General features: G+C 44.0%; 36 protein-coding genes, 1 rRNA gene, 1 pseudogene and 2 riboswitches. Of the genes and pseudogenes, 32 read left to right on the top strand and 6 right to left on the bottom strand.

The genetic code is table 11. The annotated features are described in order from the left end of the window. Positions 1–94 (top strand): 5S ribosomal RNA (gene rrf, locus BM213_RS07690); the annotation flags it as partial. A 128-nt stretch (positions 95–222) separates the two neighbouring features. On the opposite strand, the gene BM213_RS07685 is transcribed toward rrf, so the two are convergent. Next, positions 223–612 (bottom strand): Hsp20/alpha crystallin family protein, encoded by a 390-nt coding sequence (locus BM213_RS07685; RefSeq protein WP_085789455.1) that lies wholly within the window; start codon positions 610–612, stop codon positions 223–225. A gap of 153 nt (positions 613–765) precedes the next feature. After that, positions 766–867: riboswitch (purine riboswitch) on the top strand. A gap of 109 nt (positions 868–976) precedes the next feature. On the opposite strand from BM213_RS07685, the gene purE reads away from it, so the two are divergent. The 12 genes from purE (at position 977) to purD (ending at position 13618) form a co-directional block, all read left to right on the top strand. Next, complete coding sequence (purE, locus tag BM213_RS07680) at positions 977–1465, top strand: 5-(carboxyamino)imidazole ribonucleotide mutase (protein ID WP_085789454.1); 489 nt, start codon at positions 977–979, stop codon at positions 1463–1465. After that, positions 1449–2597 (top strand): 5-(carboxyamino)imidazole ribonucleotide synthase, encoded by a 1149-nt coding sequence (gene purK / locus BM213_RS07675; RefSeq protein WP_091702644.1) that lies wholly within the window; start codon positions 1449–1451, stop codon positions 2595–2597. Before purE ends, purK begins: the two co-directional genes overlap by 17 nt. Further along, entirely contained in the window at positions 2594–3889 is a 1296-nt protein-coding gene (purB, locus tag BM213_RS07670; protein WP_091702641.1) for an adenylosuccinate lyase, read from the top strand. Before purK ends, purB begins: the two co-directional genes overlap by 4 nt. A gap of 65 nt (positions 3890–3954) precedes the next feature. After that, positions 3955–4677: a phosphoribosylaminoimidazolesuccinocarboxamide synthase gene (purC, locus tag BM213_RS07665; RefSeq protein ID WP_091702638.1), complete on the top strand. Its 723-nt coding sequence runs from the start codon at positions 3955–3957 to the stop codon at positions 4675–4677. Further along, positions 4665–4919 (top strand): phosphoribosylformylglycinamidine synthase subunit PurS, encoded by a 255-nt coding sequence (gene purS / locus BM213_RS07660; RefSeq protein WP_003398656.1) that lies wholly within the window; start codon positions 4665–4667, stop codon positions 4917–4919. Before purC ends, purS begins: the two co-directional genes overlap by 13 nt. Continuing rightward, the gene (gene purQ / locus BM213_RS07655) at positions 4916–5602 is read left to right on the top strand and encodes a phosphoribosylformylglycinamidine synthase subunit PurQ (protein ID WP_091702636.1); all 687 of its coding nucleotides are present in this window, start codon (positions 4916–4918) and stop codon (positions 5600–5602) included. The genes purS and purQ overlap by 4 nt, the downstream gene beginning before the upstream one ends. Further along, positions 5586–7808, top strand: a complete 2223-nt coding sequence (gene purL, locus BM213_RS07650; protein WP_091702633.1) for a phosphoribosylformylglycinamidine synthase subunit PurL — start codon at positions 5586–5588, stop codon at positions 7806–7808. Before purQ ends, purL begins: the two co-directional genes overlap by 17 nt. Further along, positions 7784–9211, top strand: coding sequence for an amidophosphoribosyltransferase (gene purF / locus BM213_RS07645; protein WP_091702631.1), 1428 nt, complete (start codon positions 7784–7786; stop codon positions 9209–9211). Before purL ends, purF begins: the two co-directional genes overlap by 25 nt. Next, positions 9174–10211 (top strand): phosphoribosylformylglycinamidine cyclo-ligase, encoded by a 1038-nt coding sequence (gene purM, locus BM213_RS07640; RefSeq protein WP_091702628.1) that lies wholly within the window; start codon positions 9174–9176, stop codon positions 10209–10211. The genes purF and purM overlap by 38 nt, the downstream gene beginning before the upstream one ends. Further along, positions 10208–10810, top strand: coding sequence for a phosphoribosylglycinamide formyltransferase (gene purN, locus BM213_RS07635; protein ID WP_091702625.1), 603 nt, complete (start codon positions 10208–10210; stop codon positions 10808–10810). The genes purM and purN overlap by 4 nt, the downstream gene beginning before the upstream one ends. Further along, on the top strand, positions 10788–12323 hold the full coding sequence (gene purH / locus BM213_RS07630) for a bifunctional phosphoribosylaminoimidazolecarboxamide formyltransferase/IMP cyclohydrolase (RefSeq protein ID WP_091702623.1): 1536 nt from the start codon (positions 10788–10790) through the stop codon (positions 12321–12323). The genes purN and purH overlap by 23 nt, the downstream gene beginning before the upstream one ends. A 14-nt stretch (positions 12324–12337) precedes the next feature. Beyond that, complete coding sequence (gene purD / locus BM213_RS07625) at positions 12338–13618, top strand: phosphoribosylamine--glycine ligase (protein WP_091702620.1); 1281 nt, start codon at positions 12338–12340, stop codon at positions 13616–13618. Here purD and BM213_RS15220 read toward each other — a convergent pair. Both BM213_RS15220 and BM213_RS07620 read right to left on the bottom strand, forming a co-directional pair. After that, the gene (locus BM213_RS15220) at positions 13581–13682 is read right to left on the bottom strand and encodes an EYxxD motif small membrane protein (protein WP_338390259.1); all 102 of its coding nucleotides are present in this window, start codon (positions 13680–13682) and stop codon (positions 13581–13583) included. The genes purD and BM213_RS15220 overlap by 38 nt on opposite strands. Before the next feature lie 51 nt (positions 13683–13733). Continuing rightward, complete coding sequence (locus BM213_RS07620; protein WP_003398646.1) at positions 13734–13997, bottom strand: YgaP family membrane protein; 264 nt, start codon at positions 13995–13997, stop codon at positions 13734–13736. Between the two features lie 85 nt (positions 13998–14082). On the opposite strand from BM213_RS07620, the gene BM213_RS07615 reads away from it, so the two are divergent. From BM213_RS07615 to BM213_RS07575, 9 genes are all read left to right on the top strand, one after another. Next, entirely contained in the window at positions 14083–15825 is a 1743-nt protein-coding gene (locus BM213_RS07615; RefSeq protein ID WP_091702617.1) for an adenine deaminase C-terminal domain-containing protein, read from the top strand. 34 nt (positions 15826–15859) lie between these two features. Then, entirely contained in the window at positions 15860–16882 is a 1023-nt protein-coding gene (locus BM213_RS07610) for a DUF3048 domain-containing protein (protein WP_091702615.1), read from the top strand. A gap of 10 nt (positions 16883–16892) precedes the next feature. Continuing rightward, complete coding sequence (locus BM213_RS07605) at positions 16893–17210, top strand: YerC/YecD family TrpR-related protein (RefSeq protein ID WP_003398643.1); 318 nt, start codon at positions 16893–16895, stop codon at positions 17208–17210. A 48-nt stretch (positions 17211–17258) separates the two neighbouring features. After that, positions 17259–17954 (top strand): heptaprenylglyceryl phosphate synthase, encoded by a 696-nt coding sequence (pcrB, locus tag BM213_RS07600; protein WP_091702612.1) that lies wholly within the window; start codon positions 17259–17261, stop codon positions 17952–17954. A 42-nt stretch (positions 17955–17996) separates the two neighbouring features. After that, on the top strand, positions 17997–20162 hold the full coding sequence (gene pcrA / locus BM213_RS07595; protein WP_091702646.1) for a DNA helicase PcrA: 2166 nt from the start codon (positions 17997–17999) through the stop codon (positions 20160–20162). 5 nt (positions 20163–20167) lie between these two features. Further along, a complete protein-coding gene (gene ligA / locus BM213_RS07590) occupies positions 20168–22174 on the top strand; it encodes an NAD-dependent DNA ligase LigA (RefSeq protein WP_091702609.1) in 2007 nt (668 codons plus the stop codon). A 15-nt stretch (positions 22175–22189) separates the two neighbouring features. After that, positions 22190–23323, top strand: coding sequence for a CamS family sex pheromone protein (locus tag BM213_RS07585; protein ID WP_091702606.1), 1134 nt, complete (start codon positions 22190–22192; stop codon positions 23321–23323). Positions 23324–23408: 85 nt separating this feature from the next. After that, positions 23409–24956, top strand: a complete 1548-nt coding sequence (gene pruA / locus BM213_RS07580; RefSeq protein WP_091702603.1) for an L-glutamate gamma-semialdehyde dehydrogenase — start codon at positions 23409–23411, stop codon at positions 24954–24956. A gap of 334 nt (positions 24957–25290) precedes the next feature. Continuing rightward, positions 25291–25596: a hypothetical protein gene (locus BM213_RS07575; RefSeq protein ID WP_091702601.1), complete on the top strand. Its 306-nt coding sequence runs from the start codon at positions 25291–25293 to the stop codon at positions 25594–25596. Between the two features lie 82 nt (positions 25597–25678). Here BM213_RS07575 and BM213_RS07570 read toward each other — a convergent pair whose 3' ends face one another. Both BM213_RS07570 and ade read right to left on the bottom strand, forming a co-directional pair. Next, a complete protein-coding gene (locus BM213_RS07570; RefSeq protein WP_091702598.1) occupies positions 25679–26269 on the bottom strand; it encodes a hypothetical protein in 591 nt (196 codons plus the stop codon). A gap of 42 nt (positions 26270–26311) precedes the next feature. Beyond that, positions 26312–28024 carry an adenine deaminase gene (ade, locus tag BM213_RS07565; protein ID WP_091702596.1) on the bottom strand — a complete coding sequence of 571 codons (1713 nt, stop codon included), beginning with the start codon at positions 28022–28024 and terminating at the stop codon, positions 26312–26314. Between the two features lie 22 nt (positions 28025–28046). Beyond that, positions 28047–28148: riboswitch (purine riboswitch) on the bottom strand. Positions 28149–28301: 153 nt separating this feature from the next. Between ade and BM213_RS07560 the strand changes: the two genes are divergently transcribed. The 4 genes from BM213_RS07560 to gatB all read left to right on the top strand — a co-directional run bounded on the left by BM213_RS07560 (position 28302) and on the right by gatB (position 33095). Further along, positions 28302–29756: an alanine/glycine:cation symporter family protein gene (locus BM213_RS07560; protein WP_091702593.1), complete on the top strand. Its 1455-nt coding sequence runs from the start codon at positions 28302–28304 to the stop codon at positions 29754–29756. Positions 29757–29889: 133 nt separating this feature from the next. Beyond that, complete coding sequence (gatC, locus tag BM213_RS07555; protein ID WP_004888803.1) at positions 29890–30180, top strand: Asp-tRNA(Asn)/Glu-tRNA(Gln) amidotransferase subunit GatC; 291 nt, start codon at positions 29890–29892, stop codon at positions 30178–30180. Positions 30181–30192: 12 nt separating this feature from the next. After that, positions 30193–31650: an Asp-tRNA(Asn)/Glu-tRNA(Gln) amidotransferase subunit GatA gene (gene gatA / locus BM213_RS07550; RefSeq protein WP_077429405.1), complete on the top strand. Its 1458-nt coding sequence runs from the start codon at positions 30193–30195 to the stop codon at positions 31648–31650. A gap of 14 nt (positions 31651–31664) precedes the next feature. Next, complete coding sequence (gene gatB, locus BM213_RS07545) at positions 31665–33095, top strand: Asp-tRNA(Asn)/Glu-tRNA(Gln) amidotransferase subunit GatB (RefSeq protein ID WP_091702590.1); 1431 nt, start codon at positions 31665–31667, stop codon at positions 33093–33095. A 40-nt stretch (positions 33096–33135) separates the two neighbouring features. On the opposite strand, the gene BM213_RS07540 is transcribed toward gatB, so the two are convergent. Beyond that, positions 33136–33597: a hypothetical protein gene (locus BM213_RS07540; protein WP_091702587.1), complete on the bottom strand. Its 462-nt coding sequence runs from the start codon at positions 33595–33597 to the stop codon at positions 33136–33138. Positions 33598–33777: 180 nt separating this feature from the next. Here BM213_RS07540 and BM213_RS07535 point away from each other — a divergent pair, with 180 nt between their 5' ends. From BM213_RS07535 to tnpA, 6 genes and pseudogenes are all read left to right on the top strand, one after another. Continuing rightward, entirely contained in the window at positions 33778–35259 is a 1482-nt protein-coding gene (locus BM213_RS07535; protein ID WP_077429408.1) for a TIGR02677 family protein, read from the top strand. An 11-nt stretch (positions 35260–35270) separates the two neighbouring features. Next, a complete protein-coding gene (locus BM213_RS07530) occupies positions 35271–36437 on the top strand; it encodes a TIGR02678 family protein (protein WP_091702584.1) in 1167 nt (388 codons plus the stop codon). Next, on the top strand, positions 36427–40566 hold the full coding sequence (locus BM213_RS07525; protein ID WP_091702581.1) for a TIGR02680 family protein: 4140 nt from the start codon (positions 36427–36429) through the stop codon (positions 40564–40566). The genes BM213_RS07530 and BM213_RS07525 overlap by 11 nt, the downstream gene beginning before the upstream one ends. Next, on the top strand, positions 40563–41795 hold the full coding sequence (locus tag BM213_RS07520; RefSeq protein ID WP_091702579.1) for a TIGR02679 family protein: 1233 nt from the start codon (positions 40563–40565) through the stop codon (positions 41793–41795). The genes BM213_RS07525 and BM213_RS07520 overlap by 4 nt, the downstream gene beginning before the upstream one ends. Before the next feature lie 101 nt (positions 41796–41896). Continuing rightward, positions 41897–42034: pseudogene (locus tag BM213_RS14940) on the top strand (ArsR/SmtB family transcription factor); the annotation flags it as partial. A 117-nt stretch (positions 42035–42151) separates the two neighbouring features. Beyond that, positions 42152–42375, top strand: a 224-nt coding sequence (gene tnpA / locus BM213_RS07510; RefSeq protein WP_143091182.1) for an IS200/IS605 family transposase, incomplete at its 3' end; no start/stop codon positions are given.

The following is a 42375-nucleotide window of genomic DNA, read 5'->3' as shown; positions in this document are numbered from 1 at the left end:
CACACCCGTTCCCATCCCGAACACGGAAGTTAAGCTCTCCAGCGCCGATGGTAGTTGGCGGGACACCGCCTGCGAGAGTAGGACGTTGCCGGGCGGACATAGCAAGTTAGAGAGCATCTCCGTTTTGTTCTCTAACTTTTTTTGTCCATGTATTTGCGTTTAACGCTTTTACAATCCTCTCCCCCATAGTGAAGAGCTAACCTATATCGGTTAGCTCATTTTTTATTTAATGTCCACCTTCCTTTTTATATGATCAGGGATGAGACGATGAAGATGAACAAATAGCAGTCCGTTCTCGTACACAGCTTCCACTTTTTCTCCTACAGGAAAGGGAAGTTGTATCTCTCGTTCAAAAGGTTCTTGTGTAATTCCTTCTTCAATTAGTTCAAAGCCTTCAAATTGCAATTGAACATTTGCTTTAATTTCTAATGTATTATAATGAATGTACACTTCTGCATCGTGTACATGTGCTAACCCTGGGATCGCTGCGACGACAAGTAGCTCATTATCATGACGATACATATTGATGCCTGATGAATAGGAAGAAAAGGAATTTGACGAGTTCCAAAATGGATGAGTGAAAAATGCTTCCCATTGCTTTGTCCAATCCATAAGCTTCTCCCCTTTCTCTTTTTCTTTTTACTATATGGTGAAAAAGATGAAATGGTGATTTTTAAGTAAAAACCGAACATTGATTATTTTGTTTGTGAAAATGTTCGATTTTATGTTGACATGATTGAAAAACGACTGGTAAGATGAAGATAAATGAATACGTTGTTGAACCCTCATATAATTTTGGGAATATGGCCCAAAAGTCTCTACCCAATAACCGTAAATTATTGGACTATGAGGGGAAGGATCTTATTGGCTTTTTTTCACCCAATGGGCGAAATATGTCCAGAATGATGCTTTCCCTTATGATCGAGGGGCGTCGTTCTGGATTTTTTTTCTGAATGATAAAAAGAGGTGAGTGTAAATGCGGCCACTTGTAGCTGTTATTATGGGAAGTCAATCAGACTGGGAAACAATGCGTCATGCATGTGATATATTAGAAGAATTTCATATTCCGTTTGAAAAAAAAGTCGTTTCGGCTCATCGTACACCTGACTTTATGTTTGCGTATGCCGAAACAGCTGAAGAGCGTGGAATTAAAGTCATTATCGCTGGAGCAGGGGGAGCTGCTCATTTGCCAGGAATGGTAGCAGCTAAAACAACGTTGCCTGTTATTGGTGTTCCGGTTATGTCTAAAACGCTAAATGGTCTTGATTCGTTGCTTTCTATCGTCCAAATGCCCGGAGGAGTGCCAGTAGCGACAGTGGCCATCGGAAAAGCAGGTGCCGTCAATGCGGCATTGCTTGCGGTATCGATTCTCGGAACGCACGATTCGGCGTACATGGATGCATTGCGGATGCGGCGTGAGGCAATTCGAAAACAGGTGATAGAAGGTAGTGATCAGCTTGAGTAAAGTGATTGTGCCGGGGCAAACGATTGGTATTATTGGTGGAGGTCAGTTAGGGAGAATGATGGCGATCGCTGCAAAAGAGATGGGATTTTTCGTAGCGGTTCTTGATCCTACTCCGCAATCGCCTTGTGCCCAAGTGGCTGATATTGAAATTGTCGCTTCGTATAGCGATGAAGAAGCGTTACGTCACTTAGCCGAAGTGAGCGATGTTGTGACATATGAGTTTGAAAATATTGATGCTGATGCGTTGAATCGATTAGTAGAGAAGGGATATGTGCCACAAGGAAGCGAGCTGCTTTCTATTACACAGCATCGTTGGAAGGAAAAACGAGCAGTTCAGTCTGCCGGGTTGCCTGTTGCCCCTTATCGTCTCATACTGGAAGAAGAACAATTGGAACGGGCGATTGAGGAGATCGGCATTCCGGCTGTATTGAAAACATGTCGTGGAGGGTATGATGGAAAAGGGCAAGTGGTCATCCGTTGTTTAGATGATATTCACGAGGCGCGCTCGCTGCTTACTTACGGTGAATGTATATTGGACGCATGGGTACCGTTTGTGAAAGAGTTATCTATTATCGTTGTGCGCAGCGTTTCTGGTGAAATAAAGCTATTCCCTGTTGTCGAGAACATTCATCGCGACAATATTTTGCATCAAACGATTGCTCCAGCCCAAGTTAGCCAGAAAACCATTGCGCAGGGGGAGATGTATGCTCGACGATTAGCGGAAACATTTCAACTTGTCGGCACACTAGCCATTGAAATGTTTTTAACAGAAGATGGGCAGTTATATGTCAATGAACTTGCCCCTAGACCACACAACTCAGGTCATTATACAATAAACGGTTGTATCACATCGCAATTTCATCAGCACATTCGTGCCATTTGCAATTGGCCACTTGGCAGCACGGAGTTGCTCAAACCTACAATTATGGTCAACATTTTAGGAGAACATGTGGATGCAGTCATTCAAAACATCTCCCAATTTCGTGACGCCCACATCCACTTTTATGGAAAAAAGGAAGCGAAGCTGAAGCGAAAGATGGGACATGTGACATGGTTAGCTGATGATGTCGATGCGATCCAACGAAAAATAGATGAATTTGCGATTTGGACAGATCGGAGGATGAATGTATGATTGAACGTTACACACGACCAGAAATGGGTGCAATCTGGACAGAAGAAAACCGTTTTCGTGCTTGGCTAGAAGTCGAAATTTTAGCATGTGAAGCATGGTCGGAATTAGGAGTTATTCCGAAAAAAGATGTTGAGAAAATTCGTCAAAACGCATCGTTTCGCATTGAACGCATTAAAGAAATCGAGGAAGAGACGCGTCATGATGTCGTTGCCTTTACTCGTGCTGTATCAGAGACGTTAGGCGAGGAACGAAAGTGGGTACATTACGGATTGACGTCTACGGATGTTGTTGATACCGCATTGTCGTATTTACTAAAACAAGCAAATGACATTTTATTGCGCGATTTAGAAAACTTTATCGCGGTGTTAAAAGAAAAAGCGATTGAGCATAAATATACGGTCATGATGGGACGAACGCATGGTGTACATGCCGAGCCTACGACGTTTGGATTAAAATTGGCTCTTTGGTACGCTGAAATGCAACGCAACTTAGAACGTTTTAAGCAAGCAGCAGAAACGGTGCGCGTCGGAAAAATTTCTGGCGCGGTCGGTACGTATGCAAACATTGATCCGTTTGTTGAGCAGTATGTATGTGAAAAGCTCGGTTTACAGCCTGCACCAATTTCAACGCAAACGTTGCAGCGTGATCGTCATGCTCATTATATGGCGACGCTTGCCTTAATTGCGACATCGATCGAAAAGTTTGCTGTTGAAATTCGCGGATTGCAAAAGAGCGAAACGCGTGAAGTAGAGGAGTTTTTCGCAAAAGGGCAAAAAGGATCGTCAGCCATGCCGCATAAGCGCAATCCGATCGGCTCAGAAAACATGACAGGAATGGCGCGTGTCATTCGCGGTTATATGTTAACAGCATACGAAAACGTGCCGCTCTGGCATGAGCGTGATATCTCTCACTCATCAGCCGAACGCATTATTTTGCCGGATGCAACGATTGCTTTAAATTACATGCTGAATCGTTTTACGAATATCGTAAAAAACTTAACGGTGTTTCCAGACAACATGAAGAAAAATATGGATCGTACCCTCGGGCTTATTTATTCTCAGCGCGTGTTGCTAGCGCTCATTGACACGGGGATGACGCGTGAGGAAGCGTACGATCTCGTGCAGCCAAAAGCGATGGAAGCATGGGAAAAACAAGTGCCGTTTCGCTCGTTAATTGAAGCAGACGAAGTGATTACAAGTCGTTTAACGAAAGACCAAATTGCTGATTGCTTTGACTACAACTATCACTTAAAGCATGTCGACACGATTTTCGAGCGACTTGGTTTGCAATAGGTAAGGCGGCGTCCTTACCTATAAACTCAAATTTCCTAATATTCTGTATAACTGGGGGAGAGAACATGGAAAAGCAACACCTTCTGTATGAAGGAAAGGCGAAGAAAGTGTATGCGACGAACGAAGAGGGCGTATTATGGATTGAATATAAAGATGAGGCAACTGCATTTAACGGTGAAAAAAAAGCAAAGATTAGCGGAAAAGGACGATTAAATAACGAAATTACGAGTTTACTATTTTTCTTGTTGCATGAAGCAGGTGTAAATAATCATTTTATCCGTAAAATATCTGATACAGAACAGCTTGTGCGACGAGTGACGATCATACCCCTTGAAGTCGTTGTCCGCAATATTGTCGCCGGGAGTTTGTCGAAGCGTACTGGTCTTGAGGAAGGAACGGTACTTGAAAAAACACTTGTAGAATTTTACTACAAAAATGACGATTTAGGCGACCCCCTCTTAACGGAAGATCATATCGCTCTGTTGTCACTCGCCTCCCGCGATGAACTTGTGTACATGAAACAAACAGCGTTACGCATAAACGATGTTTTAACGTCTTTATTTCACTCATGTGACTTACAGCTCGTTGATTTCAAATTAGAGTTTGGAAGAGACGAAACGGGAGCGGTGTTACTTGCGGATGAAATTTCCCCAGATACGTGCCGATTATGGGATGTACACACGAAAGAAAAGTTCGATAAAGATGTATTTCGTCGCGATTTAGGCGACTTAACAGAAACATATACAAAACTTTTACAACGATTAGGAGGATTATCATGTACAAAGTAAAAGTGTATGTCACATTGCGTGAAAATGTATTAGATCCACAAGGAAATGCTGTAAAAGGAGCGCTTCATAGCTTAAGTTATCATGAGGTGCAAGATGTGCGTATTGGAAAGTTCATGGAGTTAACGGTAGAAAAAAGTGACCGCGACATAGATGCACTCGTGAAAGATATGTGTGAAAAGTTGTTGGCGAATACGGTCATTGAAGATTATCGCTATGAAATTGAGGAGGTCGTCGTTCAGTGAAATTTGCGGTCATTGTATTTCCGGGTTCCAACTGTGATGTCGACATGTATCATGCGATTGCAGATGAATTAAGGGAAGATGTTGAATACGTTTGGCATGATGTAGAAAGTTTAGATGAGTTTGATGCTATTCTTTTGCCAGGTGGTTTTTCATACGGGGATTATTTACGATCTGGAGCGATTGCGCGTTTTTCTAACGTGATGAAAGCGATCAAAAAAGCAGCCGATGAAGGCAAGCCGATTTTAGGTGTATGTAACGGATTTCAAATTTTATTAGAAGCAGGATTGCTTCCCGGGGCGATGCGGCGCAACCATACGCTAACGTTTATTTGCCGTCCGGTAAAACTTCGTGTCGAAAATAATGAAACGATGTTTACATCCCAATATGAGCGCGGCGAAATCATTACGATCCCGATTGCTCATGGAGAAGGAAATTATTACTGTGATGAGCACACATTGCAGCAGCTTATTGCGAACAACCAAATCGTTTTTCGTTATGAGGGAGAAAATCCGAACGGCAGCTTGCAAAACATTGCAGGCATCGTGAACGAAAAAGGGAATGTACTTGGAATGATGCCTCATCCGGAGCGAGCAGTTCATGATTTGCTTGGGGGAGCTGACGGGTTAAAAATGTTTCAATCAATCGTTACATATTGGAGGGACGCACATGTCGTTACTACTTGAGCCAAGCCCAACGATAATTAAAGAGCAAAAGTTATATCGGGAAATGGGGCTAACGGACGAAGAATTTGCGATGGTTGAGCGCATTCTTGGACGTTTACCGAATTATACGGAAACAGGCATTTTCTCGGTTATGTGGTCGGAACATTGCAGCTATAAAAATTCGAAACCTGTGTTAAAGAAGTTTCCGACAGAAGGAAAACATGTGCTTCAAGGACCGGGAGAAGGGGCAGGCATTGTCGATATTGGAGACGGATTAGCGGTCGCCTTTAAAATTGAAAGCCATAACCATCCATCTGCGATTGAACCGTACCAAGGGGCAGCGACAGGCGTTGGCGGGATTATTCGCGATGTATTTTCGATGGGCGCGCGACCAATTGCATTATTAAATTCGCTTCGCTTTGGGGAATTAACGTCACCGCGCGTGAAATATTTATTTGAGCGTGTCGTCGCAGGTATTGCTGGGTATGGAAATTGCGTCGGCATTCCGACGGTTGGAGGAGAAGTGCAATTTGATGCGGCATACGAAGGAAACCCGCTTGTAAATGCGATGTGTGTCGGGGTGATTCGACATGAAGATATTCAAAAAGGAATCGCGGCAGGCGTTGGAAACACGGTTATGTACGTCGGTGCCAAAACAGGGCGCGACGGCATTCATGGAGCGACGTTTGCATCGGAAGAATTAACGGAACAATCTGAACAAAAGCGCCCAGCTGTTCAAGTTGGCGATCCGTTTATGGAAAAATTGCTTCTTGAGGCTTGTTTAGAAGTGATCCATTCCGATGCGCTCATTGGGATGCAAGATATGGGTGCGGCAGGTTTGACAAGTTCATCAGCCGAAATGGCGAGCAAGGCAGGCTCTGGTATTGAACTAAATTTAGATCTTGTACCACAACGTGAAACAGGAATGACACCGTATGAGATGATGTTGTCTGAGTCGCAAGAGCGCATGCTTCTTGTTGTTCAAAAGGGTCGTGAACAAGAAATTATAGATGTATTTGCTAAATATGGGCTCGAGGCGAAAGCGATTGGCCGCGTAACAAATGATCAAATGTTACGTTTGTATCACCGCGGGGAAGTCGTTGCCGAAATTCCGGTTGATGCGCTTGCTAAAGATGCTCCTGTATATCATAAGCCGTCGCAAGAACCAGCATATTATCGTGAGTTTCAAACGATTGAGTACGTACCGACAATTAACGATTATGAAGAAACGTTGCTTGCATTATTAAGTCAGCCGACGATTGCAAGTAAAGAATGGGTATATGAGCAATACGATTATATGGTGCGGACAAATACGGTTGTTGCGCCAGGCTCTGATGCAGCTGTGTTGCGCATTCGTGGCACAAATAAAGCGTTAGCGATGACGACTGATTGCAATTCTCGTTACGTATATTTAGATCCGGTCATTGGTGGAAAAATCGCGATTGCAGAGGCGGCGCGCAACATCGTTTGTTCCGGCGCTCAACCGCTTGCGGTGACCGATTGTTTAAATTTCGGAAACCCAGAGAAACCGGAGATTTTTTGGCAACTAGAGAAAGCGGTAGAAGGAATGAGCGAAGCGTGTCGTATGCTTGAAACACCAGTCATTAGCGGAAATGTATCGCTTTATAATGAAACGAACGGCGAAGCAATTTATCCGACACCAATTGTCGGCATGGTCGGTGTCGTTGAGGATATCAACCATATTACGACACAGTCATTTAAACAGCCGGGCGACTTCATTTATGTCATCGGGGAAGCGAAGCGAGAATTTGGCGGAAGCGAGTTGCAAAAATGGTTAACAGGTCGCATTTTTGGAAAAGCGCCAACGATTGATTTACATGTGGAAGCAGAGCGACAACAACAGCTTCTCACCGCGATTCGAGCTGGAGTAGTAGCATCAGCGCATGACATATCGGAAGGTGGCTTGGCGATTGCGCTTGCGGAAAGTTTAATGAGCACAAACGGTTTAGGAGCGTATGTGACAATCGACGGTGATGTTGTTGCGGAATTGTTTAGTGAAACACAATCACGCTTTATCGTTTCTGTAAAAAAGGAACATCGTCAAGCGTTTGAACAGCTCGTTCAAGCGATATGTATTGGGGAAGTGACGAACGATGAAATGCTTCATGTGGTGAATGGGGATACGAGTATCATCCACGTTCCAGTAGAAACAATGCGAAATGTATGGAAAGGAGCTATTCCATGCTTGCTGAAATCAAAGGATTAAACGAAGAGTGTGGGATTTTCGGCATTTGGGGACACGAGGAAGCGGCGACATTGACATATTATGGGCTGCACAGTCTACAACATCGCGGCCAGGAAGGGGCAGGCATTGTTGTCGGAGGTAACGGAACGCTACAGTTTCATAAAGGACTTGGCTTAGTAACAGAAGTGTTTAGTCGCGGAGAGTTAGAAAAACTAACGGGCATGGCCGCCATCGGCCACGTCCGTTACTCCACTGCTGGTGGGGGTGGGTACGCGAACGTTCAACCGCTTTTGTTTCGCTCACAAGGCGGCAGTTTAGCACTTGCGCACAACGGAAACTTAGTGAATGCCGATGAGCTTCGTTTCCGTTTAGAACAACAAGGAAGTATTTTTCAAACGACGTCCGATACAGAGGTGCTCGCCCATTTAATTAAGCGAAGTGATGAACCGATTTTAAAAGAGCGAATTAAAGAAGCATTAACGCATTTGCGGGGCGCCTTCGCTTTTCTTATTTTAACGGAAACCGAAATGTATATCGCCCTTGATCCGCATGGTTTTCGCCCTCTGTCGTTAGGTCGTTTAGGCGAGGCATATGTCGTGGCATCGGAAACGTGTGCGTTTGATGTCATTGGTGCCACATATGAACGGGAGGTTGAGCCAGGGGAGCTCATTATGATTAATAAGCAAGGCGTTCGTTCCGAGCGTTTTGCCCCTAAAGTTTCCCGTTCGATTTGTAGCATGGAATATATTTATTTTGCCCGTCCCGATAGCAACGTTGATGGCATTAACATTCATACAGCACGAAAAAATTTAGGAAAACAGTTAGCCGTTGAAGCCCCTGTTGCAGCGGATGTGGTGACAGGTGTGCCCGACTCAAGTATTTCTGTTGCGATCGGCTATGCGGAAGCGACGGGTATTCCGTACGAATTAGGGCTAATTAAAAATCGATATGTTGGGCGAACGTTCATCCAACCGTCTCAAGCTCTCCGTGAACAAGGTGTAAAAATGAAATTGTCACCTGTTCGTGGGGTTGTAGCTGGCAAGCGTGTCGTTATGGTTGATGACTCTATCGTGCGCGGGACGACAAGCAAGCGCATCGTACGCATGCTTCGGGAAGCTGGAGCGACGGAAGTACACGTGCGCATTAGCTCTCCACCTATTACTCACCCATGTTTTTACGGTATTGATACATCGACAAAAGAAGAGCTTATTGCTGCTACACATACAGTAGAAGAGATTCGCCAGCTCATCGAAGCAGATTCGCTAGCTTTTTTAAGCCAAAAAGGGCTGCTGCAAGCAATTGGGCGCCCAGATGATTCACCGAGCTGTGGCCAATGTTTAGCTTGCTTTACTGGACAATATCCGACGAAAATAGGAGGGGAGTACGTTGGCACATTCGTACAAACAAGCCGGTGTGAATATTGAAGCTGGCTATGAAGCGGTCGAGCGGATGAAAAAACATGTCGCCAAAACTGCCCGAATTGGTGCGTTAGGAAGTTTAGGTGGTTTTGGAGGAATGTTTGATCTTTCTTCACTTGGATATAAACAACCAGTACTCATATCAGGAGCGGACGGAGTAGGAACAAAACTAATGCTTGCTTTCAAGCTCGACCGCCATGACACGATTGGTATAGATTGTGTTGCAATGTGCGTGAACGATATCGTCGTACAAGGGGCGGAGCCGCTCTTTTTCCTTGACTACATCGCCTGTGGAAAAGCGATTCCAGAAAAAATTGAACATATCGTCAAAGGAATAGCAGATGGATGTGTCGAAGCAGGATGTGCGCTTATCGGCGGGGAAACGGCAGAAATGCCAGGCATGTATAGTGAAGATGAATATGACGTAGCTGGATTTGCAGTTGGTGTGGCAGAAAAATACAAAGTAGTTACAGGGGATGGGATTGTCCCAGGGGATGTGCTCATTGGTCTTGCATCGAGCGGTTTGCATAGCAACGGCTATTCGCTCGTGAGAAAAATTATAAAGGATGCCGACTTGCGATTAGATGACATATATGAGCCGTTTTCTCGTCCGCTTGGTGAAGAACTGTTAACACCTACGCGCATTTACGTTCGTGCTGTACTGGAAGCATTGAAACAATTTCGTGTAAAAGGAATGGCTCATATTACAGGGGGCGGGTTTATTGAAAATATTCCGCGCATGTTGCCGAAAGGATTACAAGCGGAGATAGACTACGGCTCATGGCCGATTCCACCGATTTTTAATTTCCTGCAGCAACACGGGAAGCTGCAACGAACGGAAATGTTTAATATTTTTAATATGGGAATTGGTTTTGTTATGGCTGTCGATAGCGACGTTGTGCCAGACGTTGTGCAGTTGCTTGAATCGTTTGGAGAGCAAGTGTATGTGATCGGTCGGATAAAGGAAGGAACGGGTGTATCGTTTGCAGGAGGAAAAATCGAATGAAGCGAATAGCTATTTTTGCTTCGGGGAGCGGAACGAACTTTCAAGCGATTGTCGATGCGGCAAAAAAAGGAGAGATACAAGCAGACGTAGCTCTTCTTGTATGTGACCGACCGCATGCAAAAGTCATTGAACGGGCCATTCGCGAACACGTGCCGTCATTTGTTTTTCATCCGAAACAATATGAAACAAAAGAATGTTTTGAACGTGAGATTTTACAACAGTTGCGCGAACGAGGTGTGGATTGGATTGTTTTAGCGGGATATATGCGACTGATCGGTCCTACACTTTTACAAGCTTATCGGAACAAAATTGTCAATATTCACCCGTCGCTTTTACCCGCTTTTCCAGGTAAAGATGCGATCGGGCAAGCGTATCGATATGGCGTGAAAGTTACAGGTGTGACCGTTCATTATGTTGATGAAGGAATGGACACAGGGCCGATCATCGCTCAACAGGCGTTATACATTTATGACGGTGAGCCGCTTGAGAGCATTGAACGTCGTATTCATGAAATCGAACATACGTTGTATCCACAAGTTATTCAACAATTGTTGACGGAGAAAGGGAGTACAAGCGATGAAAAAACGAGCAATCATTAGCGTGTCAAATAAAAAAGGAATCGTTACATTCGCTAAGCAATTAACGGAGCTTGGGGTGGAAATCATTTCGACGGGCGGCACAAAACGCGTATTAGCGGAACACGGCATTCCAGTAACAAGTATTTCAGAGGTAACAAACTTTCCAGAAATTTTAGATGGTCGTGTGAAAACCCTTCATCCACATATTTATGGTGGGCTGTTAGCTGTTCGGGAAGATGAAGTGCATGCGCAGCAATTAAAGGAACATGCCATTACACCAATTGATTTTGTTATTGTGAACTTGTATCCATTTCAAGAAACGATTGCAAAACCGAATGCTTCCCTTGTAGAAGCAATCGAAAATATTGATATTGGCGGTCCAACGATGCTAAGGGCGGCGGCGAAAAATCATGCGTATGTGACAGCTGTTGTTGACCCGGACGATTATCATTTAGTGATTGAACAGCTGAAACAATATGGTGAGGTGTTACTTGAAACGAGACGGACGTTGGCGGCAAAAGTGTTCCGCCATACTGCAGCGTACGATGCGACGATTGCCCAATATTTAACGAACATCGTCGGGGAAACATACCCAGAAACGATGACGATGACCTTTGTGAAGAAACAGTCGCTACGATATGGGGAAAATCCACATCAAACAGCTGCATTTTATGAAAGGCCGCTCCGTTCACCGTTTTCTATTACGGCCGCGAAGCAGTTGCACGGAAAAGAGCTATCGTACAACAACATTAATGACGCAAACGCCGCGTTGCAAATTGTTGCGGAGTTTACCGAGCCGGCAGCGGTGGCAGTAAAACATATGAATCCGTGTGGGGTAGGTATTGGTGAAACGATTGCTGAGGCGTTTCAAAAAGCTTACGAAGCCGATCCAACGTCCATTTTTGGTGGTATTGTAGCACTAAATCGCGAAGTCGATGAAAAAACAGCTGCACAGCTAAGCGACATCTTTTTAGAAATTGTCATTGCCCCATCGTTTACAGAACAGGCACTTGCGCTATTAACGAGAAAGAAAAATATTCGTTTGCTAACGGTTGATTTTCAAGCAGAGCGAAAACAAGAGCCGTTTGTCGTATCCGTACGCGGTGGACTGCTTGTTCAAGATGAAGACATATATACGATTGATGATGCGAATGTCCAAGTAGTGACCGAAAGACAGCCGACAGAAGAAGAGTGGGCGAATTTAGCGTTCGCTTGGCGCGTTGTTAAACATGTGAAATCGAATGCAATTGTTTTAGCGAGAAATGGCATGACGATTGGCGTTGGCGCTGGACAAATGAATCGTGTTGGAGCTGCTCGCATTGCGATTGAACAGGCGGGAGAGAAAGCTAAAGGAGCGGTATTAGCTTCCGACGCATTTTTCCCGATGAGTGATACAGTTGAAGCAGCTGCTCAGGCAGGGGTGACAGCGATCATTCAGCCGGGTGGCTCCATTCGTGACGAAGATTCGATTCAAAAAGCTAATGAATATGGAATAGCCATGGTATTTACAGGCGTTCGCCATTTTAAACATTAAGGGGGAAGCAACGGATGAAAGTGCTCATTATAGGTCGTGGTGGCCGAGAGCATGCACTTGCATGGAAAGTAGCACAAAGCCCGCTCGTGACCCACATATACGTGGCGCCAGGAAACGATGGAATGAATGCAATCGCTACGCGCGTTCCGATTTTAGAGGCTGACGTCGAAGCGCTTGTGCAATGGGCGAAAAAAGAAGCGATTGATTTAACGATTGTTGGACCGGAAGCACCGCTGTTGGAAGGAGTAGTTGATCGTTTCGAAAGAGAAGGATTACGCATTTTTGGTCCAAAACAGCAGGCGGCGCGAATTGAAGGAAGTAAAGCATTTGCGAAAGATTTGATGAGAAAATATAACATTCCGACAGCGAGCTATGCGACATTTACAAAGTATGATGAAGCTGTACAATATGTGCACGAACAAGGGGCTCCGATTGTCATTAAAGCGGATGGGCTTGCAGCAGGAAAAGGGGTAACGGTGGCGATGACAGTTGAAGAGGCGCTCCATGCTTTGCATGACATTATGGTTGCCAAAAAGTTTGGTGAAGCCGGGGTACAAGTTGTCATTGAGCAATATTTACAAGGCGAAGAATTTTCGCTTATGACATTTGTACATGGAGAACGTGTATATCCAATGGTTATCGCCCAAGACCATAAGCGAGCGTTCGATGATGATCAAGGTCCGAACACGGGAGGAATGGGGGCGTATTCTCCTGTGCCGCAAATAAGCGAACAGATCGTTCACGATGCGATGGAAACGATCGTCAAACCGACGGTGAAAGCATTAACGAAAGAAGGCTGTTCATTTACTGGATTTTTATATGCAGGATTAATTGCGACGGAAGAAGGACCAAAAGTCATCGAATTTAATGCACGGTTTGGTGACCCTGAAGCACAAGTCATTTTGCCGCGTTTGCAAAATGATCTTGTTGAAGTCATCGTCTCACTTTTAGAAGATAAGCCTGTTACGTTGCATTGGAGCGACGAAGCTACCCTTGGTGTCGTTTTAGCTGCGAAAGGGTATCCAGATCAATATGAAAAAGGAGCGATCATTCGGGGATTAGAACGAATCACGAAAGCACAAGTTTTTCACGCTGGCACAAAGTGCGTAAATGACGAATGGGCAACGGACGGGGGACGAGTGCTCCTCGTTGTGGCGAGTGGAAAAACGTTAAAAGAAGCACAGCGTCTCGTGTACGAACAAATACAATATATTGAGTGCGATGGGCTATTCTATCGCCGCGATATTGGTCATAAAGCTATCGTACGCGCCTCTTGCGAATATATACAAAACTAAGCGCAACGATACTACCGATTAAAAGAATAAGAATGAAGAACGTGTCTGTTATATATTCTGTCATCATATGCGTTCTCTCCTTTTTGCCCCCTTGTACGTGTACAAGGGGGTGTTGTTATGAAGGGTTAACTGGTTCAATCGGAATGGCGTTCTTTCGTTCATGATCTTGTTCACAATGACATTGATATCGTTCGAACAATGCCATCACGGGACAGAAACGAACAATCCCTTCCGCAATTTTCATGGCAGCAAGCATGATTATCCACATATATGATTCACGCCACGGTTTACGGGAAAGATTGGCAGTTGCCCAAGCAAGCATCGTAAATCCGCATGTGATGCGAATCATCGCATTGATTATACCGATGTTTTGTTTCATGTTCTCCCTCCTTTTTGTTTGTGAAATTCGCTTTCATCCGTTAAAATGTGTATAGATGATGGTACGATTTAGGAGGAAAGCGATCATGATAGAAAAACGGTATCGATGGAAAAGCGAACAAATTCGTAAACACGTTGCGATTGTTGACGGGAGGCAAGCGCCAACGAAAGTATTATTGAACGCAACATATTTACATCCATACTTGCGTCAATGGGTGCAAGGAAACATATGGATTTGCGATGACCGAATTGTATATGTCGGTCCGAATAAGCCGAAGCAGTTGGACGCATGCGAAGTCGTTAATTGCACGAATCGTATGCTTGTTTCTGGTTACATTGAGCCTCATGCTCACCCGTTTCAGTTATATAATCCCCAGACGTTAGCGGAATATGCAGCGCAGTCTGGTACGACGACACTCATTAACGATAACTTATTTCTTTTTTTACAGTTGACAAAAAAGAAAGCGTTTTCTTTTTTAGCGGCGATGGAAAAACAACCGGTGACGATGTACTGGTGGTGCCGGCTTGATCCGCAAACAGAAATGGATGGAGAAGAACATCTTTTTTCATATCGGAACATGAAAGCATGGCTTGAAAACGATGCTGTCTTACAAGTTGGTGAATTAACTGGATGGCCTAAACTGCTAGAAGGAGACGATTTCGTCCTCCATTGGATGCAAGAGGCAAAGAAGCTTGGTAAAAAAGTAGAGGGGCATTTTCCAGGAGCTTCAGACCGCACGTTAACGAAAATGAAATTGTTTGGAGCGGATGCGGATCATGAGGCGATGACAGGGAACGATGTATATAAACGATTAATGCAAGGTTATACGGTATCGTTGCGTCATTCATCTATTCGCCCTGATTTACCGACATTGCTGCAAGAGATGAAACAATGTGGCATTCACCATTACGACCATTGCATGTTTACGACGGACGGTTCGACGCCTACATTTTATGAAAATGGAATGATTGACGAAATGATTCGCATGGCGCTCAAAGAAGGTGTACGTGATATTGACGCATACAACATGGCGACGTGGAACGTTGCCCGTTACTACAATATCGATCATTTGCACGGAAGTATTACACCGGGGCGTATTGCTCATATTAACATACTTGAGCATGCTTCGAATCCGACACCGATTTCTGTTTTAGCAAGCGGACAATGGGTCAAACGGGACGGTGCGCCGGTTCATGCTTTTTTAACAGTTGAATGGGATGCCCATGGGCTTAAGCCTCTTTCTTTCGCTTGGGATTTACAAATGGACGATTTGCAATTTTCGATGCCTTTAGGCATGTATATGGAAAACTCAGTCATTATTAAGCCGTATTCCATTTCGACAGATACGTCAGTAGATGAATTATCAAACGATCATGACGAGAGCTTTTTAATGCTTATTGACCGCAACGGAAAATGGCGAGTGAACACGGTGTTAAAAGGGTTTGCGACACATGTGCAGGCGCTTGTTAGCTCGTATTCCAATACAGGAGACATTATTTTAATCGGGAAAAGCAAACGGGATTTGTTGCTTGCCTTTGAGCGTATGAAGGAAATAGGGGGCGGTATCGTTCTTTGTGAACATGGGAAAGTCATTCATGAAATTTCTCTTCCATTAAGCGGTTTAATGTCAGCGAAACCGATGGAGGCGTTAATACAGGAAGAAAAAAAACTCGGTGAACTGTTGAGAGCTCGCGGTTATACGTTCGCAGATCCAGTTTATACGTTGTTGTTTTTATCGTCGACACATTTACCATATATTCGCATTACATCGAAAGGAATTTACGATGTCATGCATAAAACAGTACTCTTTCCAACAATAATGCGTTAAAATATAAAAGGGACGAAAATGAAAGGTTGGGTTTATGTTGCGGCGATTATTGTTTTTATTGCTCATTACGCTCGCGGTTATGTTTGGTGTTGGATGTCAACGTGCAGAGCAAAACACGAAAGAAAAGGAGTCTCCTCCAACAACAATCGAACAAGAGAATGAACAAGGGAAAGAAGAAGCGATGTGGACGTTCCCGTTAACGGGTATGCCAGCGAGTGAAAAAACGATGCAACGCGTCGTAGCGGTTATGGTTAACAACTACCCTACTGCCCGACCGCAATCGGGGTTACATAAAGCAGATATCGTCTACGAGGTGCTTGCTGAAGGGGATATTACGCGGCTGTTAGCGATTTATCAAAGTGAGCAGCCTGATGTGATCGGACCTGTTCGGAGCGCGCGCGATTATTTTATTCAATTGAGCAACGGCTTTCACGCGTTATATGTATGCCATGGATGGAGTCCAGAGGCTCAACGGTTATTGCAGTCTAGTTCAGTAGATTACGTCAATGGATTGTTTTACGATGGGACGTTATTTTGGCGAGATCGAACGAGAAAATCGCCGCACAACTCTTACATTTCCTTTGAAAATATTAAAAAAGGAGCCGAAAAAAACGGCTATGCATTTGAAGAAGAAGTGAAGCCATTGCCGTTTTTCTCAAATGATTTGACACGTGCTGTAGAAGCGACGAATATTGATGTTGTGTATTCTAAACGATCGTATGCTCACGTTCATTATACGTATGATGGAACGAAATACGTTCGTTCGAGTGGTGGCGAGCCGACTGTTGATCGGGAAACGAATACACCTATTGCAGTAGAAAATGTGTTTGTTGTTGAAGCAACACATGAAGTGATTGATGATTACGGACGAAGACATATTGATTTCACGTCAAGTGGAAAAGGTTATTTATTCCAAAAAGGAACGGTACAACAAGTGCAATGGAGAAACGTTGACGGCCGCCTTCTTCCTTATCAAGACGGCGTTCCGCTTGGGTTTGTTCCAGGTAAAACATGGATTCAAGTCGTTCCTAATTTGCAACAAGTACAATATGAATAGGGGGATGTATATGCAAATTAATAAATTGCGTGGCAGAGAGCTCGATCAATTATTTCAAGCCATTTTGTCGTTGAAAGATTTAGAGGAATGTTACCGCTTCTTCGACGATTTATGCACTGTCAATGAAATACAAGCGCTTGCGCAAAGATTAGAAGTGGCACGCATGTTGCGCGAAGGGTATACGTATCATAAAATTGAAACAGAAACAGGGGCAAGCACAGCGACGATCTCGCGCGTTAAGCGCTGCTTAAACTACGGAAATGATGCGTATGCGATGGCGCTTGATCGCATTTATAACGAACAAAAGGAAGAGGCTGGCTCACAATGAGTCAGCTTCTTTTTGCGATTTTTGTTATAATGAGATGAGGTGAAAAAAATGAATGAAATGGCAACATGGCGACATGTGTTTAAATTAGATCCGAACAAACATATAACAGACGGGCAACTTGAACAAGTATGTGAATCAGGTACAGATGCGATCGTTGTTGGTGGGACAGATGGTGTAACGCTTGAAAATGTCATCGATTTGCTTGCGCGCGTACGCCGTTTTTCTGTTCCATGCGCGCTAGAAGTATCAAATATTGAAGCAATCACACCTGGATTTGACTATTATTTTATTCCAATGGTACTTAATAGCCGTGATCTCACTTGGTTAATTGATTTGCACCACGAAGCAGTAAAACAGTTTGGCGACTTAATAAATTGGGAAGAACTGTTTGTTGAAGGGTATTGCATTTTAAATGCTGAATGTAAAGCTGCATCGTTAACAAGTGCGCGAACGGAGTTAACAGATGAAGATGTCATTGCCTATGCTCGAATGGCAGAACATATGTATCGTTTTCCGATTTTTTATATGGAATATAGCGGGCAGTACGGAGATGTGATGCTTGTAGAGAAAGTGAAACGGACGTTGCAACATACGCGTCTATTTTATGGTGGAGGCATTCATACGCCTGAACAAGCGAAAGAAATGGCGATGTGGGCAGATACAGTTGTCGTTGGAAATGTGATTTATACGAATTTGCCTATGGCGTTACAAACGGTTGAAGCAGTTAAAGGGAAAAGGACATAAATGGAGAATAAAAAAAGAACATATGTTTTTGGTGGTGGAAAGATGAGTATGTCAGCTCGTATGTTATTAGATGGGTTAAATGAAAAACAAAAAGAGGCGGTAAAGACGACGGAAGGTCCGCTTTTAATTATGGCGGGAGCGGGAAGCGGAAAAACGCGTGTGCTCACACATCGCATCGCTTATTTAATGGCGGAAAAAGATGTTGCCCCGTGGAACATTTTAGCTATTACATTTACAAATAAAGCAGCCCGCGAAATGAAAGAACGCGTGGAGCGGATCGTAGGCAAACAGGCAGAAGATATATGGATTTCCACGTTTCACTCGATGTGCGTCCGTATTTTGCGCCGCGATATTGATCGCATCGGCATTCATGCGAATTTCTCTATTTTGGATACGACCGATCAATTATCGGTACTAAAGCATATTTTAAAAGATCGCAATATTGATCCGAAAAAATATGACCCGCGTGCGCTATTAGGTACGATTAGCAGCGCGAAAAACGAATTAATTACGCCTGAAACATATGCTGATCAAGCTGCAACGCCGTATGAAAAACTTGTGGCCGACGTCTACAAAGAATATCAAAAACGATTGTTGCGCAACCATGCTCTCGATTTTGATGATTTAATTATGACGACGATCCAGCTATTTCAACGTGTTCCTGAAGTGTTGGAATATTATCAGCGAAAATTTCAATATATTCATGTCGATGAATATCAAGATACAAACCGCTCGCAATATTTGCTAGTAAATATGCTTGCTAAACGATTCCGAAATTTATGCGTTGTCGGGGATTCCGACCAATCCATTTATCGTTGGCGCGGGGCAGATATTAGTAACATTTTATCATTTGAAAAAGACTATCCAAATGCTAAAGTTATTTTGCTTGAACAAAACTATCGCTCAACAAAACGTATTTTACAGGCTGCTAATGCCGTTATTGAGCATAACACCCAACGAAAGCCGAAAAAACTTTGGACGGAAAATAGCGAAGGTCATGCGCTCGTATATTATGAAGCGATGACAGAAGTGGATGAAGCGCAGTTCGTTGTCGGGAAAATTAAAGAGTATGTCGATACAGGAAAACGAACGTATAAAGATTTTGCAGTGTTATATCGAACGAATGCGCAGTCGCGCGTTCTTGAGGAAATGTTTTTAAAGGCAAACATTCCATACAAAATTGTCGGCGGTTTAAAGTTTTATGACCGGAAAGAAATTAAAGATATTTTAGCGTATTTACGTTTAATTGCGAACCCGAACGATGACATTAGCTTGACGCGCATTATTAACGTTCCAAAACGAGGCATCGGCGCATCAACAATCGATAAGATCGCCTCTTATGCATCCATCCACAGCATATCTATGTTCGATGCGCTCAAGCATATTGAAGAGATCGGAATTAGTGCTCGTATTGCCGCACCACTCGTGCAATTTCGTGAACAAATCGATCATTGGAGCCAAATGCAACATTATTTATCTGTGACAGAGCTTGTCGAAGATGTGTTGGATCGTTCAGGGTATCGCGATATGCTTCGCGAGGAAAAAACGTTAGAGGCATATAGCCGGCTTGAAAACATTGATGAGTTTTTATCCGTCACTAAACATTTTGAACAAGTAAACGAGGACAAGTCGCTCGTTGCTTTTTTAACCGATTTAGCTCTTGTTGCTGACATTGATCAGCTTGACAATGACAGTGAAGGCCAGACAAGTGATGCGGTCGTTTTAATGACGCTTCACTCGGCAAAAGGGCTTGAGTTTCCTGTCGTCTTTTTAGTCGGACTAGAAGAAGGGATCTTTCCGCATAATCGTTCGTTAAATGATGAGGATGAAATGGAAGAAGAACGCCGTCTAGCTTATGTTGGCATCACTCGTGCGGAAGAACAGTTATTTTTGACGCGCGCACATATGCGCACATTATTTGGACAAACCCACGTGAACGCTCCATCTCGCTTTATTGATGAAATTCCTGAAGAGCTTATTGAATATGCACATAAGCGAGCAAAAAAACAATCGGCCTCTCCGCGATTATCTGTAGCTTCGCAAGGGGGATGGCGCGTAGGAGAGAAAGTGAGTCATAAAGTGTGGGGTATTGGTACAATTGTGCGCGTAAAGGAAAACGATGGGGATCAAGAGTTAGATGTTGCTTTCTCAAGCCCAATTGGTATTAAACGACTATTGGCGAAGTTTGCTCCGATTACGAAAGTATAGAAAGGATGGAGAATGTGGCACTGCACGACGTGGAAAAACAAATGGCTCAATTACGTCAACAAATCGAAAAATATAATTACGAATATTACGTGTTAGACAAACCGTCTATTTCTGATGCTGAATATGACGAATTGATGAGAAGATTAATAGAACTCGAGGAGCAATATCCGCAATATAAAACGCCGGACTCCCCTTCGCAACGCGTTGGCGGAGCTCCGTTAGAGTCGTTTGCGAAAGTGACCCATCGCGTGCCGATGCTTAGCTTAAGCAACGCCTTCAACGAAGGGGATTTGCGCGATTTTGATCGGCGAGTACGCCAAGAAGTCGGCGATGTGCGTTACGTATGTGAACTGAAAATAGATGGTTTGGCGGTATCGCTCCGCTATGAAAATGGTTATTTTGTACAAGGAGCGACGCGCGGGGACGGGACGACAGGGGAAGATATTACAGAAAATGTAAAAACCATTCGTTCGTTGCCGCTCCGCTTGCGTGAACAAGTGACGATTGAAGTGCGCGGAGAGGTATACATGCCGCGACAATCTTTTGAAAAGCTGAACGAACAGCGCAAAAGGAACGGGGAAGAATTATTCGCCAATCCACGCAACGCGGCAGCCGGCTCCCTTCGTCAGCTCGATCCAAAAATCGTCGCTTCCCGTCAGCTAGATATATTTGTATATGGTGTTGTCCATGCGGAAGAGTTAGGGTTTAATTCTCATAGTGAAGCGCTTCGCTATTTAGATGAGCTTGGGTTTAAAACAAATTGTGCACGTCAAGTATGCGAAACGATCGACGATGTTCTTTCTTACATCGAACGATGGCATGCAGAACGGGAAAAGCTTCCATACGATATTGATGGTATCGTCATTAAAGTAGATTCGTTTGCTCAGCAAAAACAACTCGGAGCAACCGCGAAAAGTCCGCGCTGGGCGATCGCTTATAAGTTTCCGGCTGAAGAAGTCGTAACGCAGCTCGTTCATATTGAATTGAGCGTCGGACGAACAGGGGTAGTCACTCCGACAGCTATTTTACAGCCGGTACGTGTAGCAGGGACGATTGTACAACGCGCTTCTCTTCATAATGCGGACTACATTCGTGAAAAAGATATTCGTCTTGGCGATTACGTGGTGATTAAAAAAGCGGGCGACATTATCCCGGAAGTTGTTCGTTCGTTACCAGAGCGGCGAACAGGGCAAGAGAAACCGTTCGATATGCCGACGCGTTGTCCAGCATGTGCGAGCGAGCTCGTACGACTTGATGATGAAGTGGCTCTCCGTTGCGTCAATCCGCAATGTCCAGCACAAATTCGCGAGGGGCTCATTCACTTCGTCTCACGCCAAGCGATGAATATTGATGGATTAGGGGAAAAGGTGATTACTCAATTATTTGAGCACGGCCTCGTTCGAAGTGTGGCCGATTTGTACAAGTTAACGAAAGAGCAACTTGTTGCACTAGAACGAATGGGAGAGAAATCAGCAACGAACTTGCTGCATGCGATTGAAGCATCAAAGCAAAACTCGCTTGAACGCTTATTGTTCGGACTTGGGATTCGCCATGTCGGCGCAAAAGCTGCCAAAACGTTAGCGGAACATTTTGAAACGATCGATCGCCTCCAACAAGCGACAAAAGAAGAATTGACGTCCATTCATGAAATTGGCGATAAAATGGCGGACTCGATTGTTACGTATTTTTCAAAAGAAGAAGTCAAACAGCTGTTGGACAGTTTGCGTTCACACGGTGTCAATATGGTGTACAAAGGTGCAAAACGATCAGCTGACGTAAATCCCGCATTTGCTGGAAAGACGTTCGTCTTAACAGGTACGCTACAATCAATGTCGCGAGCGGAGGCGAAAGAAAAAATTGAAGCGCTAGGCGGGAAAGTGACAGGAAGCGTCAGTAAAAAGACAGATGTTGTCGTCGCGGGTGAAGACGCTGGATCAAAATTAGAAAAGGCAAATCAACTTGGCATTACGGTTTGGGACGAAGCGCGTTTTCTTCAAGAAATACAACAATAAAAGCGGGTGTGAACGATGAAAAAGTTGATGACATTGCTCATTTGTGCGCTCCTTACTCTTTCAGCGTGTGCGCCAAAGTTTAATCAGGAAGAAAAAGTTGTGCAAGAAACAGAAAATAAAAAACAAAAAGCGATTATTCCAAAGTACAACATTTCTAACTCGTATTATCGTACCATTTTGCCGTTTCAGCCCGGAGAGGCGCGCGGACTTGTCGTTGAAAATGTGAACACAAGATTGGATATGGAAGAGTTTGAACTCGGCTTAATGCGCATTGCACAAACGAAGTTTTCTCCGTCACAATATTTGTTTCAACAAGGACAATACTTAGATCGAAAGACGATCGAATCGTGGTTGAAACGGAAACAAGGGAATGCGGAAGGGCTCAATCCCGCGCTTGGAAACGAAGGAACAAATGAAGAGAGAAATAAAAAACATCCGCTATACATCTCCCATATTTTAGAACATAACTATTTAGTTAAAACAGGAAATGACAAAGTGCAGTTAGGTGGCGTCGTCATTGGGTTGGCAATGAATTCTGTCCATTACTATGAGACGGAAGAAGGGTATCCACGCGAAGTAAAAATTTCAAAGAGCGATATGGAGAAGGAAGGGAAAAAAGCGGCAGAAGAAATTGTTTCTCGTTTGCGTCAAATGGATGGATTAAAGGAAGTACCTATAATTATTGGATTATTTGAACAGCAACCGAAGTCGTCCATCGTTCCAGGCCATTTTTTTGCAGCTGGCTATGTAGACAAAGGAAGCAATTCAATTAAAAATTGGGAAAATATTAACGAAGAATATTATGTCTTTCCGTCCGATGAAGCGCAAAAAAACCATCGTGACGACTTAGTGAAATTTTTAAACTTAAAATCGGATATTGAAGAATTTTTTCCAAATTATACAGGAGTCATCGGCAGAGCATTTTATCGTGACGACCAATTGCAACAATTGACAATTGATATTGTGATGCAGTTTTACGGAAAAACAGAAGTCATCGGATTTACGCAATACGTTACAGGTCTTCTCATGGAAAAAATGCCTGACTATATGCCAATTTCTGTTTACATTTCTTCCGTCCGTGGACCGGAGAGCATCATTATAAAAAATCCAGATCAAAATGAGCCGTTCGTTCACATCTATCAACCATAAAAAATTTGAATATGTATGCTCCATCCGTTAGAATGGGATTGTGTGTGGGAACGCTTTTGTAATTCCAACAAAGGGGGCTTTATCTATGGTACAACCTTATAAACACGAACCATTTACTGATTTTACAGTCGAAGCAAACAAAAAAGCGTTTGAAGAAGGATTACAAACGGTACAAGCTTATCTCGGTCAAGATTATCCGCTTGTTATTGGCGGCGAACGAATTATGACAGAAGATAAAATCGTTTCGATCAACCCAGCGAATAAAACGGAAGTTGTTGGACGTGTAGCGAAAGCGAATAAAGATTTAGCAGAAAAAGCGATGCAAGCAGCAGATGCAGCGTTTGCGTGGTGGAGCAAAACGAAGCCAGAAATGCGTGCAGACATTTTATTCCGCGCTGCTGCTATCGTCCGCCGTCGTAAACATGAGTTTTCAGCATTGCTTGTGAAAGAAGCAGGAAAACCGTGGAAAGAAGCGGATGCTGATACAGCGGAAGCGATTGATTTTATGGAATATTATGCACGTCAAATGTTGAAGTTGAAAGATGGCATCCCTGTCGAAAGCCGTCCAGGAGAAACGAATCGTTTCTTTTACATTCCGCTTGGCGTTGGCGTTGTCATTTCACCATGGAACTTCCCATTTGCGATTATGGCGGGAACAACCGTTGCCGCGCTTGTCACAGGAAATACGGTGTTGTTAAAACCAGCGAGCGCAACGCCAGTCGTAGCATATAAGTTCGTTGAAGTGCTAGAAGAAGCAGGTCTTCCAGCAGGCGTATTAAACTACATTCCAGGAAGCGGCGCAGAAGTAGGCGACTACTTAGTAGATCATCCGCGCACACGTTTCATTAGCTTTACAGGCTCGCGCGACGTCGGCATTCGCATTTACGAGCGCGCAGCGAAAGTGCATCCAGGACAAATTTGGCTCAAGCGTGTCATTGCGGAAATGGGCGGAAAAGATACAATTGTCGTCGATAAAGAAGCAGATTTAGAATTGGCGGCACAATCAATTGTTGCATCTGCTTTTGGCTTCTCTGGGCAAAAATGCTCGGCATGCTCGCGTGTCGTTGCGCTTGAAGATATATACGACCAAGTATTAAACCGCGTCGTTGAGCTAACGAAGCAATTAAAAATCGGCAATCCAGAAGAACAAAGTACGTTTATGGGACCGGTTATTGATCAATCGGCGTACAACAAAATTATGGAGTATATCGAAATTGGTAAACAAGAAGGCAAGCTAATGATAGGCGGTGAAGGAGACGACTCGAAAGGCTTCTTCATTCAGCCAACGGTATTTGCCGATGTTGATCCGAAAGCGCGCATTATGCAAGAAGAAATTTTTGGACCTGTTGTGGCATTTACGAAAGCAAAAGACTTCGACCATGCGCTTGAAATCGCAAATAACACAGAATATGGCTTAACTGGTGCAGTCATCTCAAACAACCGCTTTAACCTTGAAAAAGCGCGTGAGGAGTTCCATGTTGGTAATCTTTACTTTAACCGCGGTTGCACAGGTGCCATCGTCGGCTACCATCCGTTTGGTGGGTTCAATATGTCTGGAACAGACTCGAAAGCAGGCGGTCCAGACTACTTACTTCTTCATATGCAAGCAAAAACGGTATCCGAAATGTTTTAATAGAAAAACCCCTCTTGGCGAAAACGCTAAGAGGGGGTTAAAGTATACATCCTTCATATAATATGGAAGCGGGTGGTGATGGGCGATTGAGTACAAACATGTACGGATTAAAAAAGCAAACATTTTATATGATTGGGCGTAAAACCCCTATTTCAGGCTAGGGGATGTAAGCCCTAGCTGCAGGAACTGTGGGGATCGCCTACTAAATAACCGAAAAAACTTTCGGTGTTCGTAGGAATCCGCTATAGCTTTAGCCTAGCGGTAGTTCAATTGATCAACTATTAGTCGAAATGAAAAAACGAGTTCGTGAATTGGAAGAATAGGGGGAGAATGAGTGAAAAAATTTTTAATAGGAGTTTTGTTGTCGTTTGTCATGTTTGCCCTTTCGTTCTCATTATTTAGCGGTTTTTCTTTCTTTATTGCCATTTTTCCAATTGCAGTACTAGCTGTTCCGTTTATATGTGCGGTAACAGAGGCGCTCATTTTTTTTATCGATGAAAAATGGGGATTTAAATGGGATGGGGCTGTTGTTTTAGGGATCGCAACGATTACGACGCTTCCTTTTTATCCTTCTTGTGTTCTTGTAGCTTCAATTTATATAGGAGCATTGGGATATTATGTGGGGCGGAGAATCATGTAATTTCATTCATTTCTGGAAGTGATGTTACCTTTAAATGAAAGAAGTATATAAATCGAATTTCATAGAGAGGGAAATGCCCTCTCTATGAAAACAACCGATTTCTCATTTTGAAAAGTTCGCGTTCCGTCATCATTGTTTTATGAACGGTGAAATCAACGTCAAGTTGGAGGTTGTTAAGACGTTCGTTGAATTGTTTGTAGTGGGAGTCAATTTTTTCGTGCAGTGCGTGGATTTCTTGCTTCATTGCTGTCATTTCACCGCGCATATGATGGACATCCATCGTTAAAGCCTCGAGTTTCGCGTCCGTTTCGTCTTGACGATGGAGAAGAGCGTTCATAAGATCGTAAAGCTCTTTTTGTCCATTTTTTAATGCTTGTTGCTCTTCGCGAATGAGTTGCTGCTCTTTGCGGAATGCATTCATTTCCTCCCGCAACGAGTTTATTTCTTCACGGAATGTTTTCTGCTCTTCGCGAATAGCCATTTGTTCCTCACGAATAGCTTGTTGTTCTTCACGAATGGCTCGCTGTTCTTCGCGAATGGCTTGTTGTTCTTCACGAATGGCTTTTTGCTCTTCACGAATGTCCTGCAACTCTTTTTGGATGTCTGTGACGACGAGTAAAATTTTCTCCAATAATTGCTCGCTCATCTTCTCACCTCCTTTGCACATAACCATATTATAACATCATTCGACAAAAAAGAGGGATAAAAAATCCCCCTATGCTTCCACGTCTATAAATTGAAACGTTGAAACGTCAAATAAGCCTTGGTCGGTTAATTTCAGCTCTGGAATGACTGGCAATGCTAGAAAGGCAAGTGTAATAAATGGGTTAAATTGTTCTGATGCTCCAATGGTTGTTAAAGCGTTGTGAATTGTTTGTAGCCGCCCTAGCACTTCTTCATACGTTCTTGCTGTCATCAGTCCTCCAATTTCAAGCGGCAAGTCTGCTAACACATGTCCATTGTCGACGACGACAAGCCCACCGTTTATATGTTTTATATGTTCAATTGCAACGATGATGTCGTTATCGTTCGTTCCGATGGCGATGATGTTATGTGAATCATGAGCAATCGATGACGCAATCGCCCCTTTTTTCAGTTGAAAGCCGTTGACAATGCCGACTCCAACACCGAGACTGCGGTGACGTTCGACGACAACGAGCTTTAATAAATCCCGTTCGATCGACGGTTGAAACACGCCGTCTACTACATGAACTTCTGTCACGAGTCGCTTTGTATGTAAATGGTTTGGAATAATTTGTATAACATTCGCTTTATTCCCATGAAGAAATGGGATTTGTATATGTTGTTTCGTTATTTCTTTCGCATGAATAGATTGCGTAATGGCTTTGTCGATTGAATTAGTTTTTTCTACCGAAAATGTCGCTCGCCCGTTTTGAGCAACAAGTTTCCCTTTTTTGTAGACGTGTGTAATAGAAAATGCATGCAAATCTTCTACAAACAAAAAGTCTGCATCGTACCCGGGGGCGATCGCACCTTTCATATATAGACGATAACATTCTGCCGCATGTAATGTTGCCATTTGAATCACTGTAATCGGCTCCATGCCTGCTTGAATGGCAAGGCGGATGTGATGGTCAATGCTTCCATCCGTAACAAGTTCGTCAATATGCTTATCGTCTGTGCAAAATAAAAAGCGGCGCGCGTTATATGTATTGACAGCAGGGAGTAGTTTGTTTAAATCTTTTGCGACCGAACCTTCCCGAATTAGTACGTACATGCCTCGTTGAATGCGGGCGATCGCTTCGTCTATTGTGACACATTCATGGTCAGTATGGACATGTGCGCTTCGATAGACGTTAATAGCTGTCTCATCAAGACCAGCTAAATGTCCGTCAATGAGTTTCCCGGCTTCACGTGCGGCTGTCAGCTTGGCGAGCATTTGCTGTTTTCCGTGTAAAAGAGATGGGTAGTCCATCACTTCAGCAAGTCCGAGCACGCGCGGATGGGAGAAGAATGGGGCTAAATGTTCGGCGTGAAGCGTTGCCCCAGCATGTTCAAAAGCGGTTGCAGGTACGCACGATGGCAGCATGACATATACATCGAGCGGGATGTTATTCGAATCGTTTAGCATAAATTCAATGCCTTTCGTTCCTGCAACGTTGGCGATTTCATGTGGATCCGTAATGACAGTTGTCACACCGTGTGGAACGACGACGCGAGCAAACTCGCTTGGTGTGACTAGCGATGATTCAATATGGACGTGGCCGTCAATGAGCCCGGGGCAAACGTATTTTCCTTTTGCATCAATGATTGTGTGGCCGTCATATGTACCGATACCGACGATTTTTCCATCAACGATGGCGATATCTTCTTCTATTACGTTATGTGTAAAAACGTCCACAATTTTTCCGTTTTTAATGACAATGTCAGCGCGTTGCCTTTTTGATGCAACAGCAAGCTCTTTCATATATGTTCCTCCTCCCCAACTCGATACGAGGAGCAATCCTCGTAGTCAAACGATTTACGGTCGTTTGGTAGAAACTTTCGGACCATATTTCCGAAATTATACGAGTTGTTTTTCAAAAATTTTTTTCATTCTACAATGTTATTTGTTCTCTCGTCAATGCTTGATTTATGTCGAATAAACGATAAAAATTTATATTGTTTCATGAAAATATTTTGTTATATAATTCTAATAAGTTTGAAAAGTTAAATATTTTAATATGAGAAAGGAGATGATTGTTTTGGAGAATGTTGTTAGCTTTCTGAACGACTTATTATGGAGCCCTGTTATGATTTATTTTTGCCTTGGGGTCGGTCTTTTATTTTCTATTATTACCCGATTTTTACAAGTGCGTCATTTTAAAGACATGATTAAACTAATGTTTCAAGGAAAAAGTTCAGACGCTGGTGTTTCTTCGTTCCAAGCATTATCCATCGCTCTTTCTGGGCGGGTGGGAACCGGTAATATTGCCGGAACGGCGACAGCGATCGCTTTTGGTGGACCAGGCGCTGTATTTTGGATGTGGATGATTGCATTTATTGGTGCATCAAGTGCCTTTATTGAGTCAACATTAGCACAAATTTATAAAGTAAAGCAAGACGGACAGTATCGTGGTGGCCCGGCTTACTACATTGAAAAAGGTATCGGTTGGAAGTGGTATGCAGTATTGTTTGCGATTTCATCCATTATCGCAGTCGGACTGCTTATGCCGGGTATTCAATCAAACTCGATTGCGACAGGATTAAATAATGCTTTCGGTTTAAGTCCGACATTAACAGGTATTTTGCTTGTTGCTTTGATTGGCGCAATTATTTTTGGGGGAGTAAAACGCATCGCAACTGTAGCGCAATATGTCGTTCCTTTTATGGCACTTGCTTACATCTTACTGGCGCTTGTCATTATGGTATTAAATATTACACAGTTGCCAGCTGTATTTGCTTTGATCATAAAAAGTGCGTTAGGATTTGACTCCGCATTCGGTGGCATTTTAGGTATGGCGATTTCATGGGGAGTAAAGCGTGGCATCTATTCAAATGAAGCTGGGCAAGGAACAGGAGCACATGCGGCAGCAGCAGCTGAAGTATCGCATCCAGCGAAACAAGGATTTGTTCAAGCGTTCTCTGTATATATTGATACACTTCTCGTTTGTTCAGCTACCGCTTTTATGATTTTATTCACAGGAATGTATAATACTGTTGGTAAAGATGGCGGATTTATTGTTGAAAATTTACAAGGTGTAAATCCAGGTCCTGGTTATACACAAGCAGCGATTGAAACAGTTTTCCCAGGCTTTGGTGCGGCGTTTGTCGCTATTGCGTTATTTTTCTTTGCGTTTACAACGATTATGGCGTATTACTACATTGCCGAGACGAACGTTGCATATTTGATGCGTGGAAAAAATAGCACGTGGTTGATGACAGGATTAAAAATTATGCTTTTAATCGCAACGTTTTACGGGGCAGTCAAAACAGCAGATTTAGCGTGGGCACTTGGCGATGTCGGTTTAGGTGTCATGGTTTGGCTCAATTTAATTGCTATTCTTATTTTGGCGAAACCAGCGCTTCAAGCGTTAAAAGATTATGAAGATCAAAAAGCAAAAGGACTCGATCCTGTATTTGATCCAACGAAACTAGGTATAAAGAACGCTGATTATTGGGTGCATGATTTCAAACGAGATGAAGAGCGCGTGTCATAACGATAACGAGATGTCCAATGGGGCATCTCGTTTTTTTGTTCATCTAAAATGAATGGCAAATGTTGCTTCACTGCGCGAAAGTTTGGTATCATCATAGTATTGCGAAAGGTCGACAATATCGGAGGTGAAACATATGTCACGAATTTCAATCGAACAAGTAAAACACGTCGCGCATTTAGCACGTTTAGCGATTACAGAGGAAGAAGCAACAATGTTTGCGAAACAATTAGACGCCATTATTACGTTTGCGGAGCAGTTAAATGAGCTAGATACAGAAAACGTTCCGCCAACGTCGCACGTGTTAAATATGAAAAACGTCATGCGTGAAGATGTACCGACAGCTGGTCTTCCGCTAGAAGACGTATTGAAAAATGCACCAGACCATCAAGACGGACAATTCCGAGTACCAGCCATTTTAGAGTAAGGAGGGAAGAACATGTCATTGTTTGATTATCGTGTATCTGAACTGCACAATTTATTACATAAAAAAGAAATTTCTGTTTCAGATTTAGTAGATGAATCGTTTAAACGGATTGCCGAAGTAGAAGAAAAAGTACAAGCGTTTTTAACGTTAAACGAAGAACAGGCGCGAGTGAAAGCAAAACAGTTAGACGAAAAACTTGCAACGGAAAAGGAATTTGGTTTACTTTTCGGAATGCCGATCGGCATTAAAGATAACATTGTTACAAAAGGGCTACGCACAACGTGTGCCAGCAAAATTTTGTACAACTTCGACCCGATTTACGATGCAACGGTTGTAGAGCGTTTAAACGAAGCTGACGCAGTGACGATCGGAAAATTAAATATGGACGAGTTTGCGATGGGATCATCGACAGAAAACTCTGGCTTTCAACTCACGCGCAATCCGTGGGATTTAGAGCGCGTGCCAGGCGGTTCTAGCGGCGGTTCAGCAGCGGCAGTGGCAGCAGGAGAAGTGCCATTTGCGCTTGGATCAGACACAGGTGGATCGATTCGCCAACCAGCTGCGTTTTGTGGCGTTGTTGGGTTAAAACCGACGTATGGTCGTGTCTCGCGCTATGGGCTTGTTGCGTTTGCGTCTTCGCTTGACCAAATCGGTCCAATTACACGTACGGTAGAAGATAACGCATATGTACTACAAGTCATTTCCGGTTTAGATCCGATGGATTCTACATCCGCAAATGTTGACGTACCAGACTATGTTTCTGCCCTAACAGGCGATATTCAAGGGTTAAAAATTGCCGTGCCGAAAGAATATTTAGGAGAAGGTGTATCAGAGGAAGTTCGCCAGTCGGTGCTCGATGCCCTAAAAGTATTAGAAGGCTTAGGGGCAACGTGGGAAGAAGTATCGCTTCCTCACTCCAAATACGCCCTTGCGACGTACTATTTATTAGCGTCTTCGGAAGCATCGGCCAACCTTGCCCGTTTTGACGGTGTTCGCTACGGGTATCGCACAGATAATGCGAAAAACTTAATGGAGATGTACAAGCAAACGCGTAGCGAAGGATTCGGCAATGAAGTGAAACGCCGCATTATGCTTGGAACGTTTGCGCTAAGTTCTGGTTATTATGACGCATATTACAAAAAAGCGCAAAAAGTGCGGACGCTCATTAAACAAGATTTTGAGAACGTTTTTGAAAAATATGATGTGATTATCGGGCCGACGACACCGACGCCAGCGTTTAAAATCGGCGAGAAGACGAGCGACCCGCTAACGATGTACGCGAACGATATTTTAACGATCCCGGTCAACCTTGCTGGTGTTCCAGGTATTTCTATACCATGTGGCTTTGTTGATGGCTTACCGGTTGGATTACAAATCATCGGCAAACATTTCGATGAAAGCACAATTTATCGCGTCGCTCATGCGTTCGAACAAGCAACAGACTATCATAAACAAAAACCAACGTTGTAAGGGGGGAATGAGTGATGAATTTTGAAATTGTCATCGGACTTGAAGTGCACGTCGAGCTGAAAACGAAATCGAAAATTTTCTCAAGTAGTCCAAACGCATTCGGAGCGCCCCCAAACACACAAACGAGCGTCATTGACTTAGGGTATCCGGGCGTTCTTCCGGTGCTGAATAAACAAGCGGTTGAATATGCGATGAAAGCAGCGCTGGCATTAAACTGCGAAATTGCGACGGAAACGAAGTTTGACCGGAAAAACTATTTTTATCCAGACAACCCGAAAGCGTACCAAATTTCGCAATACGACCAACCGATTGGACAAAATGGTTGGATCGAAATTGAAGTGAACGGCAAAAAGAAAAAAATCGGCATCACGCGCATTCATTTAGAAGAAGATGCCGGAAAGCTGACGCATACAGGGGATGGCTATTCGCTAGTTGACTTTAACCGTCAAGGCACGCCCCTTATTGAAATCGTATCTGAGCCAGATATTCGTTCACCAGAAGAAGCGTATGCGTATTTAGAAAAATTAAAATCAATCATTCAATATACAGGCGTATCCGATTGCAAAATGGAAGAAGGTTCGCTTCGTTGTGACGCAAACATTTCCCTTCGCCCAATCGGTTCAGACAAGTTCGGTACGAAAACGGAATTGAAAAACTTAAACTCGTTTAACTTCGTGCGTCAAGGATTGGAGTACGAAGCAAAACGCCAAGAGAAAATTTTATTGTCTGGCGGTGTCATCCAGCAAGAAACGCGCCGTTTCGATGAAGCGACGAAAACAACGATTTTAATGCGTACAAAAGAAGGTTCGGAAGACTATCGCTACTTCCCAGAACCAGATTTAGTGATGCTTTATATTGACGATGAGTGGAAAGAGCGCGTACGTGCGTCCATTCCAGAACTTCCGGATGCGCGGAAAAAGCGATATGTCGAAGAGCTTGGTTTGCCAGAGTATGATGCGAAAGTGTTAACACTCACAAAAGAAATGGCGGATTTCTTTGAAGCAACGGTTGCAAATGGAGCGGATCCGAAGCTTGCATCGAACTGGCTGATGGTTGAAGTATCTGCTTATTTAAACGCAGAACAAAAAGAATTGCACGACATTGCTTTAACACCAGAAAGTCTTGCAGGCATGATTAAACTTATTCAAAACGGTACAATTTCGTCAAAAATTGCGAAGAAAATCTTTAAAGAACTTGTGGAAAAAGGCGGCGATCCAGAGCAAATCGTCAAACAACAAGGGCTTGTGCAAATTTCTGACGAAGCAACGTTGCGCAAAATTGTGTTAGAAGTGCTCGACGCGAATCCACAATCGATCGAAGACTTCAAAAACGGAAAAGACCGTGCAATTGGCTTTTTAGTCGGTCAAATTATGAAAGCAACAAAAGGACAAGCCAACCCACCGCTTGTCAATAAGCTATTGCTTGAAGAAATTAATAAACGATAAAAATAAAGCGGCATTGCCATCGGACAATGCCGCTTTATTTTTATAGGTGTACAAGCTTTTGTAAAGTGCTTTCGACTTTAAATACACGATTGTTTAATACTTGGATGCTCGATTCGTGGTCGGTGAGGGCAGGGAGTACTTTTTCTTCGAGTATGTTTGTTAAGCGGGTGATGTTTCCTTGCATGTTGTGGACATCGAGCGCGAGTGCATCGTATTTTGCGGCGAGCGCCTCTTGACCGTGACGAACCGCTTCACAAATCGCTTTCGTTTCGAGTGTTCGTTCATCGAGTAGTTGCACTTTTCCATCTAGCGCTTGAACTTTTCCGTCTAGTGTTTGAACTTTCTCGTCCAGTGCTTGTACTTGTTGGCGTAAGGAAGATACTTCTTTTTCAATAGCTTCCACCTTTTGCTCGACTGCTTCCACTCGTTTTTCTAGCGATTCGACTTTTTCTCGAGTTGCTTTTACTTCATGAAGAATTTCGTATAGCAGCTGTTCTACCATTTTGTTCACCTCCTTTTCGTTTCCATTTTACACGAATCGACAGCGAATGACTAGCGAACATATTCGTGTTTTAAGCAAGCTTCTTATAGGCGAGCACATTTTCCCAACGACGTTTAAGTAGAGAACGGCTGGCGAATCGATTACAATGATAGTAGATGAAGGATATAAGGGGAGCACAAGATGGATACGTCATGGCTAAAGCCGATTACGGAGGCGAAATATTTAGTAGTTGATAACGCGTACCGGTACCGCGCGATTTTACGCTATTTTTATACGCAACACGAACGAATGCGGCAATATTTGTTTCCAGAAGAAGTGTACGCTTTTTTAAAACAATTCGATGAATTTCAAGATTACACAGAAGAAGAGCTGCAACAAGACCTAGAGCAGCTCGTCAAATGGAGAAACTTAATCGCTAGACAAGAAACGGGTCATATTCGGACGATTGAGGAATTTAAAAAGAAACGGTTTCGCTATCAATGCAGCCCATATACGGTTGAAATCGAACGAATGATTCGTACGCTTGAGCAGCTAGGGGAGACGTTTGGCGGCTCGCTCGAAAAAACGCGGTTTGACCGCTTGTATGCGTCGCTTGTCCGAATGGAATCGATTATCCACGATGGATTTGCCGAAAAAAGGGAAGAAATGAATCAAGTGTGGGAAGAAACGTTTGATTATTTTAAAAAAATCATCCAAAATTCTGCTGACTATATTGCCTATTTAAACGGAGAAAACATGGAAGAACGGATGATGTCTGATTCATTTCTCGTCTATAAAGAACAGTTTACCGCTTATTTGCGCGATTTTATCGTCGCATTGCAAAAAACGTCGATGCAAATTGAAAAACTGCTCGAAGACTTGCCAGAGGACGGTGTTCGCCGTTTTATTGAGGAAGTGGTCGCTTACCAGCTTGCCATTCCACGCTTTGAAGGGGCGATTCTTTCGCGTGAACAGCTAGTAGAAGAGAAATTAGACACGTGGCGCAGTTTAAGCGAATGGTTTTTAGGACGAAACGGGCATGAAAGCGAACTGTCGTTTTTACAAAAGCAGACAAACGAAGCGATTCGGCGAATGACGCGCGTCGTTCAGCGCTTAGGGGAACGTCATCACCACTTCCGCAGCCGAAAAAAAGATTACTTGCATTTAGCGAAATGGTTTTCTTCATTAGAAACGATAGAAGAAGCGCATAAATTATCGGCGGTTGTGTTCGGCTGTTTTCATACAAAGCACATCGTCGCCGAAAACGATGCAACGGAAAATATGTACCGCGATATTTGGGAGGAACAGCCGGCAGAATGGCTCGTAAAACCGCGCGTTCGCCACTACCGAGAAAAGAAAAAGCCAGAAGCAATGATTGATCGGCGGAAAGAAAAAGAGGAAACGATGGCCGCCTACTTAGCAGCGAAACAACAGGAGGAAGAAGAACTCACACAGCTTATAAACGACGGAAAAATTGTACTTCAGGAGCTACCGGTCGTTGCTTCGCATATTCGCAAAACGCTGCTCGGGTGGATTGCAAAAGCGATGGGGCGAGAAGACCGGACGGTGCAAACGGAAAACGGATGGAAAGTGAAAGTAGTCCAACGTGAAGGGACGATTATACTGAAAGCAGAAGATGGTACGTTAATGATGCCAAATTACGAAATCCATTTGCTAGACTAGGAGAAGAGAGAATGGAAAAAGAGTTCGATGAGAAAGCGAAAGAAGCGTTAACGGCGCTGTTTGAACAGTTTTGGATTGTTCGGGAAAAAGAGCCGGAACTTTTTCAAAAAATACGGGAACGTGAAAAAGTGTTAAAGCGGTATGTGCAAGAGAAATTCGGCTATCGGCTCATTGTTCACCGCTATTTTGCTAAGCTCGAAAAAATACCAGCCGAACCAGAAGCGTGGATGGGAATGGAGTCGTTTCAAGAACCGCTCGACTACGCGTTATTTTGTTGCTTGTTAGCATATTTAGAAGGAAAAGCAGTCGAAGAAAAATTTTTATTGTCTGATGTATGCGAAGAAATAAAAGCGATGTATCCAGGCGAAACGGCGCTCGATTGGACGAACTACCAACATCGTCGCGCGTTAATTCGCGTCTTAAAAACAGCCGAGCAAATCGGGATTATACATCACGTCGACGGGGAAGTTGAGGCGTTTGCCAATCAAGAAGACGAAGAAGCGTTGTATGAAGTTCCTGTACTGTCCCGCTATTTTATGCGGTCCTATCCGAAAGACTTCATTCAATATGAAACGATCGAGCAACTGTTGGAGGAAGAGTGGAAAGTGTCACCCGACGACTACCGCCGCCACTTTATTTATCGGCAGCTCTTTTTATCTCCTGTTGTATATCGTCGGCAAAAAGACGACCCAAACTTTTATTATTTGCGCAACTTCCGCCATCGACTGCGCGATGACATCGAGGCGCATACCGATTTTCGCTACGAACTATATAAAAATGCAGCCTTGCTGACGATTCCAGAACGGCAACATGTGTATACGTTATTTCCAGATCAAAAGGGAACGTCGGATATTATCCTTCATTTTGCCTCTGTCGTTCGCGCTCATTTGGACAACTATCCACCGGATGAATACGGGCAAATCCACGTGACGATGTCCGATTTTCGGCAGCTGCTTCACCGGTGCAGCGAGCAGTATGGCGAAGGCTGGAGCAAAACGTATCGGGAAATGACGACGGCACAGCTCGCCTCTGAACTGCTCTCTGCTTTAAAAGACTGGAAGATGGCAGAATATGAACAGGAAACGGGCATGGTCGTGCTTTATCCGCTGCTTGGACGGCTTGTCGGTCAATATCCAGACGACTTTACAACGAAAGGAAGAGACGATGATGACAAATAAATGGGTGCTTCATCGCGCGGGATTAATTAATTTTTGGTATTACGACGAACAATATTTCGAGTTTGCCGACGGCAAGTTGTTGTTGCGCGGGACGAACGGTTCTGGGAAGTCAGTAACGATGCAAAGCTTGCTTCCTGTCTTATTGGACGGAAAAAAAACGCCCGACCGGCTCGACCCGTTCGGTTCTCGGGCACGAAAAATGGAAGATTACTTGCTTGGCGAAAAGGAAATTGTCGATCGCGATGAGCGGACAGGCTATTTATTTTTAGAATATAAGCGAATGCAGACGGAACAATACGTAACGACAGGGATTGGCTTACGGGCAAAGCGGCAAAAAAATATGGACTTTTGGGGGTTCGTCATTTTTGATAACCGCCGCATCGGTCGCGATTTATTTTTATATAAAACGGAAAAATCAGCGGATGGAACGGAAAAAATCCCGCTCACCAAACGCGAACTGGCGAATGTACTTGGCAACGGCGGAACGGTCGTGGATTCACAAAAAGAATATATGGAGCTCGTCAATAAGCACGTCTTCCGATTTGAATCGATGGAGGCGTTTCAAGAATTAATTGAGCTATTGATTCAATTGCGTAGCCCGAAGCTATCGAAGGATTTCAAGCCAACGGTCATTTACGAGATTTTAGAAAGCTCGCTCCCCGCGTTGACAGACGACGAGTTGCGCCATTTATCGGAAACGATTGAAAATATGGACCAAACGAAACAGCAGCTAGAGCAGCTAGAGCGCGATGAGCAATCACTAAAACGGCTTTGTGCGCAATATCGAGCGTATAACGAGTATATGATTGCGGAAAAAGCAAGCGAATGGATAAAGGCTGACAAACAAGTGAAGCGGCTAGCAGAAGAAGAAAAGCAATGGCTTGCGGAGGAACAGGAAAAGCAAGCGCACCTTGTCGCTTTGAGCGAATACATTCAAACGCTTGCAAACGAACAGGACGTATTGCATCAACGAGAATTAGAATTAGCGAGCCACGAAGTGTTTCAAGCGGCGAAAGAATATGAGCGAGTCCAACAAGAAATACGCGACATTCATGACAAGCAACAAAAACTATTGCGGCAAATCGATGAAAAAGAGCAGCTCGAACGCCGCTATAAGCGCCAGTTAGAAGAAGACGAAGACCGGCGGTATCAGATAGAAAAGCAACTCACGCAGCAAGTAGAAGACTTACGGCATGATGCGATGGAAAGTTCCTTCTCTTCCCATGCTCTTAACGAAGCGGACTTTGCTCGACAGCGCCAAACGAAATTTGATTTTACCGTCTGGAAGCGAGAAGGACAAGAATACGTTGAAAAACTAGAACAAACGATTGCGCTTTGGCGCCGCCATGATGAAATGAAGGCGCGCTATGAAGAAACGAGTAAAGAGGCAGGGGAGCTGCAGCGGGAAGTAGACGAATTGCGCCATGAAGAAGCGAAATGGCTCGAACTGTTAGAAAACGAAAAAGCGCGTTTCCAACAAGAAGTATTTCGCTGGCTCGAACAATGCCAAGACGTTTCCGTACCGGAACCCTCTGTCCAACTATTTTTACAGTGTCTTCACGAACTATACGAAACGTATCACGTCGATGAGATGAAGCAACCGTTTACGGAAGCGTATTACGAAGCACTCAATCGAAAAAACGAAGAAAAAATGAAGCAAAAGCATACGTGCACGTTATTAGAGGAAAAAATTGACGCAAAAGAAGCCGAATGGAACCAATGGAAAACGCAAAAAGACCCCGAGCTCATGCGCGATGAACAAACGATCGCAGCGCGGGCGGAGTTAGAGGAAAAAGGGATTGCTTTTGTCCCGTTTTATGCAGGGGTGGAATTTCAAGACCATGTACCAGAACCGCTTCGGGAGCGGATTGAATCGGCATTGTATCATGCAGGGCTACTTGATGCGTTAATTACAGAAACCGATGTCGAAGTAACGTGTGACCGAGTGATTGTTCCACGTCCTGTCGAACTGGCGCATACATTAGCAGACTATTTGCAGCCAGATGTAGATGAAGGATGCAAAGTGTCCAAAACGCGCATTAACGAAGTACTTCAAAGCATCGTTCTTGCCGATGGAGAAATGGACGGAACGTTTATGCTTCATGAAGAAGGGCGTTATACGCTCGGCTTAATCAAAGGGCATGCCCCGGCGCGGGAAAAAGCGTTGTTTATCGGACGCACTGCCCGCAAGCGTTGGCGGCTAGAAAAGATCGCCGCACTCGAAGCAGAACTCCACGAACTTCGCGCCCAGCTTCATGAGGGAACCGACATGCTAAAACAGCTCGAGCAGACGATTGCGCAAATAACCCGCTGGTTTCGTGCCTTTCCAACCGACCGCGACATGCGCGCAGCCTTTGAAGAACGAGAAAAAACGAAGCGAATGATAATAAGCAAACAACGCGAATGGGAAAAGAAAAACGAAAAGTTAGCCCAGCTTGCCCGCGATTGGCAACAAGCAAAACAAACGTTGCGCGAGCAAACCGAGGGGCTCGATTTAGAGTTTTCCAAGGACGGCTATGAACAGGCGCTTGTTTTTATGAAATCGTATATGCGTGGGCTTCATGAATTGCAAATGACCCATCGGGAGTTTCTCCATTTGCTCGACATGATTCATCATCGGACAGAGCAGTTAGAAACGTTGCAACAAGAAATCGATGAAACGAAAGGCGAACGGCATATGCTCGCAAAAGAGCAGCAAAAACTCGAACTGAAGCGGCAAGAAATCGAGCGGACGCTGCAACTAATGGGCGCAGAAGAAGTTCAAGCGGAAATTCAGCGCGTCCGCGACCGGTTGGCATTTTTGCAGCGAGAAATGCCAGCGAAAATGAACGAGCGCATTGCGCTAGAGCATGAGCTGAAAGCCATTCGTGAAAAATGCGAACAGCTTTCGGTGAAAGAAACGTTCGCAAAGCGGCTAGCGGAGGCATGGAAGCGGTCGTTTGCGCGAGAGCTTTCCCTTGAGCTTGTAGAGCTTCACGGTTCTGATTGGTTGGAAAAAGCAAAAGAAGCGATGCAGCAATACGGGGTGCTAGCGAAAGAAGCTCGAACGTCGCTTGTGAACCGATTAAATAGCGTCTTTTTCCAAGAGTCGGCGAATTTAACGGAATACCGGCTCAGCCAAGAGCCTGTCGCAGCTGAGGAGGACAATTTGTTTACGGATATCGAGCTAGATGAAGAAATGGAATTAAAAGTCTCCGGATGGAGAGAAAAGCAAGACCGCATCGTCCTTTTGCTTGATTATAAAGGGCAGCGCGTATCACCATTTTATGTATTGCGTGAAATCGAGCACGACATTTTCTTGCAGCGGGAATATATGAAAGAGCAGGACCGCGAATTGTATGAAGAAATTATTTTAAAAACGATCGGTCGAATTTTGCGCAGCCGCATTCAACGGGCGGAGCGTTGGGTAAAAGATATGAACGAACTAATGCAACAGCTCGACACGTCTTCTGGGCTGGTGTTGTTTATTCAATGGAAGCCGCGCACCGCGGAAACGGAAGAAGAGATGGATACGAAAGAGCTTGTCGAGTTGTTGCGGATGAACTCGCGGCTATTAAAAGAGGAAGATTTGCAGCGAGTGACGAAACATTTCCGCTCGAAAATTCATCGAGCGCGCGAATTGCTAGAAGAGCGCGGCCAAGGCAATACGCTCCACCAAATTATTAAAGAAGTATTAGACTATCGGAAATGGTTTTCATTTACCCTTCATTACCAAAAAACGAATGAACCGAAACGAGAGTTGACGAACCAACGGTTCTATCAATTTAGCGGTGGGGAGAAAGCGATGGCGATGTATATTCCGTTGTTTGCCGCGACGTATTCGCGTTATCAAGAAGCAGCAGACGATGCGCCGTACATTATTTCGTTGGATGAAGCGTTCGCGGGGGTAGACGAAAATAATATTCGCAATATGTTCGGGCTTGTCGAGCAGCTTGGGTTTAACTATGTGATGAACTCGCAAGCGCTCTGGGGCGATTATGATACCGTTCCGGCGCTATCGATTTGCGAACTCGTTCGTCCGAAAAATGCTTCGTTCGTGACGGTCATTCGCTATTATTGGAACGGAAAAATAAAGCAGCTTGTTACGGATGAAAAGTTAGCGGCAATGATGAGAGGGGGATCGCATTGAATCGGGTAGAGGAAGCGGTGCAATTTTTTCGCGGTGAACGTTCGTTTCACCGCCTTTTTTGCGAAATGAAAAAGAAATACGAATCGCTTGGTCGCATAGGGGGCACGATTTCCGTTTCGTCTTTTTCGGCGGAGGAAAAGGAAGCGATCGCGTCGTTTTTTGGCAAAGAAATGAGCCGCGTGTCGCTCGCGGCGTTTGAACAACAGCTTGCGAATACAAGGTTTGCCGGCATTTCTCTCGTGGAGTTGCTGTCATGCTATTTTGGCGAGCCGCTCGTAACGAAAAAAGAGCAACAACAAGAAATAGAGCGGGAAAAGGAAGCCTATTTTACCCGGCTTATGAATACGTATCGAGCACAGCGCGATTGGTTGATGGCGGTAGAAAAGCAGCGGTTTGTGCAATTAGCGTATCAACAAAACCATCACGCGTTAGAGGCGGCGCTTTCTGCTGTTTGCCGCGCGCTCGAACAGCTTCCGTCCACCTACGTTCGCTTGCCCGTTTTTGCGCAAAAAGTAGCGAACGATCCGCATATGTTTGATTTGCATACACTTGCAGGGAAGCTATTGCTTTCGGCGCTCGAATTTTATACGGACACCGAGTACGACCTTTCGGCGGTCGAAGACGTGAACGAACTATTGCAGTCGTATCGGCTGTTGCGGGAAGATGTATTAAACTTTGTGACGTGCGCTGGCGTGATGGCAGAAACAGAGAAAGGCCGCCATCCTGTTTTCGCTGCCGCATGTGCAACGAATACGGCGCTAAATGTGCCGTTACGGGAAGTGATGCCGCTAGTGCGGGCGTATCCGTCTGTAGGAAACAACGTCTTTGTCGTCGAAAATGCCGGTGTGTTTTCGACGCTGTTAGATGCGAACGTACCGCTCATTAGCACAAACGGTCAATTGAATTTAGCGACGAGGTGGCTGTTTGATTTACTCGTAAAAGAAGGGGTTACCCTTTATTATTCGGGCGATTTTGACCCGGAAGGACTAAAAATGGCGCAGCGCCTTGTCGAGCGGTACGGTTCATCTGTTCGGCTTTGGCATTACGACTGTTCTGATTATTTGGCGACCAAACCGACCGTTCCGCTATCCGATGAACGTTTGGCGAAACTGCAATCGGTGACGCTTCATGACTTGCAGCCAGTAAAACAAGAAATATTGCGGCGGAAAAAAGCAGGATACCAAGAGGCGCTTGTGGAACAGTTGAGGAGGGAGGTGAAGGGAAGGTAAAGGATCTATTTTTCGAATAATGCATTGACAGGCGTGAAGAAAAAGAATAAGACAAAGATATCAAATGTTTAAACTTTTAAACAAAAGAAAGGAAGAGGGGAATGGGACAAAAAGCGATCGAGGTGTTTCGATCGTGTATACCATTATTTCAAGCGCTAAGCGATCCTCATCGACAAGATATTGTATTGCTGCTTGCGGAACACGATAAGCTAACAGTCAATGAAATTACGAGGGAAGCGCAAGAAAGCCCCTGTCTTTAGACACGGGGATGAATTGCGTATTTTTTTTGATAAATTTATTAGATGTGTTTATTTTATCTATTGTTTATGGTATATTTAGTATAGAGGTGATTGTTTTTGGAAAACGAAAAATACACCCATAAAAAAGGGATTGTTTATCTCAATCAATATCATATTGTGTTTTGTCCAAAATACCGTAGAAAAGTGTTAGTTGGAGATATTGAACGAGATTTAAAAAAAATTTTTGAAGAAGTTGCCAAAGAACATGATGTACAAATCAAAGCAATGGAAATTATGCCTGATCATGTTCATTTGTTCATTTCTTTTGACCCTCGTCAACA

The organism is Anoxybacillus pushchinoensis (assembly GCF_900111795.1).
Taxonomy (GTDB): Bacteria; Bacillota; Bacilli; order Bacillales; family Anoxybacillaceae; genus Anoxybacillus; species Anoxybacillus pushchinoensis.
Note: the sequence above shows the minus strand (reverse complement) of the source record. Positions and strands in the feature narration are given on the sequence as shown.

Bases quoted from the DNA above. Each gene is read 5' to 3' on its own strand.
- BM213_RS07685 (WP_085789455.1), bottom strand. From the start codon at position 612: ATGGATTGGACAAAGCAATGGGAAGCATTTTTCACTCATCCATTTTGG.
- purE (WP_085789454.1), top strand. From the start codon at position 977: ATGCGGCCACTTGTAGCTGTTATTATGGGAAGTCAATCAGACTGGGAA.
- purB (WP_091702641.1), top strand. From the start codon at position 2,594: ATGATTGAACGTTACACACGACCAGAAATGGGTGCAATCTGGACAGAA.
- purC (WP_091702638.1), top strand. From the start codon at position 3,955: ATGGAAAAGCAACACCTTCTGTATGAAGGAAAGGCGAAGAAAGTGTAT.
- purS (WP_003398656.1), top strand. From the start codon at position 4,665: ATGTACAAAGTAAAAGTGTATGTCACATTGCGTGAAAATGTATTAGAT.
- purL (WP_091702633.1), top strand. From the start codon at position 5,586: ATGTCGTTACTACTTGAGCCAAGCCCAACGATAATTAAAGAGCAAAAG.
- purF (WP_091702631.1), top strand. From the start codon at position 7,784: ATGCTTGCTGAAATCAAAGGATTAAACGAAGAGTGTGGGATTTTCGGC.
- purN (WP_091702625.1), top strand. From the start codon at position 10,208: ATGAAGCGAATAGCTATTTTTGCTTCGGGGAGCGGAACGAACTTTCAA.
- purH (WP_091702623.1), top strand. From the start codon at position 10,788: ATGAAAAAACGAGCAATCATTAGCGTGTCAAATAAAAAAGGAATCGTT.
- purD (WP_091702620.1), top strand. From the start codon at position 12,338: ATGAAAGTGCTCATTATAGGTCGTGGTGGCCGAGAGCATGCACTTGCA.
- BM213_RS15220 (WP_338390259.1), bottom strand. From the start codon at position 13,682: ATGACAGAATATATAACAGACACGTTCTTCATTCTTATTCTTTTAATC.
- BM213_RS07620 (WP_003398646.1), bottom strand. From the start codon at position 13,997: ATGAAACAAAACATCGGTATAATCAATGCGATGATTCGCATCACATGC.
- BM213_RS07615 (WP_091702617.1), top strand. From the start codon at position 14,083: ATGATAGAAAAACGGTATCGATGGAAAAGCGAACAAATTCGTAAACAC.
- BM213_RS07610 (WP_091702615.1), top strand. From the start codon at position 15,860: ATGTTGCGGCGATTATTGTTTTTATTGCTCATTACGCTCGCGGTTATG.
- BM213_RS07605 (WP_003398643.1), top strand. From the start codon at position 16,893: ATGCAAATTAATAAATTGCGTGGCAGAGAGCTCGATCAATTATTTCAA.
- pcrB (WP_091702612.1), top strand. From the start codon at position 17,259: ATGAATGAAATGGCAACATGGCGACATGTGTTTAAATTAGATCCGAAC.
- pcrA (WP_091702646.1), top strand. From the start codon at position 17,997: ATGAGTATGTCAGCTCGTATGTTATTAGATGGGTTAAATGAAAAACAA.
- ligA (WP_091702609.1), top strand. From the start codon at position 20,168: ATGGAGAATGTGGCACTGCACGACGTGGAAAAACAAATGGCTCAATTA.
- BM213_RS07585 (WP_091702606.1), top strand. From the start codon at position 22,190: ATGAAAAAGTTGATGACATTGCTCATTTGTGCGCTCCTTACTCTTTCA.
- pruA (WP_091702603.1), top strand. From the start codon at position 23,409: ATGGTACAACCTTATAAACACGAACCATTTACTGATTTTACAGTCGAA.
- BM213_RS07570 (WP_091702598.1), bottom strand. From the start codon at position 26,269: ATGGTTATGTGCAAAGGAGGTGAGAAGATGAGCGAGCAATTATTGGAG.
- ade (WP_091702596.1), bottom strand. From the start codon at position 28,024: ATGAAAGAGCTTGCTGTTGCATCAAAAAGGCAACGCGCTGACATTGTC.
- gatC (WP_004888803.1), top strand. From the start codon at position 29,890: ATGTCACGAATTTCAATCGAACAAGTAAAACACGTCGCGCATTTAGCA.
- gatA (WP_077429405.1), top strand. From the start codon at position 30,193: ATGTCATTGTTTGATTATCGTGTATCTGAACTGCACAATTTATTACAT.
- gatB (WP_091702590.1), top strand. From the start codon at position 31,665: ATGAATTTTGAAATTGTCATCGGACTTGAAGTGCACGTCGAGCTGAAA.
- BM213_RS07540 (WP_091702587.1), bottom strand. From the start codon at position 33,597: ATGGTAGAACAGCTGCTATACGAAATTCTTCATGAAGTAAAAGCAACT.
- BM213_RS07535 (WP_077429408.1), top strand. From the start codon at position 33,778: ATGGATACGTCATGGCTAAAGCCGATTACGGAGGCGAAATATTTAGTA.
- BM213_RS07530 (WP_091702584.1), top strand. From the start codon at position 35,271: ATGGAAAAAGAGTTCGATGAGAAAGCGAAAGAAGCGTTAACGGCGCTG.
- BM213_RS07525 (WP_091702581.1), top strand. From the start codon at position 36,427: ATGACAAATAAATGGGTGCTTCATCGCGCGGGATTAATTAATTTTTGG.